This window comes from Nocardia sp. IBHARD005, assembly GCF_052814245.1.
In genome coordinates this window covers 1-57,671 of sequence record NZ_CP199935.1, presented here as the reverse complement: position 1 = coordinate 57,671, position 57,671 = coordinate 1, and the positions used below count along the sequence as shown (strand labels likewise).

The 57,671-nt window shown below is 67.2% G+C and carries 45 protein-coding genes and 3 tRNA genes (1 of these 48 running past the window's edge); 22 read left to right on the top strand and 26 right to left on the bottom strand.

Annotated features, from left to right (window positions below):
* The 7 genes from ACTWPB_RS00240 to gltB form a co-directional block, all read right to left on the bottom strand.
* Positions 1 to 405, bottom strand: partial view of a hypothetical protein gene (locus tag ACTWPB_RS00240; RefSeq protein ID WP_446223746.1) — the 5' end (the start) only. 528 nt of this gene lie to the left of the window's left edge; only the first 405 of its 933 coding nucleotides appear in the window; it begins with the start codon at positions 403 to 405; the stop codon falls past the left edge of the window.
* Positions 402 to 749, bottom strand: coding sequence for a hypothetical protein (locus tag ACTWPB_RS00235; RefSeq protein WP_446223745.1), 348 nt, complete (start codon positions 747 to 749; stop codon positions 402 to 404). Before ACTWPB_RS00235 ends, ACTWPB_RS00240 begins: the two co-directional genes overlap by 4 nt.
* A 483-nt stretch (positions 750 to 1,232) precedes the next feature.
* Positions 1,233 to 1,859 carry a tetratricopeptide repeat protein gene (locus ACTWPB_RS00230; RefSeq protein WP_446223744.1) on the bottom strand — a complete coding sequence of 209 codons (627 nt, stop codon included), beginning with the start codon at positions 1,857 to 1,859 and terminating at the stop codon, positions 1,233 to 1,235.
* Positions 1,860 to 2,138: 279 nt separating this feature from the next.
* Entirely contained in the window at positions 2,139 to 2,471 is a 333-nt protein-coding gene (locus ACTWPB_RS00225; protein ID WP_446223743.1) for a hypothetical protein, read from the bottom strand.
* Between the two features lie 2 nt (positions 2,472 to 2,473).
* On the bottom strand, positions 2,474 to 2,986 hold the full coding sequence (locus ACTWPB_RS00220; RefSeq protein ID WP_446223742.1) for a hypothetical protein: 513 nt from the start codon (positions 2,984 to 2,986) through the stop codon (positions 2,474 to 2,476).
* 127 nt (positions 2,987 to 3,113) lie between these two features.
* Positions 3,114 to 4,586: a glutamate synthase subunit beta gene (locus ACTWPB_RS00215; protein WP_446223741.1), complete on the bottom strand. Its 1,473-nt coding sequence runs from the start codon at positions 4,584 to 4,586 to the stop codon at positions 3,114 to 3,116.
* Positions 4,579 to 9,246 (bottom strand): glutamate synthase large subunit, encoded by a 4,668-nt coding sequence (gltB, locus tag ACTWPB_RS00210; RefSeq protein WP_446223740.1) that lies wholly within the window; start codon positions 9,244 to 9,246, stop codon positions 4,579 to 4,581. The genes ACTWPB_RS00215 and gltB overlap by 8 nt, the downstream gene beginning before the upstream one ends.
* 900 nt (positions 9,247 to 10,146) lie before the next feature.
* Between gltB and ACTWPB_RS00205 the strand changes: the two genes are divergently transcribed.
* The 6 genes from ACTWPB_RS00205 (at position 10,147) to ACTWPB_RS00180 (ending at position 18,907) form a co-directional block, all read left to right on the top strand.
* Positions 10,147 to 12,006 (top strand): DUF4407 domain-containing protein, encoded by a 1,860-nt coding sequence (locus tag ACTWPB_RS00205; RefSeq protein WP_446223739.1) that lies wholly within the window; start codon positions 10,147 to 10,149, stop codon positions 12,004 to 12,006.
* Between the two features lie 237 nt (positions 12,007 to 12,243).
* A complete protein-coding gene (locus ACTWPB_RS00200) occupies positions 12,244 to 13,845 on the top strand; it encodes an adenylate/guanylate cyclase domain-containing protein (RefSeq protein ID WP_446223738.1) in 1,602 nt (533 codons plus the stop codon).
* Between the two features lie 872 nt (positions 13,846 to 14,717).
* Positions 14,718 to 15,602, top strand: coding sequence for a hypothetical protein (locus tag ACTWPB_RS00195; RefSeq protein WP_446223737.1), 885 nt, complete (start codon positions 14,718 to 14,720; stop codon positions 15,600 to 15,602).
* Positions 15,599 to 16,624, top strand: a complete 1,026-nt coding sequence (locus ACTWPB_RS00190; RefSeq protein WP_446223736.1) for a DUF4129 domain-containing protein — start codon at positions 15,599 to 15,601, stop codon at positions 16,622 to 16,624. The genes ACTWPB_RS00195 and ACTWPB_RS00190 overlap by 4 nt, the downstream gene beginning before the upstream one ends.
* Positions 16,621 to 17,616: an AAA family ATPase gene (locus tag ACTWPB_RS00185; RefSeq protein WP_446223735.1), complete on the top strand. Its 996-nt coding sequence runs from the start codon at positions 16,621 to 16,623 to the stop codon at positions 17,614 to 17,616. Before ACTWPB_RS00190 ends, ACTWPB_RS00185 begins: the two co-directional genes overlap by 4 nt.
* Positions 17,617 to 17,620: 4 nt before the next feature.
* Positions 17,621 to 18,907 carry a DUF58 domain-containing protein gene (locus ACTWPB_RS00180; RefSeq protein ID WP_446223734.1) on the top strand — a complete coding sequence of 429 codons (1,287 nt, stop codon included), beginning with the start codon at positions 17,621 to 17,623 and terminating at the stop codon, positions 18,905 to 18,907.
* A 180-nt stretch (positions 18,908 to 19,087) separates the two neighbouring features.
* Here ACTWPB_RS00180 and ACTWPB_RS00175 read toward each other — a convergent pair whose 3' ends face one another.
* The gene (locus tag ACTWPB_RS00175) at positions 19,088 to 19,834 is read right to left on the bottom strand and encodes an RDD family protein (protein WP_446223733.1); all 747 of its coding nucleotides are present in this window, start codon (positions 19,832 to 19,834) and stop codon (positions 19,088 to 19,090) included.
* A gap of 18 nt (positions 19,835 to 19,852) precedes the next feature.
* Here ACTWPB_RS00175 and ACTWPB_RS00170 point away from each other — a divergent pair, with 18 nt between their 5' ends.
* The gene (locus ACTWPB_RS00170; RefSeq protein WP_446223732.1) at positions 19,853 to 20,887 is read left to right on the top strand and encodes a stage II sporulation protein M; all 1,035 of its coding nucleotides are present in this window, start codon (positions 19,853 to 19,855) and stop codon (positions 20,885 to 20,887) included.
* 802 nt (positions 20,888 to 21,689) lie between these two features.
* Here the strand turns inward: ACTWPB_RS00170 and ACTWPB_RS00165 are convergent.
* On the bottom strand, positions 21,690 to 23,102 hold the full coding sequence (locus ACTWPB_RS00165) for a hypothetical protein (RefSeq protein ID WP_446223731.1): 1,413 nt from the start codon (positions 23,100 to 23,102) through the stop codon (positions 21,690 to 21,692).
* A gap of 92 nt (positions 23,103 to 23,194) precedes the next feature.
* Between ACTWPB_RS00165 and ACTWPB_RS00160 the strand changes: the two genes are divergently transcribed.
* From ACTWPB_RS00160 to ACTWPB_RS00150, 3 genes are read left to right on the top strand one after another with little or no spacing between them, the layout of a single operon-like run.
* Entirely contained in the window at positions 23,195 to 23,833 is a 639-nt protein-coding gene (locus ACTWPB_RS00160; protein WP_446223730.1) for a class I SAM-dependent methyltransferase, read from the top strand.
* 43 nt (positions 23,834 to 23,876) lie between these two features.
* Positions 23,877 to 24,719, top strand: a complete 843-nt coding sequence (locus ACTWPB_RS00155; RefSeq protein ID WP_446223729.1) for an alpha/beta fold hydrolase — start codon at positions 23,877 to 23,879, stop codon at positions 24,717 to 24,719.
* The gene (locus tag ACTWPB_RS00150; protein WP_446223728.1) at positions 24,716 to 25,252 is read left to right on the top strand and encodes a TetR/AcrR family transcriptional regulator; all 537 of its coding nucleotides are present in this window, start codon (positions 24,716 to 24,718) and stop codon (positions 25,250 to 25,252) included. Before ACTWPB_RS00155 ends, ACTWPB_RS00150 begins: the two co-directional genes overlap by 4 nt.
* Positions 25,253 to 25,304: 52 nt before the next feature.
* Here ACTWPB_RS00150 and ACTWPB_RS00145 read toward each other — a convergent pair.
* Positions 25,305 to 25,387: transfer RNA gene (locus tag ACTWPB_RS00145), tRNA-Leu, on the bottom strand.
* A gap of 219 nt (positions 25,388 to 25,606) precedes the next feature.
* Here ACTWPB_RS00145 and ACTWPB_RS00140 point away from each other — a divergent pair.
* From ACTWPB_RS00140 to ACTWPB_RS00105, 8 genes are all read left to right on the top strand, one after another.
* Positions 25,607 to 27,049 (top strand): DUF3662 and FHA domain-containing protein, encoded by a 1,443-nt coding sequence (locus ACTWPB_RS00140; protein ID WP_446223727.1) that lies wholly within the window; start codon positions 25,607 to 25,609, stop codon positions 27,047 to 27,049.
* Positions 27,050 to 27,217: 168 nt separating this feature from the next.
* Complete coding sequence (locus ACTWPB_RS00135) at positions 27,218 to 27,694, top strand: FHA domain-containing protein FhaB/FipA (protein ID WP_062992366.1); 477 nt, start codon at positions 27,218 to 27,220, stop codon at positions 27,692 to 27,694.
* A complete protein-coding gene (locus ACTWPB_RS00130) occupies positions 27,691 to 29,178 on the top strand; it encodes a PP2C family protein-serine/threonine phosphatase (protein ID WP_446223726.1) in 1,488 nt (495 codons plus the stop codon). Before ACTWPB_RS00135 ends, ACTWPB_RS00130 begins: the two co-directional genes overlap by 4 nt.
* Positions 29,178 to 30,650 (top strand): FtsW/RodA/SpoVE family cell cycle protein, encoded by a 1,473-nt coding sequence (locus ACTWPB_RS00125; protein WP_446223725.1) that lies wholly within the window; start codon positions 29,178 to 29,180, stop codon positions 30,648 to 30,650. Before ACTWPB_RS00130 ends, ACTWPB_RS00125 begins: the two co-directional genes overlap by 1 nt.
* Positions 30,647 to 32,119, top strand: a complete 1,473-nt coding sequence (locus ACTWPB_RS00120) for a peptidoglycan D,D-transpeptidase FtsI family protein (RefSeq protein WP_446223724.1) — start codon at positions 30,647 to 30,649, stop codon at positions 32,117 to 32,119. The genes ACTWPB_RS00125 and ACTWPB_RS00120 overlap by 4 nt, the downstream gene beginning before the upstream one ends.
* A 37-nt stretch (positions 32,120 to 32,156) precedes the next feature.
* Positions 32,157 to 33,674 (top strand): protein kinase domain-containing protein, encoded by a 1,518-nt coding sequence (locus ACTWPB_RS00115; protein WP_446223723.1) that lies wholly within the window; start codon positions 32,157 to 32,159, stop codon positions 33,672 to 33,674.
* Complete coding sequence (pknB, locus tag ACTWPB_RS00110; RefSeq protein ID WP_446223722.1) at positions 33,671 to 35,566, top strand: Stk1 family PASTA domain-containing Ser/Thr kinase; 1,896 nt, start codon at positions 33,671 to 33,673, stop codon at positions 35,564 to 35,566. The genes ACTWPB_RS00115 and pknB overlap by 4 nt, the downstream gene beginning before the upstream one ends.
* 102 nt (positions 35,567 to 35,668) lie before the next feature.
* Positions 35,669 to 36,088 carry a CBS domain-containing protein gene (locus ACTWPB_RS00105; RefSeq protein WP_446223721.1) on the top strand — a complete coding sequence of 140 codons (420 nt, stop codon included), beginning with the start codon at positions 35,669 to 35,671 and terminating at the stop codon, positions 36,086 to 36,088.
* 1 nt (position 36,089) lies between these two features.
* Here ACTWPB_RS00105 and ACTWPB_RS00100 read toward each other — a convergent pair whose 3' ends face one another.
* The 3 genes from ACTWPB_RS00100 to ACTWPB_RS00090 form a co-directional block, all read right to left on the bottom strand.
* Positions 36,090 to 36,548, bottom strand: coding sequence for a deaminase (locus ACTWPB_RS00100; protein WP_446223720.1), 459 nt, complete (start codon positions 36,546 to 36,548; stop codon positions 36,090 to 36,092).
* Between the two features lie 145 nt (positions 36,549 to 36,693).
* Complete coding sequence (locus tag ACTWPB_RS00095; RefSeq protein WP_446223719.1) at positions 36,694 to 37,374, bottom strand: RibD family protein; 681 nt, start codon at positions 37,372 to 37,374, stop codon at positions 36,694 to 36,696.
* Entirely contained in the window at positions 37,371 to 38,033 is a 663-nt protein-coding gene (locus tag ACTWPB_RS00090) for an aminodeoxychorismate/anthranilate synthase component II (protein WP_446223718.1), read from the bottom strand. Before ACTWPB_RS00090 ends, ACTWPB_RS00095 begins: the two co-directional genes overlap by 4 nt.
* Positions 38,034 to 38,367: 334 nt before the next feature.
* Here ACTWPB_RS00090 and crgA point away from each other — a divergent pair, with 334 nt between their 5' ends.
* The gene (gene crgA, locus ACTWPB_RS00085) at positions 38,368 to 38,631 is read left to right on the top strand and encodes a cell division protein CrgA (protein ID WP_446223717.1); all 264 of its coding nucleotides are present in this window, start codon (positions 38,368 to 38,370) and stop codon (positions 38,629 to 38,631) included.
* Between the two features lie 84 nt (positions 38,632 to 38,715).
* Positions 38,716 to 39,159: a PH domain-containing protein gene (locus tag ACTWPB_RS00080; RefSeq protein ID WP_446223716.1), complete on the top strand. Its 444-nt coding sequence runs from the start codon at positions 38,716 to 38,718 to the stop codon at positions 39,157 to 39,159.
* Between the two features lie 101 nt (positions 39,160 to 39,260).
* On the opposite strand, the gene ACTWPB_RS00075 is transcribed toward ACTWPB_RS00080, so the two are convergent.
* Positions 39,261 to 39,794, bottom strand: coding sequence for a peptidylprolyl isomerase (locus tag ACTWPB_RS00075; protein ID WP_446223715.1), 534 nt, complete (start codon positions 39,792 to 39,794; stop codon positions 39,261 to 39,263).
* 69 nt (positions 39,795 to 39,863) lie between these two features.
* Here ACTWPB_RS00075 and ACTWPB_RS00070 point away from each other — a divergent pair, with 69 nt between their 5' ends.
* Positions 39,864 to 40,013, top strand: a complete 150-nt coding sequence (locus tag ACTWPB_RS00070; RefSeq protein WP_170112099.1) for a hypothetical protein — start codon at positions 39,864 to 39,866, stop codon at positions 40,011 to 40,013.
* Positions 40,014 to 40,027: 14 nt separating this feature from the next.
* Here ACTWPB_RS00070 and ACTWPB_RS00065 read toward each other — a convergent pair whose 3' ends face one another.
* Positions 40,028 to 40,822, bottom strand: coding sequence for an ABC transporter permease (locus ACTWPB_RS00065; protein WP_446226539.1), 795 nt, complete (start codon positions 40,820 to 40,822; stop codon positions 40,028 to 40,030).
* 56 nt (positions 40,823 to 40,878) lie between these two features.
* Positions 40,879 to 41,880: an ATP-binding cassette domain-containing protein gene (locus tag ACTWPB_RS00060; protein ID WP_446223714.1), complete on the bottom strand. Its 1,002-nt coding sequence runs from the start codon at positions 41,878 to 41,880 to the stop codon at positions 40,879 to 40,881.
* A 607-nt stretch (positions 41,881 to 42,487) separates the two neighbouring features.
* Between ACTWPB_RS00060 and ACTWPB_RS00055 the strand changes: the two genes are divergently transcribed.
* Positions 42,488 to 44,068, top strand: a complete 1,581-nt coding sequence (locus tag ACTWPB_RS00055) for a serine hydrolase domain-containing protein (protein ID WP_446223713.1) — start codon at positions 42,488 to 42,490, stop codon at positions 44,066 to 44,068.
* Positions 44,069 to 44,088: 20 nt separating this feature from the next.
* Here the strand turns inward: ACTWPB_RS00055 and ACTWPB_RS00050 are convergent, their stop codons facing one another.
* From ACTWPB_RS00050 to dnaA, 10 genes are all read right to left on the bottom strand, one after another.
* Complete coding sequence (locus ACTWPB_RS00050; RefSeq protein ID WP_446223712.1) at positions 44,089 to 44,988, bottom strand: acyl-CoA dehydrogenase family protein; 900 nt, start codon at positions 44,986 to 44,988, stop codon at positions 44,089 to 44,091.
* Between the two features lie 5 nt (positions 44,989 to 44,993).
* Positions 44,994 to 45,066 (bottom strand) — tRNA-Ala (locus tag ACTWPB_RS00045).
* Between the two features lie 169 nt (positions 45,067 to 45,235).
* Positions 45,236 to 45,309 (bottom strand) — tRNA-Ile (locus tag ACTWPB_RS00040).
* Positions 45,310 to 45,441: 132 nt separating this feature from the next.
* Complete coding sequence (locus ACTWPB_RS00035) at positions 45,442 to 46,419, bottom strand: DUF3566 domain-containing protein (protein WP_446223711.1); 978 nt, start codon at positions 46,417 to 46,419, stop codon at positions 45,442 to 45,444.
* A gap of 42 nt (positions 46,420 to 46,461) precedes the next feature.
* Positions 46,462 to 48,969: a DNA gyrase subunit A gene (gyrA, locus tag ACTWPB_RS00030; protein WP_446223710.1), complete on the bottom strand. Its 2,508-nt coding sequence runs from the start codon at positions 48,967 to 48,969 to the stop codon at positions 46,462 to 46,464.
* 58 nt (positions 48,970 to 49,027) lie between these two features.
* Positions 49,028 to 51,061: a DNA topoisomerase (ATP-hydrolyzing) subunit B gene (gene gyrB / locus ACTWPB_RS00025; protein WP_446223709.1), complete on the bottom strand. Its 2,034-nt coding sequence runs from the start codon at positions 51,059 to 51,061 to the stop codon at positions 49,028 to 49,030.
* Between the two features lie 440 nt (positions 51,062 to 51,501).
* A complete protein-coding gene (locus ACTWPB_RS00020) occupies positions 51,502 to 52,038 on the bottom strand; it encodes a DUF721 family protein (protein ID WP_446223708.1) in 537 nt (178 codons plus the stop codon).
* Positions 52,039 to 52,160: 122 nt separating this feature from the next.
* Positions 52,161 to 53,363, bottom strand: a complete 1,203-nt coding sequence (gene recF, locus ACTWPB_RS00015) for a DNA replication/repair protein RecF (protein WP_446223707.1) — start codon at positions 53,361 to 53,363, stop codon at positions 52,161 to 52,163.
* A gap of 24 nt (positions 53,364 to 53,387) precedes the next feature.
* Complete coding sequence (gene dnaN, locus ACTWPB_RS00010) at positions 53,388 to 54,563, bottom strand: DNA polymerase III subunit beta (protein ID WP_056822597.1); 1,176 nt, start codon at positions 54,561 to 54,563, stop codon at positions 53,388 to 53,390.
* A 786-nt stretch (positions 54,564 to 55,349) separates the two neighbouring features.
* Positions 55,350 to 57,671, bottom strand: a complete 2,322-nt coding sequence (dnaA, locus tag ACTWPB_RS00005) for a chromosomal replication initiator protein DnaA (protein WP_446223706.1) — start codon at positions 57,669 to 57,671, stop codon at positions 55,350 to 55,352.

Genomic DNA, 57,671 nt, shown 5'->3' with positions numbered 1-57,671 from the left:
TGGACCGTAGTCGTTGTCGTTGCGGCGTTCGCATTCGTGGACAAGTGCGCGCGGGGCGATGTGGCAGACCGGGGCAAGCCAATGTTCGGGTGTCGGGCGGAATTCCGGCTCGCCGGCGGAGGCCAGCAAAAAGTAGGCAGCGTCGAACACCGACAGCAGCGCAAGGGTTTCCAGTCGCGGTTGATCCAGCAACTGCCCCGGGTCGCCCGCGCCCGCGCGGCGCCAATCCTCCGCCGAAGCCAGGCCCGCTTCGACCACCAGCCGGTCGAGTCCGATCGTGCGCCCGCAACCGACCGAGGCGATAGTGCCACGGACCAAATGGAATTCGCCATCGCCCGCGCGTAATACTCCGGTCGAACCTTCTTCGCCGAGCCGATGCAATTCATCGGCGAGCGCGACACTCATCGATCCCCGCCCGTCAGTTCTGCCAGTGCCGACCTGAGCTGATAGCGCGCCATGCCGAGATTTCCTGTGCCGCCGTCGAATACGACATGCATGAACAATCTGCCGTCGAAGTCGCCGTCGACCAGGTGTAGGAGGTGAAACCCGCTGGTCCGGCACACCACGATCTCGGTGAGGTCGTCATCGGCACGCCCCAATGCCGAGCACCCGAGCGCGGCCCGCACCACATCGGTGGTTCCCGCCGCGTCCTCGTGTTCGTCGACGCCCTGATGCTCCCCGGCATTGGCGACAGCCAACCCGCTCGCCCCGTCCACGAGCGTCACACTGCGCGCCCCGGGAATATCCATGATGCGTTTGAGACACCCATCAAGAGAATTCACCGAGCCCCCGACCGTCATCGACTACTGATCGAAACGAGACGCTATACCCCTCCGCTAACCTTCGCATCTTGAACGCCGGAAAATTGCTGCCGCCCAATATGTTTGCTGATGGTTGCTGGAAAACCGCTCGGTATCAATACTTTTCAGTAACTTCGGCGCCCGTTCGCTGTATACCGCTATAACAGGTGATCACTCGCCTATTTCACCGGCCAGCGATCATCGCGCGAACATCGGAAACGGCTTCTTCGCAGACCTCGCTGTATTTTTGGAGCGCTGGCGCGCTCGAGCGGGGCCCCGGAGGCCCCGATCTTCCCTCCCTCCGGGCACTCCTTCGTCGCACCCTCCGGTCAGTCCAGATCGGGGCGGGCCCCTTTGGGTAGAGACATACGGTGTTTGCCTGTCCCGGTGTCGGGCGGAGGCTTGCCCCGCGGAGCGGTTCGACAGGTGTGATCAGCCGGCGGCGCGGCGGTACCAGGATTCCGCTTCGCGGTGGGCGCCTTGGGATTCCAGCAGGGCCGCGAGGTTGGCCATGGCACGTGGGTGGCCGAGGTCGGCCGCGCGGCGGAAGCAGCGGCGGGCCTCGGTGGTGGCGCCGCGGCGGCGCAGCAGGATGCCGAGATTGTTGACGGCGTCGATGTCGCCGTGGTCGGCGGCCTCGCCGTACCAGGCTTCGGCGTCGTCGAGGCGGTGCTGGTCCTCGAACAGCCGGGCGAGGTTGTACATGGCGTCGACGTGGCCCGCTATGGCGGCGTGGTGGTACCAGGTTTCGGCATCGCGGCGGTCGCCACACTGGTAGAGCATGGTGGCCAGGTTGAACATCGCGTTGCAGTTGCCCGCGGCGGCCGCACGGCGGTACCAGGATTCGGCCTCGTCGAGTTCACCGAACTGATCGAGCAGCACGGCGAGGTTGTTCATCGACCGCGTATGTCCCGCGGCGGCAGCGCGCCGGAACCAGTGCTCGGCAGCCTCGAAATCGCTGTGGTCGTGGTAGAAGTGGGCGAGATTGTGCATGGCGGTACCGTCACCACGCTCTGCGGCGTGGCGCAGGTTCGCCAACGCTTCCGGCGGCAACGGCACAGCTCCCCCTCGGATCTCCCGTACACCTCGATACGGAAAGTCTATGTGCTGCACGGGAGATCAGCCACGCCGTTTCCCGACGTACCGAACACCTTGCACCCCTTACCCGTTCACCCCTTACGCATATTTCCCGCAAACCCGCAGGTATCCGGCAGGGCGGCCGGATTCGCGGCGACTGCGGCGTGTGTGGGGGGAATGACAAAGATCCGCTCGGTCGTCAGCGATCGACTACAGCAATGGGATGGGGGCCGAAGTCCCGTTGTCGAGTGGAGCGCATACTCATCCACCTGCGATCGGGATGGACCACACCCACGCTGTCGCCATCAGCGCGATGCCCACCAACGCGCCAGGAACCATGGGGCGGCAGGCGATCCACGCCCTCGCCGAGATGACAATTCCGGTCACCGCGCCCGAGATCGTGCCGCCGATCAGGATGGTGAAGCCGAGGGCTCGGTCAGCGGAACAGCTCGGGTGAACGCTGCACCTGTCGAGAATGTCGGCCAGCAGTACGACGGTGAGCATCGACACCAGTGAAAGGCAGATTGCGACGAAGGACAACACAGCGGTGATGATGATGTCAGCGACGACGATCACGCGCTTGCGGTTGGACACCCTCACCATCCACACCCGTCGACGCGCACCTCTACGACCAGCATGGAGCCGGACTGCACCGCCGCACGTTGCTCGGCCGTCAGAACATCTGCGAGGTTTTTGCTCCGCAGAACAGACTGGCGCACCAGCGGTTTCGTATCAAGAACTACGGAAACTCCGCAGCCATCCGCGCGGTGACCGCGCGCCAGCACAACCCACGTCCGCGACGGAGTCACGTCTGGTGCGGCGGGCTCGACGGCAATCCGAGCCGACGGGATCGTCGGCACCGCGACAGCTGCCAGTACACCTGACTCCGGCGGCGGGCCGATGAAGAAGGCAACCGCGGCAGACGGGTTGTCCCCACGGGATTCATCGACGACACCGGCTAGCGTGAAACGCTCGACCGACGCTGCTTCGGCGAGCTGCCTCGCCTCGCTCGGAGCGTTCCGCCAGACATACAACCGGTAGCAGCCGAGGCCGAAAAGCCCTGCGAGCACGAGCGATACCACGACGGCACGCCCCCACCGAACTCCCATCGATGCCCCCTGTCACACGCGATCCTAGACGTTCGTCCGTTGATTCTGCGTGCGAGCGAGTTCGGCGACCAGCACAAGAAGGCGCCCGCGGGCTCGAAAGCCTGCGGGCGCCTTGTTCGTTCAGCGATCAGCGCTGGGCGACAGCTGTCGGGGGGATCGGCGCGGGGAGCGCGGTCTCGCCCTCGAGGTACTTGTCGACGGCCGACGCGGCGGCGCGGCCCTCGGCGATGGCCCAGACGATCAGGGACTGGCCACGGCCCATGTCACCGGCGACGAAGACGCCGGGGATGTTGGTGGCCCAGCTCTTGTCGCGCTGGACGTTGCCGCGACCGTCGTAGCCGACGCCGAGATCGGTGAGCAGGCCCGGCTTCTGCGGGCCGACGAAGCCCATGGCCAGCAGAACCAGGTCGGCTTCGAGGGTGAAGTCGGTGCCCTCGACCTTCTCGAAGCGGCCGTTGGCCATCTTGACCTCATGGGCGTCGAGGCCGGTGACCTTGCCGTCCTTGCCGACGAAACGCTCGGTGTTCACCGAGAACAGACGTTCGCCGCCCTCTTCGTGTGCCGAGGCGACCCGGTACATGAGCGGGTAGGTCGGCCACGGGGTCGAGCCCGCGCGCTCCTCGGGAGGACGCGGCATGATCTCGAACTGGTGCACCGACTCGGCGCCGTGGCGGTGCGAGGTGCCGAGGCAGTCGGCGCCGGTGTCGCCACCACCGATGATGATGACCTTCTTGCCCTTGGCGTGGATCGGCGGCAGGCCGTCGGAGTCGGCGATGTCGTCACCGAGCTGCACCCGGTTCGACAGCGGCAGGAACTCCATCGCCTGGTGGATGCCGTCGAGCTCGCGCCCGGGGATCGGCAGGTCGCGGGCGATGGTGGCGCCACCGGCCAGCACGATCGCATCGTATCGCTCACGCAGCTGCTCGGCGGTGATGTCGACACCGACATTGACGCCGGCCTTGAAGATGGTGCCTTCGGCTTCCATCTGGGCCAGACGACGGTCGATGACCGACTTCTCCATCTTGAATTCCGGGATGCCGTAGCGCATCAGGCCGCCGATGCGGTCGTCACGCTCGAACACGGTCACAGTGTGACCGGCGCGAGTGAGCTGCTGGGCGGCGGCGAGACCGGCCGGACCCGAGCCGACGACGGCGATCTTCTTGCCGGTCAGGCGAGTGGGATACACCGGGGTGACCCAGCCCTCGTCGAAGGCGTTCTCGACGAGCTCGACCTCGACCTGCTTGATCGTGACCGGCTGCTGGTTGATGCCGAGCACGCAGGACGCCTCACACGGAGCCGGGCACAGGCGGCCGGTGAACTCCGGGAAGTTGTTGGTGGCGTGCAGGCGGTCGATGCCGTCGCGCCACGCACCCTTGTAGACCAGGTCGTTCCATTCGGGAATCAGGTTCCCGAGCGGACAACCCTGGTGGCAGAAGGGAATTCCGCAGTCCATGCAGCGGCTGGCCTGGTTCTTCAAGGTGTCCTGGGAGAACTTCTTCTCCTCGTAGACCTCTTTCCAGTCGAGCAGACGCAGCTCGACCGGACGACGGGCCGGGGTTTCCCTCGAGGTGTGCTTCAAAAATCCCTGTGGGTCAGCCACGAGCCGCCTCCATAATTGCGGTATCGACATCCTTGCCGGCCTTCTCGGCCTCGGAGATGGCGAGTAGAACCTTCTTGTATTCGCGGGGCATGACCTTCACGAAGTGGTTCACCTGCTGGGACCAGTCGCTCAGGATGCGTTCGGCCACAGCCGATCCCGTTTCGTCACGGTGGGTCGCGATGATGTCGCGCAACCAGGTGAAGTCGTCACCGGCGAGCTGCTCGATCGCGTCGACCTGATCCGGGTTGACCCGACCGGGCAGCTTGCCCTCCGGGTCGTAGAAGTAGGCGACGCCACCGGACATACCGGCACCGAGGTTGCGGCCGGTGTCACCGAGGATGACCACGCGGCCACCGGTCATGTACTCGAGCGCGTGGTCGCCCACACCCTCGACGACCGCGGTGGCGCCGGAGTTACGCACGCCGAAGCGCTCGCCCGCGACACCGTTGATCAGGATGCGACCGCTGGTGGCGCCGAACATGATCACGTTGCCCGCGATGATGTTGTCTTCGGCGACAAAGGCTTCCGGTGCGGAAACCGACGGGCGGACCACGATGCGGCCACCCGACAGACCCTTGCCGACGTAGTCGTTGGCGTCACCGTGCACCCGCAGCGTGATGCCGGCCGGGACGAACGCGCCGAAGCTGTTGCCCGCCGAACCGGTGAAGGTGATGTCGATGGTGTCGTCGGGCAGGCCCGCGCCACCATAGAGCTTGGTCACCTCGTGGCCGAGCATGGTGCCGACCGTGCGGTTCACGTTGGTGATCTTGGTTTCGATCTTGACCGCCTGGCCACGCTCGAGCGCGGGGGCGCTCTGCGCGATCAGCTCGTTGTCGAGCGCCTTGTCCAGACCGTGGTCCTGGGTGGTGGTGCACCGGGTGTTCTGGTTCATGAACGCCGTCTCCGGCATGTCCAGGATCGGCGACAGGTCCAGTTTGGCGGCCTTGTAGTGCTGCTTGGCCTTGGCGGTGTCGAGCAGGTCGACCCGGCCGATGGCCTCGTCGAGGGTGCGGAAGCCCAGCTCGGCGAGCAGCTCACGCACCTCCTCGGCGATGAACATCATGAAGTTCTCGACGAATTCCGGCTTGCCGGCGAAGCGCTCGCGCAGCACCGGGTTCTGGGTGGCGATACCCACCGGACAGGTGTCGAGGTGGCACACGCGCATCATGATGCAACCCGAGACCACCAGGGGCGCGGTCGCGAAACCGAACTCCTCGGCGCCGAGCAGGGCGGCGATCATCACGTCGCGGCCGGTCTTCATCTGACCGTCGACCTGGACGACGATGCGGTCGCGCAGGCCGTTGAGCAGCAGGGTCTGCTGGGTCTCGGCCAGGCCGAGCTCCCAGGGTCCACCCGCGTGCTTGAGCGAGGTCAGCGGCGAAGCACCGGTGCCGCCGTCGTGGCCCGAGATGAGCACGACGTCGGCGTGTGCCTTGGACACACCGGTGGCGACGGTGCCGACACCCGGCTCCGCGACAAGTTTCACGTGAATCCGAGCCTGCGGGTTCGCGTTCTTCAGATCGTGGATCAGCTGGGCGAGATCCTCGATCGAGTAGATGTCGTGGTGCGGCGGCGGCGAGATGAGACCAACGCCCGGCGTGGAGTGGCGCACCTCGGCGACCCACGGGTACACCTTGTGCGCGGGCAGCTGGCCACCCTCGCCCGGCTTGGCACCCTGGGCCATCTTGATCTGGATATCGGTGGCGTTGGTCAGGTAGTGCGCGGTGACGCCGAAGCGACCCGACGCGACCTGCTTGATCGCCGAACGACGCCAGTCGCCGTTGTCCTCGACCTCGAAGCGAGCGGGGCTCTCGCCGCCCTCACCGGAGTTCGAGCGGGCACCGATGCGGTTCATCGCGATCGCGAGGGTCTCGTGCGCCTCGGCGGAGATGGAGCCGTAGCTCATCGCACCGGTCGAGAAACGCTTCACGATCTCGGCGGCCGACTCGACCTCGTCGATGGAGATCGAGGCGCGCTGATCCGACTTGAACTTGAACAGGCCACGCAGCGCCGCCAAGCGCTCGGACTGATCGTCGACCAGCTTGGTGTACTCCTTGAAGATCGAGTACTGGCCGGTGCGGGTCGCGTGCTGGAGCTTGAACACCGTGTCCGGGTTGAACAGGTGGTATTCGCCCTCACGACGCCACTGGTACTCGCCACCGACCTCGAGCTCGCGGTGCGCGCGCTCGTTGCGGTTCTCCAGGAACGCGACGCGGTGGCGGATGGCCACCTCTTCGGCGATCTCGTCGAGACCGATGCCGCCCAGCGGGGAGCGCAGACCGGTGAAGTACTCGTCGACCAGGTCCTGGGCCAGGCCGATGACCTGGTACAGCTGGGCGCCGTTGTAGGAGGCGAGGGTGGAGATGCCCATCTTCGACATCACCTTGAGCACGCCGTTGCTGCCCGCGGTGCAGTAGTTCGCGACGGCCTTGCGGAAGTCGGCGGCGTGGTCGCCGGTGCTGCCCGGCATCTGCAGCGAGCCGCGCTCGAGCATGTCCTCGATGGTCTCGAAGGCCATGTACGGGTTGATCGCGGCGGCGCCGAAACCGATCAGCAGGGCCATGTGGTGCACCTCGCGGGCGTCACCGGCCTCCACGACCAGGCCGACCATGGTGCGGGTCCGCTCGCGCACCAGGTGGTGGTGCACAGACGAGGTGAGCAGCAGCGACGGGATCGGCGCCAGCTTCTCGTTGGACTCACGGTCCGACAGCACGATGGTGCGCGCGCCGCCGTCGATGGCGGCCGAGACCTGGGTGTTGATGGCTGCCAGGGCCTTGCGCAGACCCTCGCCGCCTTCGGCGACCGGGTACAGACCACGCACGACCACCGAGCGCAGGCCCGGCTGGCTGCCGTCGTCGTTGATGTGGACGAGCTTGGCCAGCTCGTCGTTGTCCAGAATCGGCTGTTCGAGCGCGATCATCCGACAGGAATCCGGGCCGGGGTGCAGCAGGTCGGCCTCGGGGCCGAGGTTGCGCTTGAGGCTGGTGACGACCTTCTCGCGGATGGCGTCGAGCGGCGGGTTGGTGACCTGCGCGAACAGCTGCGAGAAGTAGTCGAACAGCAGACGCGACCGGTTCGACAGCACCGCGATCGGCGTATCGGTACCCATCGAGCCCAGCGCCTCGCCGCCGGTCTTGGCCATCGGCGTGATCAGCAGGTTCAGGTCCTCGGTGGTGTAGCCGAAGATCTGCTGACGGATCAGTACGCGGTCGTGCGACATGTGCACGTGCGGGCGGTCGGGCAGGTCGGCGAGGCGGCTGACGCCCTCGTCGAGCCACTGCTGGTACGGCTGCGCCGAGGCCAGTTCCGACTTGACCTCTTCGTCGGTGACGATGCGGCCCTTTTCGGTGTCGACCAGGAACATCTTGCCCGGCTGCAGGCGGATCTTCTGGACCACGGTCGACGGATCGATGTCGAGCACGCCGACCTCGGAGGCCAGCACGACCAGACCGTCTTCGGTGACCCAGATGCGACCGGGGCGCAGACCGTTGCGGTCGAGCACGGCGCCGATCTTGGTGCCGTCGGAGAAGCACACCGCCGCCGGGCCGTCCCACGGCTCCATCAGCATCGAGTGGTACTCGTAGAACGCGCGCCGGTCGGGGTCGAGGTTCTCGTTGCGCTCCCACGCCTCGGGAATCATCATCATGATGGCGTGGTGCAGTTCGCGACCGCCCAGGTGCAGCAGTTCGAGCACCTCGTCGAAGCGCGCGGTGTCGGAGGCGCCGGGGGTGCAGACGGGGAAGATCTTCTGCAGACGGTCCTTGCCCGCTTCGTCCTTGCCGAACACGTCGCTACGCAGCAGCGCCTCACGGGCGCGCATCCAGTTCTCGTTACCGGTGACGGTGTTGATCTCACCGTTGTGGGCCACCCGGCGGAACGGGTGCGCCAGCGGCCACGAGGGGAAGGTGTTGGTGGAGAAGCGCGAGTGCACGATGCCGATGGCCGACTCGACGCGCTCGTCCTGCAGGTCCAGGTAGAACGCACGCAGCTGGGGCGTGGTGAACATGCCCTTGTAGATGAAGGTCTGGCCGGACAGGCTCGGGAAGTACACAGATTCCTTGCCGACGGTGCCCTCACCGGGGCCTGCCTGGCCGAGCTCGTGCTCGATCCGCTTGCGGATCACGTAGGCGCGACGCTCCAGGTCCATGCCCGAGAGCTGCTCGGCGGAGTTCTTCGGCGAGCCGATGAAGATCTGCCGGAAGGTCGGCATGGCGTCACGGGCCAGCGCGCCGAGCGAGGACTCGTCGATCGGCACCTCGCGCCAGCCGAGCACGGCAAGGCCCTCTTCGGTGACGATCTTCTCGACGCCGTAGGCGGCACGCGCGGCTTCGCGGCGGGCCTGCGGCAGGAAGGCGATACCGGAGGCGTAAGAGCCTTCGGGCGGCAACTCGAAGGGAGCGGCACTTTCGGCGATGATCGCGCGGAAGAACTTGTCCGGGAGCTGGATCAGGACGCCCGCGCCGTCGCCGGAGTTCGGCTCGGCACCCGCAGCACCGCGGTGCTCCAGGTTCAGGAGGGCCGTGATGGCCTTGTCGACGATGTCTCGACTGCGTCGTCCGTGCATGTCGGCGACGAACGCGACGCCGCAGGCGTCGTGTTCGAATGCCGGATCGTAGAGCCCGGTGGCTCCGGGTGACCTGTGGCCAGGAAGTTGCGTCATGCCTCTGCCTTCAAGAAAGTCGGCTGTCGATGTCGGCCACTCAGCAAGCTGAGCGTGGGCCCTTCGTCGTTTCGCCTCCGTCAAGACTGCGTCCGTACGATCCGAAACCAGCGACGGTGATGGTTTGCGGCGTTGACGTAGTTGGGGTGCTCAGAGATAACGGGATGCTTACTTGTCCCTTACCTCTGCGCGGGGTTTCACCCGCTACTCTTGGCCCGGTTTCACCGGACCTCGAACAGGTGGTTGTGCCGAACTGGGTGCGTTCGGCGTAAGAGCAAACGATAAGTCAGACCGCAGACCCAACCAACTAAGGTTGTGCTAAGTAACCCGTCTAGCTGGGGTTTGTAACGGCTGCTTGCATCGTCGCGCGCGTCGTCCAGTGTAAAGCAGACCGGGGCCAGGATCGATCCCGGACAACCCGCGCCTACCTGCGTGAACACCGTCGACGAGCAGACTCGAATCAGCCGTCGGCCCGGGGCCGAAAGCTGAACTCACCTGCACCGCAGCAGATTTCCCTGCTGATGACCTGGCCAAACCTCCCACCTCCGCTAACCGGGGTTGGGGACTGTGAGATATTCCCGACACGGGCCCCCACGAGCACGCCAGCCAGCCGACCGTACGGTCTGTATTGCGAAGTGTGCGCCACAGCACATCACTGGCTAACTTCTGGCAGTGTCGTTCGACACAAATCGGGCACAGGCGGGGCTCGCCGCGCACGACACGCCGAGGTCGGCACGGAAATATCTCGGTCAGCGCGATGGGCCGACCGGTTCTACTGTGAGGCTGACCACAAGCAGCGCCTCACCACTCGGTGTGTCGGTGTCCGGCCTGTCACGCTGACACAACGAATCCATGCCAGTTTCGCCATGCCCAGTGGAGCGCACGACCCGGGGAGAACTCATGACCGGCTTACTCACCTGGCTCGGCGGAGGCCTCGCCTCGCCCCGGCGCCGGGACTCCGAAACGGGCACTGACCTGGCTTTCAGCCATGAACAGGGCCGTTATCTCGTCACCGGTGCCGCGGTGTCGCTGTTCGCGGTGGTCGCCGGTCTCGTCGCCTTGTCCGCGCTGCTCGCCGCCGCCGTCAGCGTTGTGGGCGCGGTGCTGTTCGCGCTGGTCATCACGGTCGCGGCGGGGGCGCTCGGCCGAGCGCTGGCCACCACTGGTCCCGGTGCAGGCGATGATCGGTTCGGCGTCGCGGCCCGGATCGGGGTCGGGGTGCTGGCGGGGGTGTTCGTCGCCGAACTCGCCGCCACCGTGCTGCTCGGCGCGACGATCGACCGCGAACTGGATGTGCGCGCCCAGACGGGTGCCGAGAACGCGCCCGCGGTGGTCGCCGCCCGCACATCGTTCAACCTGGCAGGCGCCGACCGCGGTGCGCTCGATCTGAGCATCGCCAAGGCGCAGGCCGATATCGACCGCGCGCTGGTGATCGCCCGGTGCGAGTACAACCCCACCCCCGACTGCCCACAGACCAGGATCACCGGGGTACCAGGTCGCGGTCCGGAAACCCAGACCGCCAACGACATGCTCGACGACGCCCGCAAACAGCTCGCCACGGAGCAGGGCCGCATCGAGGGCCTCGACCAGCGGGTTCGCACCGAGTCCGCCACGCTCGCCGCGGCAAGGACCAGCGCGATCGCCGAGGGTGACCGTGGTCTCGGCGCCCGCTGGCTGGCCATGAACAGCTACACCGCCTCGCACGCGGGCGGCGCCGCGCTGCGACTGCTCATTCTGCTCGCGGGGATCGCCGTGGCCCTGCTGCCGCTGCTGTTGCGCTGGTGGCGCGGGGAAACCTCGCTGGACCGCCGGGTCGACGCCGCGGAGGTGGCCGATCGGGCCCAGCGCGAAGCCGACGCCGCCATCGCGGTGAAACGCGCCGAGGTGCGCACCGAGACGGCCGCGTTGCGTGCCGAACACGAGCTCATCGCCGCGCAACTGGCCATCGAAGCAGATACCGTGATTGATCGAGAACGTCAGCGCACCAGGATCATTGCCGCGATCGGCGGCTTCGAGCTCGGGTTCACCGAGCCGCATCGAAAGGACGACTCCGTGTCTCTGGAGCCGAGCATGACATCGCAGCTGCCCGCCGGTTATGTCCAGCACGCACTGCCCGCCGGTACCGCAGGGGCGCTCGTCCCCGCACACCAGGTGCCCACGCAGCAGCCGCCCGCGCAGGCACCGACCAGCGGTGGCGGACTGGAACTGCCGATCATCGGGACGGTGCCGTTCACCGACACCGCCGCCCGCTGGATCCGGCCGCTGGTACCGGCTTTCGTCGCCAACGCCTTCGACTCGGCCACCCACCCGATGCGTACCGCGCGACAGGCGTTCGAAGAGGTCGAAGAGGTGACGTTCACCCTGCGACGCACGCGCAAGGTCACCGTCGACTCGCAGGATTCCGCGGCGCAGCAGCAGCAGCAGCAGCAGGTTCCCGCCGGATATCAGCTGGCGGGCCAGCCCGCGCAGGGTTTCCTGCCGCCCGGTGCCTACCCGCAACAGCAGTACCAGCAGCCCTACCAGCCCTACGCCCAGCCCTACGCCCAGCCCTACGCCCAGCAGATCGCCTCGAACGTGGTCGACGCACCGTCGAGCCGATTCCACCCGGACCCGCGCCAGTACCCGTCGGCACCGAGCTACACCGCGCTGCCCGCCGGTCAGGGCAACAGCCTGCCCGAGGCGGACGGCTACGGCGAGCTGCACGGCGGCACCGCCAATGAACTCCCCGGCAATCGGCGTCAGCTGCCGCCCGCCCGCTGATCGCACCGGTTCGCCGGCAGCAGGTGAGGACCCGCTGTCGGCGAGCTCGGCTCAGCCACCATCGACGCTTCGGGCAGCGACCCCCAGCAGGTGCAGCGCGCACTCGACGCGGCCATCGCGGCCCAGCTGGGCGAGGTCACAAAAACGGCGACTACCAGTTGTTATAGCCGCTCGAGCAGGGCAGTGACCTAGACAACTCCGCGCCTGAGGGCGGGTCCGCGCGTTTACAGTTCGGTGGTGATCAACCGCGATCGACCGGCCGGAGCGGGATCAGCGCCCTGGGGCTCACCGCTGCTCGGACCGGTCGAGGAGGCATCGACGATCCGTCGCGTTCGGGTGCAGTTGCTACTCACTGTCCCGCTGCTCATCGCCAATCTGATCGGCATCGCGATGGTCGTGGTGCTGGCCGGCTTCGTACTCCCGGGGCCGACCATGTTCACCCGACAATTGCTCCTGGTAAACAGCGTTTTCACGCCACTGTGCGCGGCGCTCGCACTAGCCGGCGGCATCGTGTGGGGCACCGTGGCCGGACTGCGCTCGATGCGCTGGGCCACCGATCCCGAGCACGTACCAACGCCGGCGCAACAGCGGGTCACCGTGTCGGCACCACGCTGGATGGTGCTGCAGCAGGCCGTGCTGTGGACCGTGGCATTGACCGTGCTCACCGTCGTCTACGGTGTGCTCGAGCCCGCCCTGATTCCCAAGGTCATCCTCGCGATCGGTGCCGCGGCGATCGTCGTGTGCGCCAATAGCTTCCTGATCATCGAATTCGCGTTGCGCCCGGTGACCGCGCGCGTGCTGGCCGCCGACCCGCAACGTCGCCGCGGCATCGGGGTGTTCGGCCGGACGATGCTGTCATGGCTGGTCGGCGTCGGGGTGCCGGTGGCGCTGACCATGACGGTCGCGATCTGGGCGCTGGCCGACCCCGCGGTGAGCAAGGCCAGGCTCGCGGTGTGCGTGCTCAGCCTCGGCGGCTCGGCGCTGCTGTTCGGGTTGATCCTGATGGCCCAGGTCGTCGCCGCGACGGTGGCCCCGATCAAGGGTGTCCGCCAGGCGCTGCGCCGCGTCGAGAACGGCGACCTCGACGCCGAGATCACCCTCTACGACGGCACCGAACTGGGTGAACTGCAAAGCGGTTTCAACCGGATGGTGCACGGGCTGCGCGAGCGGGCGATGATCGAGGACCTGTTCGGCAAGCACGTCGGCCACGATGTCGCGATCGCGGCGATCGCCTCCCAGCCGGTGCTCGGCGGCACCGAAACCGAGGCGGCTGCCCTGTTCATCGACATCATCGGCTCGACCACGATGGCGGCCACCCTGCCCGCGCCCGAGATCGTCGGCATCCTCAACCGGTTCTTCGACATCGTCGTCGACGAGGTGGAGCGCCACGGTGGGCTGCTCAACAAGTTCGAGGGCGACGCGGCACTGGCCGTGTTCGGCACCCCGGCACCCCTGCCCGACCTGGCGGGTTCGGCGCTGTCGTGCGGCCGGGCGATCCAGCGTCGACTGCGCGATGCCTCCGATCTCGACGCGGGCATCGGTGTCGCGGCGGGGCGAGTGGTGGCGGGCAATGTGGGCACGCACAATCGGTACGAATTCACGGTGATCGGCGATGCGGTGAACGAGGCCGCTCGGCTGTGTGAGCTGTCCAAGCAGCACGACGAACGCTTGCTCACCTCGGCGACGACCCTTGCCGCTGCGGCGGACTCCGAATCCGCGCACTGGATTCTGGGCGAGACCCTCACGCTGCGTGGGCGTTTGAAGCCGACGCAGGTGGCGCTGCCGAGGCTGTCGGAGCTGGCTGAGGCGTCTGCTGGGCGGTCCGCCGAGGTTCGGTAAGGACGCGTCAGGTTTACCGGGTCCGGGGCGGTGGACGTTGCTGCTCAGGTAAAACCGGGCCCGGAGCGGTAGACCTTGCTGCTCAGGTAAAACCGGGCCCGGAGCGGTAGACCTTGCTGCTCAGGTAAAACCGGGCCCGGAGCGGTAGACCTTGCTGCTCAGGTAAAACCGGGCCCGGAGCGGTAGACCTTGCTGCTCAGGTAAAACCGGGCCCGGAGCGGTAGACCTTGCTGCTCAGGTAAAACCGGGCCCGGAGCGGTAGACCTTGCTGCTCAGGTAAAACCGGGCCCGGAGCGGTAGACCTTGCTGCTCAGGTAAAACCGGGCCCGGAGCGGTAGACCTTGCTGCTCAGGTAAAACCGGGCCCGGAGCGGTGGACCTTGCTGTGTTTGTTGGAGCGCTGACGCGCTCGAGTCGGGGCCCTTCGGGCCCCCGATCTTCCCTCCCTCCGGGTACTCCTTCGTCGCACCCTCCGGTCAGTCCAGATCGGGGCGGGCCCCTCCGGGTAGAGACACATCAGGATCACCCGGCCCAGGCTGTTAACAGAGGTGGTGACACATCAGGATCACCCGGCCCAGGCTGTGCACGCAGGTGGCGACACATCAGGATCACCCGGCCCAGGCTGTGCACGCAGGTGGCGACACATCAGGATCACCCGGCCCAGGCTGTGCACGCAGGTGGCGACACATCAGGATCACCCGGCCCAGGCTGTGCACGCAGGTGGCGACACATCAGGATCACCCGGCCCAGGCTGTGCACGCAGGTGGCGAGATGTCGGGGCTACGCGGCGGGGCGGAGTGGGCGGATCGCGCCGAGTCCACGCGCACGACGCATCGACCGGGCGGTTCGGGTGGGATTGACTACACTCGGCCCGTGCGTACCGCCGTTGAAACGGTTGGCGCCGTCGGGGCGGGAGTCGATCCGGCACCGGTGCCTGCGCCGGTGCCGCCAATGCCGCCTACGGTGCCGATCCGCCCCTTGCGTTTCCGCGAATTGCTCGATGAGCCGTTCGCCCTGATCCAGGCCCATCTCCGGGCCTTCGCGGTGCTCGGCGGCGGTGCGCTCGTGCTCGCGGTGCTCGTTGTGCTCGGGCTCACCGGCCTGGTTTCCCACCTCACCGACGGCTCCGACGCGGGCACCGCGTTGGCGGTGATCCTGGCGACCGCGGCAGCGATGTGGCTGGTGCGCCTTGTCCTGCGCGGTACGACCGTCGCCATCGCGCTCGCCGATTTCCACGGGGTGCGGTACGGGGTGCTCGACGGGTTGCGGGCCGCGAGTCGGCGCGCGATGCCGCTGCTGCTGGCACAGATCATGTTCACGCTCACCGGCATCGGGGTGCTGCTGCTCGGCAGCATTCTGGTGATCACCTATCCGCTCGCGCTGATCTGGCTCTCGCATGTGCGGTCGCGCCGGTTCGTCACCGAACCGGTGATCATCGCCGAACACACGGGTTTCGGTGTGGGCGTTGCCCGTTCGAAGGAACTCGTGCACGGTGCCGTCTGGTCGACCGGGGGTCTGTGGCTCACCCAGCGGTGCATCTTCGCCGTACTCGCGGTGCCCGCGTTCGGTATTCCGTTCTTCCTTTCCGACTTCTCCGGCACCCACCGCTGGGCCGTCATCACACTGCTCGTCGGCGGGTTTCTGCTGGTGGTGACGGTGAGCGAGATCGTCGAGGCGACCAGCCGCGTGCTCTGCTACATCAGCAGGCGGTGCGTCCGGGAAGGTATGGACATAAGAATCCCCGGTGATCGCCGGTGACCGACTCCCCCGATGGTGTCCCACCGCGGCCTCGCCTCGGTGCCGCCGCCGAACACCGCGCGGCCGCCGAGAATGCCGCCGGTCGACGCGATTACGACCGCGCACTGCGCGAACGCTTCCGCGCCGTCCTGCGCGGACTCGAACAGGACGGCAGCTTGCCGGTGCGCCGCTCGCGCACAGCGCAGGAGACCGCCGACGACGCGACCACCGCACTTCCGCTGGAGCAATCCACCGAATTACACCCGGCGGCAAGGAGTTTCGACGAGGTCGTCTATGGCGGCCGCGCGGCCACCGAGGACGAGTACCGCCGCCTCGAATACGCCGACCGGTACTCCCGATCAGCGCCACCGCCCGTACCCGACCCGCTCGAGATCGAGGTCGTCGAACGAGAACCGAAGCAGCGCAGAAAACTTCCCCCGCTGCCCGCGATCTTGCGCAACCCCCGCTTCTGGGCAGTGCTCGCCGCCTGCCTCGCCCTCGCGCTGCTGCTCTACGCCACCATGCAGTCGTGCGGTGCCCCCAACGCGCCGGACACCCCCGTCCTGCCCGACCCGCCGGATCCGCCCGACCGGCCGCGCGAGGACAGCGACCTAGATTTCGGTGGCGGCAAGGACTCGATCTTCACCCGTCTACCCGGCTGGCTGGCGTTCGGCGGCCTGCAATTTCTGCTGGCCTTCGCCGCGCTGATCTGGTGGCGCGCGCGCAGGCGTGGCGCACTGGCCGGCGAGCCGCGCCCGGTCGAGGTCGCCGCGAACGAGCTCCTCGCGGGGCAGGCGGGGCTGTACCGGCGCTCCGGCGACGTAGCCCATGTGGCGCACATCTTGCGCGCCGCGACGCTGCGCCGGATCAAGCCACGGCTGGGCGGCGAGCTCACCAACGATCGACTCGTCGAAGCCGTGTCGAGCCGCCTCGGCGTCCCCGCGCAGCAGATCGGCACGATCCTGTTCGGTGACGTGCCGGACGAGACAACCCTCCATGACATTGCCGCACACCTCGAATGGATCGAGACGGAGCTCGGATGACAAACATCTCCAAGGACGCTGTTCGGCTACAGACGCCGAGCGCACAGGAAGCCGCGGCAGCTCTGGCCGCGCTGCGCACCGAGATCGGCAAGGCGGTGGTCGGCAACGATCAGGCGGTGCTGTACCTGGTGCTGGCACTGCTGTGCCGCGGCCACGTACTGCTGGAAGGTGTTCCAGGCGTGGCGAAGACGCTGCTGGTGCGCGCGCTGGCCACCTCGCTGGCACTCGACCACGCGCGCGTGCAGTTCACCCCGGACCTGATGCCGGGCGATGTCACCGGATCCCAGATCTACGACCCGCATTCGGCCGAGTTCACCTTCCGCAAGGGCCCGGTCTTCACCAATCTGCTGCTGGCCGACGAAATCAACCGCACCCCACCGAAAACCCAGTCCTCGCTGCTGGAATCGATGGAGGAGCGCCAGGTTTCGGTGGACGGTCAGCCGCGTCCGCTGCCCGATCCGTTCGTGGTGGTGGCCACCCAGAACCCGATCGAGCAGGAGGGCACCTATCCGCTGCCCGAGGCGCAGCTGGACCGGTTCCTGTTCAAGGTCGACATCCGGCTGCCCGAGCGCGACGACGAGTTCCGCATCCTGCAACGGCATGCGAGCGGCTTCGATCCGCGTGATCTCGGTGCCGCCGGACTGCGGCCGGTCGCCGGGCCCGAGCACCTCGCGGCCGCGCGCGCCGCGGTGGGCGAGGTGGCGGTGAGCCCGGAGGTGCTGGCCTACATCGTCGATCTGTGCCGTGCCACCCGCTCCTCCCCCGCCGTCGCGCACGGCGCGTCCACCCGCGGTGCGACCGCGCTGCTGGCCGCCGCCCGCGCCTTCGCCTGGCTCAACGGCCGCACCTACGTGACGCCCGACGACGTGAAAACCGTGGCGATGGCAGTACTTCGGCATCGCTTGCAGTTGCGGCCGGAGGCCGAGCTGGACGGGGTGAGCACCGAGGGTGTGCTCTCGTCGTTGCTGGTCTCGGTGCCGGTTCCGGTCTAGCGACGTGGTGGTCACAGGCCGGTTCGCGCTGCTCGCCACGGCCGCGGCGGCGGTGGTGATGTTCGTGGTGCCGACATGGGTCGGGGTGCTCGGCGCGTGCGCGCTGCTGGTGGCGTTGCTGCTCACCGATATCGCGCTCACTGCGCGGGCGGATTCGCTGTCGCTGACCCGCGATCCCTTGACGGTGGTGCGCCTCGGTCGCGGCACCGAGGTGGAGCTGGTGGTCACCAATATCGGCACGGCCCGCGTGCGCGGCATGCTGTGGGACGCCTGGCCCGACAGCGCGCGTGCCGAAATCCGCGAACAGCACCTGGATCTGGCCCCACACACCCGAATCCGCTTGCGCACCACCCTGACTCCCACCTATCGCGGCGATCGGGTCGCGGGCCCGGTGACGGTACGGCTGCTCGGACCGCTGGGGCTGGCGGGACGGCAGAGCCGGGTCGATGTGCCTGCCAGGGTGCGCGCGCTGCCCGCGTTCCGCAGTGAGCGACTGCTGCGTTCGAAGGTGAAGCGGCTGCATCATCTCGAAGGCCGCAATGTCGCCAATACGCGCGGGCAGGGCACCGAGTTCGATTCGTTCCGCGAGTACGTGGCGGGCGATGACGTGCGCAGTATCGACTGGCGGGCCACCGCGCGCGCCAATGACGTGCTGGTGCGGACCTGGCGGCCCGAACGCAACCGGCACATGCTGATGGTCCTTGATACGGGGCGGGCCAGTGCGGGGCGGGTCGGCGAGGGGACCCGGCTCGACAGTGCGATCGAAGCGGCGCTGCTGCTCGGCGGGCTGGCCGCGGCCGCGGGCGATACGGTCGATCTGCTGGCCTACGACCGCCGAGTGCGCGCGGAAGTGCGTGGTGCGGGCGGCAATCAGCTGCCTCTGAAACTTATGCACACCCTTGCGGGGGTTACTCCACAGCTGGTGGACACCGATACCGACGGGTTGGTCCGAACCGTGATCGCGCGGGTGCGCAGGCGGGCGCTGATCGTGTGGTTCACCAGTCTCGACGGGCCGACCGTCACCGAGCACCTGGTGCCCGCGCTACCGATGCTCACGCGCCGTCACCGGGTGCTGATCGTCTCCGTCACCGATCCCGACATCGCCGCGGCGGCGGGTGATCGCGCGGCGGTCTACACCGCGGCTGCCGCCGAAACCGTGCTGGCCGAACGCGCTCTCGTGCAGGAATCACTGCGCAGGCGCGGCGTGGCCGTGGTGGCCGCTGCCCCCGACCAGCTGCCGGAGGCGCTGGCCGACGAATACCTCGAACTGAAGCAGTCCGGCTCGCTGTGATCTGTGGGCATCCCGAATTGTGCACAACCGCACGTGGTTGTGGATAACCGCAGTTTCCACCGGTACTCACAGTTCATCCACCGACTCGCCAACAGATTCATCCACAGGCTGGCTTATGCACAGGTCGGTTCTCGCACAGCCTGATTCGTGCACAGGCTGATTCATCCACAGGCTGGTGATCTACCTCAGCGACAGCTGCTGCCGCCGAGCGAGAACAGCGCCGAGCACGTGATACGGCGGGTAGCCGGCGGGCACCGGGCAGCGCAGCGCCGCACACATGGCCTCGACGAGCTGAGTGCCCAGATAGTGCTGTGTGGGCGGCGTGAGCATCGGGAGCCTGGTCAGATACCGGCGGGCCGCCCCGGCCAGTTCGTCGGAGATCCCGCTCGGATCCAGCTGCGCCGACCAGCCTGTCAACCACGGCGGAGCGACGGCCAGCGACGGCATCGGCATGGCCTGGCGGGTGTGCACAACTACGGTTCCGGCGAGCACGTCGCCCACCCGCTTGCCATCGCGCGAACACAGCGACGTGACAACGGCCACCGCCCCGAACGCGCCGAGCATCCAGAAATCCACAATCGCGCCGGTGAGGCCCCGGGTGAGCGCGTGCCGGAAGTCGATCGGCCCCGCATCGGCCCGCACAACGCGTAAGCCGAACGCCAGCTTGCCCAGTGACCGCCCGCGCGAAACGGTTTCGCTGCACACCGGGTAGGCGATCAGCACGGTCACCAGCGTGATGACCGCGCTCACCGAGAACCAGGCGGAATCGGCGTCGGTGGCCAGCAGCACGAGCATCAGGATGTATTGCAGCGTCGCGGCGAGGGCGAGCTGGAGCATCAGGTCGAGCAGAAAAGCGCCCGCACGGCTGGGGATGCGAGCGATCGGCAGTTCGAGCGCTACCGCTTCGCCGGTGGTGAATTCAGCCATGTGGCTAGCATTCCCGATATGGACACCGATGCCTACAGCTGGGCGAATCAACGGTCGTGGTATCGGCTCGATCAGCTGGTTCGCCAGCGCAAGCTGTCCGGTGCCGAAGCCGATGAGCTGGTCCGGTTGTACCGGTCCACCTCGCAACAGCTGGCGAGATTGCAGGCGCACCACCCGGATCCGGAACTCGTCGACCGGCTCAGCGCGCTGCTGGCGCGCGCACGCGGGCGGGTACTCGCGGCGCGGTCGCAGCCGTGGCGCGAAGTCGGCCGGTTCTTCACCCGGCACTTTCCCTCGGCTGTGTATAGAGCCTGGCCGTGGTGGCTGGGGACAACCGCGGTTTTTCTCGCCGTCGCGGGCGTGATCGGCGTGCTTGTGGATCGTTCGGCAGCGGCCCGCGATGCGCTGGGGATACCAGAGGGCGACCTGTCAGATGTCACCGGACCTGGGGGTTCGTTCGAGTCGTACTACTCCGAGCACCCCAACGAGGCCTTCGCCGCGAAGGTGTGGACACACAATTCGCTGGTGTCGGCGATCGCGTTGTTCACCGGCGTACTGATCCTGCCTGCTGTGTACGCACTGTTCATGAATGCGCTGAATCTGGGGATAACCGGTGGATTGATGGCCGAGGCGGGGCGGCTGGATTCGTTCTTCGGCTTCATCCTGCCGCACGGCACGCTGGAGCTCACCGCGCTGTTCGTCGCGGGCGGGGTGGGGTTGAAGCTCGGGTGGACGCTGGTCGACCCGGGACGGCGCAGCAGGGCGGCCGCGATGGCCAGGCAGGGGCGTGCGACCGCGACGGTGGCGCTCGGGCTGGTGTGCGTACTGCTGGTGTGTGGGCTGCTGGAGGGTTTCGTGACGCCGAGCCCGCTGCCCGCACCCGTGCGGATCGCGCTGGGGTTCACCGCCGAGGCGCTGTTCCTGTACTACGTTTTCGGAATCGGCAGGCGGGTGGCCGAGGAGCAGGATGCCGAGGCGGCGGGACCGGTCATATCAACGGATCCGGCCCAACGGTGGCTGATGGCATCGGCGAAGGCTCTCGACCGGGCGTGAGCTCGCATCTGCACGCACATCTGCGAGGCCGACAACTCCGAGCACACCGCGCCGCGACAGCACCGGACAATCGGCAGCTACGGAAGGTTAAGAGACGGTGACGAACTCCCCCATTTGAGTTCCGCTGGCCGCAGCGAGTCGGGCTCGAACTGCGGCCAGCGTTACCGTCAACTGTACACAATCGTTATGCCCATGCAACCCCCAACGCGCAGGTCCGGGGTAGGAATTGCGAACCCGCAAAGGCCTGTGGACGCACTGATTTTCACACCCGCAGCAAACTTCCGGCGCTCCCTGCATCGAGCAATCGGCGGCACCGGGAATTCACCCCGGGCAAACCTTCGATTACGAGTCACTCATCCTCGATGGCACCCGCGCGCGAATTTCGGGCAAGGTTGCCCCCGATCACACCGAGCCCTCCGCATAGCTGTCACCTGGGGTTTCGGCAACGGAATTACGGTTGCGGACTACTTGAAACGAGAAAAGAGACTTCAAGTTTGTTAACTAGTCTGCAAACAAGACACATGCCCAGCAATCGCGGTGAAACACCGAATTCATCGGCTCTAACCGGACGAACGACTGGTTGCGAACGGTCCGCCGAACAGACAGAAATCGGCAGAAGAACATCCGGAATACAAGGTTGCACAGGCGGTGTGACGTTCGCCTCACCTGCGGGGATCGAGACTATCCGACCGCGTGCGCGGGCATGTGAGACCCGGCGAGCGCGTCGATATCGCCAACGCTGCGATCAGTCGTCCGGCAGCTGAAACGGGCGCGGGGTCGGGTTTGCGCGGGCGAGGCGGCCTCAGCCGATTCGTACGACCCCCGAGACGGTTCCCTGCCAGAGTGCGCCGCCGCGGGTGATGAGCGCGGCCATCTGCAGCGGGTCCTCGGCGACCGTGCCCGGCAGCGGAGTCGAGGCGCGCACGGCACCCGTTGCCGGGTCGATAACGACATAGTCGAATCCGTCGAGGGGGGTTGTCGCGTCGGGTCCGACGCGGCGCAGGGTGTGGATGCCGCCGTCGGCGAGAGACAGCCGCGGGACGGCCGCGCTGCGTACCCGGCTGTCCCACACCGGGACACACCCCTCGGCAGTGAGGTCGACCCGGCTCAGACCGCCGCGAAACGGCGCGCTCGCCGGCACAGCCGGGCCCGCACCCTCGGGAATCGTGGGATACGGATAGCCGTAAGTACTCCCGACGAAGACCGACGAACCGACCGCGATCGGCGAATTCTCGCTGCCGCCGACCGGAACCGGGACCGAGCAGACCTGCTCACCCGAACCGGAGCGCGCCACGATGAGCCGCACCAGGTCGTCGGCATTGTCGACGATGGCGAGATATTCGTCGCCGCTCACCGGCCCGAAGTAAGTCGGCGTCGAGCCGGTGCCCCAGCTGAGCTGACCAGGTTTGCGCGCGGAACCACGATCGTAGGCAGATCGCCAACGAATCTCGGGCGCACCGGCTTTCGCGTGCAACTCGTAGAGCGCATGTGTACTCGCCACGGCCACACCGCCATGGGGCGCCGACGAAATGCTGTTGGCCACCAGTTCCCCGGTCGGCAGCGCCACCGTCCCCAGCTGCCCTTCCGGTCCGGCGAACCCGACCACCCCCTGTCTTGTCGCGAACCAGACGTTGCCGGTCCAATCGGGGACGAGTCCGGTCACGTTGTCGCCCTGCGGAATCGAGCTGGTCAGATCCGCCTGCACGGTGGCGGTCAACCGCCACGCACCGTCCTCGCCCCGAACATGAGCGACCCGCAGAAGCCGTCGCCCACCGTCGACAACCACCAGCCGATCCTCGTTGTCGAGATAGGCGTACACCCCGCCGAGCAAGCTCCCCTTGGCCAACGGCAACGAAGCGAGCGCCCCACCGACCGGCCCCGACGCGCCAGGGCCGAACAGAAATACCGTCGGCGTCTGCCCCGCGATGGCGGTGCACAACCCGACCACCAATCCATCCGCGCCTTCGAGCAGGGTCGGGCATGCCGCCCCGAGCGGATACACCGTGACACCGGCCCCGGCGGCGGGCCCGGCCAGCGCAGTGACATCCGAGGACCCCGCGTCCCCGTGCATGGTCGCCGTCCCGAGCGGACCGAGGAAGGGATTGGCCGCCAGCGGACCGGTGACCGGCGGTTGGTCCGCCGAGGCCGGGCCCGACCAGGCACACACCGAGACGAGGACCAGGGCGACGAAGCGGCGGCGGGTTGCAGACGGCACGGTCTGTATCGAACACCGATTCCAGGCCGGGGAACAGTATTCGGATCATCTTGTGGCACCGGCGCCGACACGATGACGCCTACGATGACGGCATGACCGGGGTCAAAGATCGCCTGCTCACAACAATCGCCGGGCAGCTCGGCAATCCGCACGGTGTGCTCGGTAAGGGCGTGGCGTTCGTCCTCAATCGCGGGAACAAGCGTGCCATCGCGGCTGCCGTCGACGCCGCGACGCCGGCCGCAGGGGCGACGGTCGCCGACATCGGCTTCGGTGGTGGGGTCGGCCTCGAGCTGTTGCTGGCCCGCGTCGGTGCCGACGGCGTGGTGCACGGCATCGAGCCGTCTCCCGACATGCTCGCCCGCGCCCGTGGCCGTTTCGCCATGGAGGTCGCCGAGGGCCGCCTCGCGCTCACTGACGGCACCCTCAACGCACTCCCCCTGCCCGACGCGAGCGTGCACGCGGCGATCACCGTCAACACCATCTACTTCCTCGACGATCTCCCGGCCGCCTGCACCGAACTCGCCCGCGTGCTTCGCCCCGGCGGCACCGCCGTGATCGGCATCGGCGACCCCGAAGCCATGGCAACCCTGCCTTTCACTCCCTATGGATTCACCTTGCGTCCGGTCGCCGAGGTGGTGGCGGCGCTGAGCTCCGCGGGACTGACCGTGGAGCAGCGCACCTCGGCGAATCCGCCGATCCCGCGCCACCTGCTGATCGCCCGCAGGGCCTGACCAGACCCTTGACCGACCGGTCGGTCATGGCTACCGTCAGTCCATGAGCACACCGATCACCGTCCTCACGCGGTATGGCGAGGTGGTCGTGCACCTGAGCGGACGCTCGCCCACTGACGCGCCGGGACTGCTTCTGCTGCACGCGAATCCGGGTGACCATCGCGACTTCGATCAGATCGTCCCCACGCTGGGCAAGACGTGGGCCGTCGCCGCGATCGACTGGCCGGGCTACGGCGGGTCCACGGTCGTCGACCCGGACGCGATCACCGTCGACGCGCTCGGTGATGTCGCCGTGCACGTGTCGAAGACGTTGGCGCAGCGCGGTTTCGGTGCACTCACGGTGATCGGCAACAGCGTCGGCGGATACGCCGCAGTTCGGCTGGCCGAGCGCGCACCCGATCTGGTGCGCGGGCTGGTGCTGGTGCAGTCAGCCGGATTCGCACCACGGAACCTGTTGACCAGAGCCATGTTCCACCTCATCTCCCGTCCTTGGGTGGCTCGCCGGTTCGTCGTTGCGAACGCACGGCTGTACCTGGGTTCGCGGCGAAACGAGGGTGTTCGTCCCCTCTTCGAGCGGGCCCGCGAGATACCCGGCGATCCGATCCGGCTCGCTGTGTACCGCGGTCTCTGGCGGAGCCTGGACGACCCGCGCGTCGACCTGCCCGCCGCGTCCCCGCTGCTCCCCGACCTGCCCGTCCAGGTGGTCTGGGGCCGCAACGACCCGACCAACCCCTGGCTGGTGAACCGGCGCGGCATCGCCCGCGCCCTGCCCGGGGCGCCGGTCGCCCTGCTGCCGACCCGGCACGAACCGTTCGCCGAGGCCCCCGGCTTGTTCCTCGACGCCGTGCGCGAGTTTCTCACCACCTGCGCTGGGGTGCGGCAATGAGATCCGCCGAGCCAGGCCGCCGCACCCTGATGAACGCCGGCAGGCAGCTACTGGCCACCGAGAACCTGAGCAAGCTCTCGGTCAACGCGATCGCGGCCGAGGCCAAGATGGCCAAGGGCAGCTTCTACCAGCACTGGCCGAGCCGAGAGTCCTACATACTCGCTCTCCACCGTGCCTTCCATGACGATCTCGACGACCAGGTCAGCACGGCGACCGCCGACCTGCCCCCCGGTGAGGAACGCCTCGCGGCCGGGATCACCGCCTACCTCGACGGCTGCCTGGCCGCCCCGGCGACAAAGGGCCTCTTAGTACAAGCCAGAACCGACGCGGGCCTGGCCACCGAGGTGGGCGCCCGCAACTGCGCCGCCGCCGGCCTGCTCACCACCAACCTCACGGCGATGGGCTGGTCCGACCCGGCACCCGTCGCCGTCCTGTTGGTAGCCGCCATAGCCGAAACCGCCCTGCTCGAGCTGGACGCACAGTCCCCCCGACCGGATCTGCGCGCGGCTCTGCTCCGCCTTGCCCGCCCTTGACCCCGAAAATGACTGAAGGCCCGATCCAGAAGGATCGAGCCTTTAGTCTGTGTGGGCGAAGGGGGACTTGAACCCCCACGTCCTTACGGACACTGGCACCTGAAGCCAGCGCGTCTGCCATTCCGCCACTCGCCCGAGCGACTGGAAAAATCTAACATGCCCCGCGGGCGAAAATAAAATCGATTCCCTGACCTGCGGCGATGCCGTAGAAACCAGCGTGGGAACCGGGGGGCGCCGCCGGGAGTTACCCAGGTAGAGGATCGTGGATATCATGCAAGGAACGTGGTCGGGTCCGGACACGCCGTAACCAGCGTGTCGAGGAGGGCGGACACGCGCACCGAAGGGAGGGCTGTGATGGGCATCGTGTCGAGATTCGAACGTCGTCTGCAGGGCGCTGTCGGTGACGTGTTCGCGCGGGTGTTCGGCGGCAGTGTGGTTCCCCAGGAGGTGGAAGCCGCGCTGCAGCAAGAAGCCGCAGATCAGATCCAGGATCTGGACGGCGGGCACCGACTCGCGCCGAACAGTTACGTGATCACGATCAACGAAACCGATCACGGCAAGCTCGACGCCGATCACGACCTGACGACCAAAGCGTTCGCCAAACATCTGCAGGATTACATCCGGGAGCAGGGCTGGCAGACCTACGGCGAAGTACACGTGGCGTTCGAGGCATCACCTACGCTGCACACCGGAATGTTCAGAGCGAGCGGCCGCGTCGACCCCGACGCCGGTCGCGGGACGGCCCCACCTCGCCCAGGACCGCCACAACGACCCGCACACCCGCAACCAGGAGCTGGCCCCATGACGCATAACTCAGGCTACGAGCCAAGCCGAGAGCCCGCGGAGTCCGATCCACGCAACCGCGGGTACGCACCGCCGCCCGCCGGCGCGCCAGGGGCTTCCTACCCGGCCGACGATTACGGCCGCGGTGGCGGCTACGGCGCGCCCGAGGCGCAGCCCGGATACGGCGACGCCTACGGCCAGCAGGGTGGCGACTACCAGAACGGCTACGACCCCGCCGCGCCCGCACAGCAGGGCTACGGACAGCAGGGCGGCTACGGCGCCCAGGGCGCCCAGCCCGCGTACGGCGAGCCCGGTTACGACCAGCAGGGCGGCTACGGCCAGCAGGCCTACAGCCAGCAGGGTGGCTACGGCGCGCAGAGCGGCCAGCCCGGTTACGCCGAGCCGGGCTACGACCAGCAGGGCGGCTACGGCCAGCAGGGCTACGCCGAACCGCAGCAGGGCTACGCCGAACCGCAGCAGGGCTACGGCCAGCAGGGTTACGGCCAGCAGGGCTACGCCGAACCGGGCTACGACCAGCAGGGCGGCTACGGCCAGCAGGGCTACGCCGAACCGCAGCAGGGCTACGGCCAGCAGGGTTACGGCGCCGGTTACGCCGAGCCCGCCTACGGCCAGGAAGAGCAGGGCGGCTACGCCCAGCCCGCCGCCGGTTACGGCCAGCAGGGTTACGGCCAGCAGCAGGGCGCGGGCTACGCCGCCGCCCAGTCGAGCTACTCGGCCACGCTCCAGCTCGACGACGGCAGCGGCCGCACCTACGCGCTGCGTGAGGGTTCCAACATCATCGGCCGCGGCCAGGATGCCCACTTCCGGTTACCCGACACGGGTGTGTCGCGTCGCCATATCGAGGTGCGCTGGGACGGCCAGACGGCCATGCTCTCCGACCTGGGTTCCACCAACGGAACCCTCGTCAACGGTTCACCCGTGCAGGATTGGCAGCTCGCCGATGGCGACGTCATCCGGGCCGGACATTCCGAGATCCTGATCCGGATCGTCTGATCCCGTAAGCTGCGCGGTGCACGTCACGAGTCGACGCTGTCGGCTCTATGATGCTGCCATTACACGCACGGTCCCGACCGCGGGGCCCGCAAGCCAGCACGCTGGTGGGGGTGGTTCGCCCCGCACCTGCCGTACCGACGTACCCGGGCGAACAGGAGGTGGAACGCCGTGCAGGGATTGATCCTGCAATTGACCCGCGCGGGGTTCCTGCTGCTGCTCTGGTTGTTCGTCTGGGCCGTTCTGCGGACCTTGCGCAGCGATATCTACGCGGCATCCGGCATACGGATTCAGCCGAGGGCAACTCGCGGAAATCGCGGGTCCATCGGACTGCCCTCCTTCAGCCGAAGCCAGAAGGGCGCCAAGTATCTAGTGGTGACTCATGGTTCACTCGCCGGCACTCGAATCACCCTCGGCACGCAACCGGTCCTCATCGGACGCGCCGACGATTCCACGCTGGTACTCACCGACGACTACGCCTCGACCAGGCACGCGCGACTGTCTCAGCGTGGTGACGACTGGTACGTGGAAGACCTCGGTTCCACCAACGGCACATACCTAGACCGCGCGAAAGTCACCACCGCCGTCCGTGTTCCGCTCGGCACTCCGGTGCGAGTCGGCAAAACAGTGATCGAGCTGCGATCGTGACACTTGTTCTGCGCTACACCGCGCGAAGCGACCGCGGACTCGTCCGGGGCAACAACGAAGATTCGGTCTACGCGGGCGCACGCCTGTTAGCGCTGGCCGACGGCATGGGTGGGCACGCCGCCGGAGAAGTGGCCTCCCAGTTGATGATCGCCGCACTGGCGCATCTCGACGATGACGAGCCCGGCGACGACATCCTCGGAAAGCTCGACCACGCAACGCATTCCGGCAACGCCGCCATCGCCGACCACGTCGAGGCCGAACCCGAACTCGACGGCATGGGCACCACGCTCACCGCCATCCTGTTCGCGGGCCGCAAGCTCGGCCTGGTTCATATCGGCGACTCGCGGGCGTACATGCTGCGCGACGGCGAACTCACCCAGATCACCCGCGACGACACCTTCGTGCAGTCGCTGGTCGACGAGGGCCGGATCACCGCGGAACAGGCGCACACCCACCCGCAACGTTCGCTGATCATGCGTGCCCTCACCGGCAACGAGATCGAGCCGACGCTGATCATGCGCGAAGCTCGCGCCGGTGATCGTTATCTGCTGTGCTCCGACGGACTTTCGGACGTGGTGAGCGACGAGACCATCGGCAACACCATGCGCGAGGGCAATACCGACGAGTCCGCCGACCGGCTCATCGAGCTGGCGCTGCGCAGCGGTGGTCCCGACAATGTGACCGTCGTCGTCGCCGATGTGATCGACCTCGACTACGGCCAGAGCCACCCGATCCTCGCGGGCGCCGCCTCCACCGAGGAAGAGGAAGACTCCCCGCCGCCGAACACCGCGGCAGGGCGCGCCGCCGCCATGCGTCCGCCGCGCGCGCAACCGCGCAGGGCCGCCGCCGTACCGCCGCCGCCGGAGACGAAGTCGCACAAGCTGCGCTGGCTGCTGTTGTCGCTGGCCTTGATCGCCGCGGTCGCCATCGGACTCGTGGTGGGCTACAAGATGATTCGCAGCAACTACTACGTGGGCGCCGACAACGACAAGGTGGTCGTGATGCGCGGCCTGCCCGGTTCGATCCTCGGCTACTCGATCCACGACGTGGAGCTGACCGGCTGTGTGAACAGCAAGAGCGAGCTCACTCTCGTCGAGGTGGGCACGTCGGCCCCGAGTGGGTGCAAGACGCTGATGGTCAGTGACCTGAAGCAGACCGGGCGCGACCAGGTGCAGAGGAGCCTGCCGCCGGATTCGCTGGACAAGGCGCGCGGCAGCATGAAGGTGCTCGCGCGGGACGAGCTGCTGCCGCCGTGCCCGAAGAAGGAATCGGTGCCACAGCCCGGCGTACTGCCGCCCGAGCAGACCCCGGTGATCCCCGGTGGTTCACCGCAGCCCGGCACAGGTCAGCCCGCGACCCCGCCCACTACACCGGCTCCCGGCCCCGACCAGCCTGCGACGCCGACCACCCCGGCACCGACCACCACGACCGTCCCCCCGACAACCCCGCAGACCTCAGGGGAGAACTGCCGGGTGACGGACTGATGTCCGCACCGCCACCGCCGTCGGCTGGGGCGTTCCCCAGTCCCCCTGGTGGATTCGCGCCGGCGCCGCCGCCGTCGACGCGACGCAACCAGGAGTTGCTGCTGCTGGCGGGTGCGGCGGGCATCACGACGGTGTCGTTGTTCATCGTCGAGGCGAGCCAGGAACAGTCGATCACCACCGACATCGCCAAGTACGGGGTGGCGTTCCTCGCGCTGTTCGGGATCGCCCATCTCGCGGTGCGCCGGTTCGCGCCGTTCGCCGACCCGCTCCTGCTACCGATTGTGGCGCTGCTCAACGGTTTGGGGCTGGTGCTGATCCACCGGCTCGATCTCGCGGACGCACAGAAAGCGGCGTACGACTCCACGCCGGTCCCCTCACCGGACGCAAACCAGCAGATCATGTGGACCGGCCTTGGCATCGTGGTGTTCATCAGCCTGCTCATCGTCTTGCGGGACTACCGCACGCTGGCGCGCTACACCTACACCCTAGGCCTGGTCGGCCTGGTCGCGCTGGCGATTCCGGCACTGTTGCCGAGCCGGTTCTCCGAAGTCAACGGCGCCAAGATCTGGATCCGGCTGCCCGGATTCAGTGTGCAGCCAGGTGAATTCGCGAAGATCCTGCTGATCGTGTTCTTCGCGGGCGTGCTGGTGGCCAAGCGTGATCTGTTCACCGCGGCGGGCAAGCACTTCCTCGGGATGGAATTCCCCCGGCCGCGCGATATGGGCCCGGTCCTGATCGTGTGGGTCGTCTGCATCGGCGTGCTCGTGCTCGAAAAGGATCTCGGCACTTCGCTGCTCATCTTCGGCACGGTGCTGGTGATGATCTACATCGCCACCGAACGGGTGGGCTGGCTGATCATCGGCGGCGGGCTGCTCGCACTCGGATTCGTGTTCGCCTATCAGCTGTTCGGGCACGTGCGCGTGCGCGTTGACACCTGGCTGCACCCGTTCGACGACTACCACAACACCGGTTACCAGATCTCGCAGTCGATGTTCGGCTTCGCCACCGGCGGCCTCGCGGGCACCGGCCTCGGCAGTGGCAGGCCCCAGCAGGTGCCCTTCGCCAAGACCGACTTCATCGTCACCACCATCGGCGAGGAACTCGGCCTGATCGGGCTCACCGCGGTGCTGATGCTGTTTCTGATCTTCATCGTTCGCGGGCTGCGCACCGCGCTGGCCGTGCGTGACAGTTTCGGCAAGTTGCTCGCGGCGGGCCTGTCGTTCACCATCGCGATCCAGATCTTCGTGGTCGTCGGCGGTGTCACCAAACTGATTCCACTCACCGGTCTGACCACGCCCTTCATCTCCTACGGCGGTTCGTCGCTGCTGGCGAACTACGCGCTGCTCGGGCTGCTGATCAAGATCTCCGATGCGGCCCGCGCACCGGCACCGACCCGTAAACGCGCGCCCGCGCCGATCGCGGACGCGGCCACGGAACTGGTCCGCAGGCCGGAAAGCAGGGTGAGCGAATGAACACACCTCTGCGTCGAGTCGCCGTCGCCGTCATGGTGATGGTGGTGGCGTTGCTCGTGAACGCGACCTACCTGCAGGTGATCAAGGCCGACGATCTGCGCAGCGATCCGCGCAACTCGCGGGTGCTGCTCGACGAGTACTCGCGCCAGCGCGGTCAGATCTCCGCGGGCGGCACCGTGCTCGCCGGCTCCGTCGCGACCGACGACCGGTACAAGTACCTGCGCGAATACCCGTCCGACCCCTCGGCGTACGCGCCGGTCACCGGCTTCTACTCGATGCAGTACGGCAAGACCGGGCTCGAATTGGCCGAGGATCCGCTGCTGTCGGGCAATGACTCGAGCCTGTTCGGCCGTCGGCTCATCGACATGTTCTCCGGGCGCGATCCGCGCGGCGCGAACGTGCTCACCACGCTGAATCCGATGATGCAGCAGGTCGCCTACGAGCAGATGACGTCGAAGGGCTACACCGGCGCCGTCGTGGCGATCGAGCCGAGCACCGGCAAGATCTTGACCATGGTCTCCACGCCAAGCTACGACCCCAACGAGCTGTCGGGCCACGACGGCGCGGCAGGGCGGGCGGCCTGGGAGCGGTTGAGCACCGATCCGAGTCAGCCGATGCTCAACCGCACTGTCTCGCAGACCTATCCGCCGGGGTCGACGTTCAAGACCGTCGTCACCGCGGCCGCGCTGTCCAACGGTGTCGCCGGTCCGAACGACCAGTTCACGGCCGCGCCCAACATCACCCTGCCCGGGACCAGCACCACGCTGGAGAACTACAACGGCAGCACCTGCGGTGACCAGCCGACGGCCAGCCTGTACGAAGCCTTCCGGCGTTCGTGCAACACCGCCTTCGTCGAACTCGGTGTGAAGGTCGGCGCGGCCAAGCTCAAGGACGAGGCCGCGGCGTTCGGCATCGGCGTCGAGGATCCGCCCGGTGTGCCGATCCCGGTCGCCGAATCGACCGTCGGCCCGATCCCGGACAACGCCGCGCTCGGCCAGTCGAGCATCGGTCAGCGCGATGTGGCGGTGACGCCGCTCAATGTCGCGGTGATCGCCGCGACCATCGCCAACGGCGGCACCAGGATGCAGCCGTATCTGGTCGATCAGACCCAAGCGCCCGATCTGTCGGAGCTCAGCAAGACCAAGCCGGTCAGCATCGGGCAGGCGGTGAGCCCACAGGTAGCGTCGACCCTGACGGATCTGATGGTCGCCTCGGAGGCCAACACCGCGGGCGGTGGGCGGTCGCCGTACCAGATCGCATCCAAGACCGGAACCGCCGAACACGGCAGTAATCCCCGTAACACCCCGCCGCATGCCTGGTATATGGCCTTCGCGCCCGCGCAGAACCCGAAGATCGCCATCGCGGTGATCGTCGAGAACGGCGGCGATCGGGCGCTGGCGGCCACCGGAGGTTCGGTAGCCGCGCCGATCGCCAGGTCGGTACTGAACGCGGGCCTGGCAGGGGGCTGAACGAAATGAGTGTGCGAGTGACAACACGGGGGCCCCGATGCTGAACAACGGCGCCATGATCGCCGACCGCTACCGCCTGCAGCGGCTCATCGCCACGGGCGGTATGGGTCAGGTGTGGGAGGCGATGGACACCCGGCTCGATCGCCGAGTGGCCGTCAAGGTCCTCAAGACCGAGTTCTCCGCCGACCCGACCTTCCGCGCGCGATTCCGGGTCGAGGCGCGGACCACCGCGCAGCTCAACGCGCCCGGGATCGCGGGCATCTACGACTACGGCGAGACCACCGACCCGTCGGGCGGCGAGACCGCGTACCTGGTGATGGAGCTCGTGCAGGGCGAACCGCTCAACGCGGTGCTCAACCGGATGGGCAGGCTCTCGGTCATCCAGGGTCTCGACATGCTCGAGCAGACCGGGCGCGCGCTCGAGATCGCGCACGCGGCAGGCGTGGTGCACCGTGACGTGAAACCGGGCAACATCCTGGTGACGCCGACCGGTCAGGTGAAGATCACCGACTTCGGCATCGCCAAGGCGGTCGACGCCTCGCCGGTGACCAAGACCGGCATGGTGATGGGCACCGCCCAGTACATCGCGCCCGAACAGGCCGTCGGCGAGGACGCCACCGCGGCGTCGGACGTGTACTCCCTCGGCATCGTCGGCTACGAAGCACTGGCCGGAGTCCGCCCGTTCACCGGTGAGGGCGCGATCACCGTCGCGATGAAGCACGTGCGCGACGCGCCGCCGCCGATGCCCGACGACCTGCCCGCGAACGTGCACGAACTGATCGCCATCACGATGGCCAAGGATCCGCTGCAGCGCTACAGCAGCGGCGGCGAGTTCGCCGACGCCGTCGCCGCGGTGCGCGCCGGACACATGCCGCCGATCCCCGGTGGCGCCACCGGTCCGTCGATGACCGGCGCGACCAGGGTGCTTCCGCCCGGCCCGACCGTGATGCTCCCCGCAGCCGCCGCGGCGGACTACGACGGCGCGACCATGCGCTTCGGCCATCAGCCGGGCGGTCCGGCCGGTCCACCGACCGGCGGCTACAGCGGTCCGGCCACCCAGGCTTCCGCGCCGGCGCCGGTTCCGGCGAGCAACGCCAAGAACAACCAGAAGTGGCTGATCGCGCTCGGCGTCGGCGCGCTGCTGCTCGGTGGCGGTGTGCTGTGGTTGCTGTTCGGCGGTGAACCGAACCGGCAGTCGCCGACCACGACCACCACCGTGCAGACCACCAAGCCGCTGCCGCCGCCGGTGACCACCACCAGGCCCGTGCCGCCGCCGGTCGTCACCACCGAGGAACCGGCCACCACGCAACCGCCGCGCCCGACGACCACCACCGAGGCGCCGACCACCACGACCGAGCCGCCGACCACCACGGTGCCGCCGACCACCACGACCAAACCCAAGCCGACCACTACGACCAAGACGACCAGATCGGAGCCGACCACCACGGCGCCGGCCGGGGGCACCACCACCGTTGGCCGCCCCCGGCTGCCCACCTTCGACCTGCCGTTCCCCGACAGCGACACGGCCGTAGGCCCGAACATAGGACAACGATGACGACCCCGAAGAATCTCTCCTCGCGGTATGAGCTGGGCGAGATCATCGGGTTCGGCGGCATGTCGGAGGTGCACCGCGCCCGCGACGTGCGCCTGTCCCGCGACGTGGCGATCAAGGTGCTGCGGGCCGATCTGGCCCGCGATCCCACGTTCTACCTGCGGTTCAAGCGCGAAGCCCAGAACGCGGCCGCGCTGAACCACCCGGCGATCGTGGCCGTGTACGACACCGGCGAGGCCACTGTCGACGGCGGGCCGCTGCCCTACATCGTCATGGAGTACGTCGAGGGCGACACCCTGCGCGACATCGTGCGCGGCAAGGGACCGCTCGCGCCGCGCAAGGCGATGGAAGTCGTGGCCGACGTGTGCGCCGCGCTCGATTTCAGCCACAAGGCCGGGATCGTGCACCGCGACATGAAGCCGGCCAACATCATGATCAACCGCGCCGGTGCGGTGAAGGTGATGGACTTCGGCATCGCGCGGGCGATCGCCGACAGCGCCAACCCGATGACCCAGACCGCCGCGGTGATCGGCACCGCGCAGTACCTCTCACCCGAGCAGGCGCGCGGCGAGACCGTCGACGCGCGTTCTGATGTGTACTCGGTGGGCTGCGTGCTCTTCGAGATCCTCACCGGGCAGCCGCCGTTCACCGGTGACTCGCCGGTCGCGGTCGCCTACCAGCACGTGAAGGAGGACCCGCCGCTACCGTCGTCGGTCAATCCCGGCGTGCCGCGCGAGCTCGATTCGGTGATCCTCAAGGCGATGGCCAAGAACCCGGCCAACCGGTACCAGACGGCCGCGGAGATGCGGGCCGACCTGATCCGGGTGCTCGGCGGGCAGAAGCCGAGCGCGCCGGTGGTGATGAACGACGAAGACCGCACCGATTACGACGACGAGCCAGGCCCGCGGAACTTTCACCACCGCCGCGACGACACCTCTGAGCACCCTGTGGTCGGGCCGCCCGGCGAGGAACGTAACCGCACCGGGCTGATCGCGCTCGGTGTCGCGGCCGCGCTCGCCGTGGCCTTCGGACTGTTCTGGGTGCTGGTCGGTCCTGGTAGCCGGGCCGATCAGGTGGCCGTTCCCGATCTGTCGGGCAAGCCTGCCCAGCAGGCGCAGGGTGACCTCGAGCAGGCCGGTTTCCATGTAGCCAGGCTGGAGAAGCCGGACGGCAAGGTGGCGCCGGGCAATGTGATCGCGACCCAGCCGCTCGGCGGTTCGCGCATCGACAAGGGCAGCACGGTGACGTTGCAGGTCTCGACCGGGCCGACGCAGGTGGCATTGCCGCGGCTGATCGGGATGAGTCAGGCCGACGCCGAGCAGAGACTGAATTCGCTGGGTTTGCAGCTGGATCCGAATGTGGTGCGCAAAGCGTCGAGTACGGCCGAGACCGACAAGGTGATCGAGCAGGAGCCGAGCGCGGGCGTGCGGGTCGACATCGACCGGCCGATCATCGTGACCATCGGCAGCGGGCCCGAGCAGGTCCGGGTGCCGACCGTGGTCGGCCAGGACATCTCCGTCGCCCAGCCGAATCTGGTCGAATCCGCCAAGTTCAAGGTCGAGATCCAGGAAGTGAAGTCGTCGCAGCCAAAGGGGCAGGTGCTCGCCACCAGTCCGGCCGGCGGCACCAACGCGGAGAAGGGCTCGACCATCACGGTTCAGGTCTCCGCCGGTGACCGGATCACCGTCCCCGATCTCACCGGACTCACGCCCGTGCAGGCCCAGGAAAAGCTGCGCGGCGACGGGTGGACCGGGCAGCTCAGCCAGACCACGGTGATCACCCTCGACGGCAATGCCTCTGGCAAGGTCGTTGGTCAGAGTCCGGCGGCCGGTTCGTCGGTGACGATCAACGGCAACATCGTTCTGCATGTAGGAGCGTCGCCGATTCCGCGTTGAGGTCTCGATTGGATGGCGAACCCGCCTACCGGCGCCACGCGGGCGCAGAATGAGGCTGCTTTCCATCCCATCCAGCATTGCTGACGAGGAGGTACAGCCCCTATGACAACAGCCAGGGACATCATGAAGCCCGGTGCCCAGTGGATCACCCGCAATGACACCGTGGCGACCGCGGCGGCGTCGATGGCCGATCTCGGAGTCGGATCGATCGTCGTCGCCGATGACGACGAGCGCATGTGCGGCATCATCACCGACCGCGACATCGTGGTGAAGTGCGTCGCGCTCGGTCTGTCCCCTGATATGACAACGGCCGCGGAACTCTGCGAGTCGACCCCGCGGTGGGTCAGCGCGGACGCCGACGTGGAGGACGTGCTCGACCAGATGGAGTCGCACCGGGTGAAGCGGATGCCGGTGATCGAGAACAAGCGCCTGGTCGGAATGATCAGCGAGGCCGACCTGGCGCGGCACCTCGACGACAATCAGCTCGGCGAATTCGTGACCGCCATCTACGGGCGGCCGTGAGCTAGCTCAAATCCAGGTGGCTGTTCATCGACATCGCAGCTGCGGCGAGGTCGGTGAGCTCCACCACGCGCACGCCATGGGTGCGGAGTGTGTCCACACCCGCGCAGGCGGCGACGAACAGGCTCGGCTCACGCCAGGCGATGACCACCGTGGGAATGCCCGCGGCCAGAATGCGATCGGTGCACGGCAGCCGGGTCGCGGTGGCGCGGGTGGAGCACGGTTCGAGGGTGCTGTAGATCGTTGCCCTGGTCAGGCGGGGGTCGTCGGAGTCGAGTTTGTTCAGCGCCGCCTCTTCGGCGTGCACCTTCGCGTCGGTTTCACGGGAGAAGCCGGTGGCGATCTCCACACCGTCGGCGACGATGACCGCGCCGACCGAATAGGCCGTCTCGCTGGGGGGACAGTTCCTGGCGAGCTCTATGGCCCTGTGCATGAACCGGTGGTCGGTGTCGTCGTGGCTCATGTCGTTTCCCCTGTGGTCGGCGAGTTATCCACAACTCTCGCGTGATGTGGAATCAGTCGTGTTCAGGTGTGGAGCAAAGTTGTCCGCGAACTGTGGAGAGTGGGATTTTCCCAGGTCAGTGCCATGATTTTGTTCGCGGTACCAGTTAGTTGCCGGGTTGGGGATCGGGGCTGACCAGGTAGTTCAGCACAGCGACATCCCCAAGTTGTTCCACACCCACCAGGTGCAGCCTGCGACCTGCGCCACCGGGGAATTCGGCCGGTCCGACGAAGCGTGGGGCCGCCGGATCGCCGACCAGGATCGGCGCGATCGCCAAGCGGATCTCGTCGACCAGGTCGGCGGCCAGGAAGCCGGTGTGTATGCCGGTGCCGCCTTCGACCATGAGCCGGTGGATACCTCGGGTGCTGAGATCGGCTACCAGGGCGCCGAGCGCGAGTCGCTCGCCGAGGCTGATCACCTCGGCGAGGCCGTCGAGCTGGTCGGCCAGCTTCGCGGCGCCCGCATCGGAGGTGTAGACGAGCTTGTCGCCACCGGTGTGCCAGAAGCGCAGGTTCGGATCGAGATCACCGGAATCGGTGACGGTCACCTTCACCGGATGCTCCGGTTTGCCCGCCGACACCCGCGCGGCCCGGCGCTCGGCACTGTTCACCAGCAACCGGGGGTTGTCGGTGCGCAGCGTTTGCGCACCGATCAGGATGGCGTCGGATTCGGCACGGATCTGATCGACCCGATCGAAGTCGGCGGTGTTCGACAGCAGGAGTCGCTGCGCACTCGCGTCATCGATGTAGCCGTCCAGACTGGCGGCCACCGAAAGCAACACCCTCATTTGGTCACCAGCGCGGCGACCTCCGCCTCGAGCACGCAGATGAGTGCCTCCGACGGTCGTTCGCCGCAGACCTCGAGCCAGTTGGCGAGCATCCGGTGCCCGCCCTGGGTGAGCACGGACTCGGGGTGGAATTGCACGCCGTGGATGGGCAGGGTGCGGTGGCGCATCGCCATCACGATGCCGCTGTCGGTGTGGCCGACGACAACCAGCTCCTCGGGGACGGTCTCCGGGAGAACCGTCAGCGAGTGGTAGCGGGTGGCGGTGAAGGGGTCGGGCAGACCGGCCAGCACGCCGGACCCGAGATGGAACACCTCGCTGGTCTTGCCGTGCAGCAGTTCGGGTGCCCGGTCGACGGTGCCGCCGAACGCCTCGCCGATCGCCTGATGCCCGAGGCACACGCCGAGCAGCGGCATATTGTGCCGCGCGGCCGCGTGCACGAGCGGGATGCTCGCGCCGGCGCGGTCGGGGCTGCCGGGACCCGGGCTCACCAACACGCCGTGGAACGCGCCGCCCTCGTCGCCGATGGTGAGCAGGGTGTCCAGATCGTCGAGGCGGGGGTCGTCATTGCGCCAGACCACGACGTCGGCACCAAGCTGGCCGAGGTACTGCACCAGGTTGAACACGAAGCTGTCGTAGTTGTCGACGACCAATACACGCATGCGTCGAGGGTACGTGGCGAGCACTGTTCTCGGCGCGCCTCCGCCTCTGGACTGACCGGAGGGTGCGACGAAGGAGTGCCCGGAGGGAGGGAAGAGGTGGAGTCAATCGCCGAGAACCGCGCAAATGGGCAGAGAGAACCGCGGCGCCAGCCGCCGATGACACAGCCGTTCTCGGCGCGCCTCCGCCTCTGGACTGAGTGGAGGGTGCGACGAAGGAGTGCCCGGAGGGAGGGAAGAGGCGGAGTTAAGCGCCGAGAACCGCGGCGCCAGCCGCCGATGACACAGCCTGGTGGGATAGCCTAGGAGTTACCTGTACTCCGAATTCGAGGACGTCATGCCCAAGTCCAAGGTCCGCAAGAAGGCCGACTACACCCCGAGCCCCGCCAGCCGCACGCCGGTGAAGGTGAAAGCGGGGCCGTCGCCGGTCTGGTACGTCGCGATCATGCTGGGCTTCATGCTCGCCGGTCTGGTGTGGCTGATCGTTTACTACCTGGCACAGGACCAGATCGGTTTCATGCTCGATCTGGGCGCCTGGAACTTCCTGATCGGGTTCGGCCTGATGGTCGTCGGCCTGATCATGACCATGCGATGGCGCTGATCGCAGCGGATTACACCAGTGTTATTCATGCACACCTGTGGATAACCCTGTGCACAACTCGAGGATAGAGGGGCGAACAACCGCGTGAACGACGCACAACCGGTCTCGTGGTCGACCCCTGTCGCAGGTCTGCTCGCCGTCACCGGCGGCGGAATTCTGCTGGTCGTGACCGCGATCCTCGCCAACGACGGGCCGAGCCGGCTGCTTGTCGGCATCGCCGCGGTCGCGGTACTGGCAACGGCCGCCCTCGGTCTCCGGCAGCGCCCCCGGCTCACCATGTTTCCCGGCTCCGCGCCGCGTCTGGTGGTGGGCACGCTCACCGGCCCGAAGGAATACCCCCTGGACCGGATCGACCGGATCCGGATGGTCTCCTACCGGCGCATCGGCCGCAAGACCGCGATGCTCGAAGTCGACGTTCGCCACGACGACACCGAGCGTCTGCTGATCTTCGGCCGCTGGGACCTCGGCACCAACCCTCACGACGTCTACGACGCCCTGGTCGTCAACGGCTTCGCCGCTGTCACATAGCGGCTGGTGCCGCTGTGACCACCGACTGACGTTGTTTCACGTGAAGCAACAGGACTCCCCGCCGCGATGATCCGCGGCGGGGAGTCCTTTTATGGCTGTGATCAGTCGATAGTCACGGCCGAGATGATGACCGGCTCGTCCGGGCGATCATTGCGATCGGTCTTCACCGAGGCGATCGCGTCGACCACTTTGCGCGAATCGGGGTCGACCACCTCGCCGAAGATCGAGTGCTTGCGGTTGAGATGCGGCTGCGCGCCGACGGTGATGAAGAACTGTGAGCCATTGGTCTCGGTGCCGGCGCCCGCATTGGCCATCGCGAGCAGATAGCCGCGGTCGAAGCGCAGATCCGGGTGGAACTCATCGGCGAACTCGAAGCCCGGCCCACCGCGGCCGGTGCCGGTCGGATCGCCACCCTGGATCATGAACCCCGGGATGATCCGGTGGAAGACGGCGCCGTCGTAGAACGGGCCACTTTCCGTACCGCCGGCATTGACGGTCGAGTACGGCGCGCTGCCGTCGGCGAGACCGACGAAGTTACGCACCGTCTTCGGGGCGTGGTTACCGAAAAGCGCGATCCTGATATCGCCGTGGTTGGTGTGCAGAGTTGCCACGGCCGTCTGGTTGGGTGAGGTCACGCAGTTATGGTGCCACGCGGCAAGCCGAATCCGTTTGTGCCACGTGGTCGAATGAAGGACAGTGGTGGAATGAAGCTTCGTAATCCGCTGCTCGCGTCGATCGCACTCGCCGGGGCGGGCGCCCTGGCTTACCTGGCCCGCGCCAAGCGGCCACAACTGCCCGAACCGGCCGCCGAGCCGCCGCGTCTCGGGTATTCCCGCAACGGCTCGGCGCACTAGTTCCGGGGAGTTCCTCAGCGACTGACCGACTTCTTGTACTGGATCTGAGCCAGCGGCACGAAGACGATCAGGATCACCGCGACCCACAGCAGCGATGTGGCCACCGGATGCTGCATCGGCCACGCCTGCGAGGGCGGTGCCATCGGGTTGACGTTGCCGAACAGGTCACGCACCGCCTGGGTGAGCGCCGAGACCGGGTTCCATTCGGCGAAGACCCGAAGCGGGCCAGGCATGTTGTCGAGCGGAACGAACGCGTTGGACAGGAACGTCAGCGGGAAGATCACCATGAAGCTGGCGTTGTTGAATACCTCCGGCGCGCGCACGATCAGACCGACCACGGCCATCATCCACGACAGCGCGTAGGCGAACAGCAGCATCAACGCATACGCCAGCACCGCGTCGAGGAACGACCCGCGGATCCGCCAGCCGACGACGAGCCCGGTCAGCGACATCACCACCAGGCTGACGATATTGATCACCACATCGCTGATCGTGCGCCCGACCAGCACCGCCGACGGCGCCATCGGCAGTGACCGGAACCGGTCGATGATGCCCTTCTGCATGTCTTCGGCCAGGCCGGCACCGGTGAAGGTCGCACCGAACACCACCGTCTGGGCGAAGATGCCGGCGATCAGGAATTCGCGGTAGCCGCCCTCCAGCCCCGGGATGCTGATCGCCGAGCCGAAGACGTAGGCGAACAGCAGCACGAACATGATCGGTGACATCGTCGTGAAGATCAGCACGTCGGGCACACGCTTGATCTTGATGACATTGCGTTTGGCGATGGTGATGCTGTCGCTCACCACCATCGCCAGGCGTTCGCCGAGGCTGGGATGTTCCACTGCGGCTTTGTCGAGCGTGGCGCTCATCGGTTCTTTCCTTCCACGGCGCCCACGGTCTCCGACTCGCGATCGCCGTTGACGAGTTCTTCGGCCTCGTGCCCGGTGAGCGTCAGGAAGACGTCGTCGAGCGAGGGTCTGCGTAGTGCGACGTCGTTGATGGTCACCTTGTGCTCGGTGAGCCTGCCGATGGCGGCGACCAGGTCCTGTGATCCGTCGGCCACCGGCACCGTGAGCTTGCGCAGGCCGGGTTCGAGATGGATCTCGCCATCGGCGAGCCCGCTCAGCACCTGCTGGGCGACGCCCAGCTGATCGGCGGCGCCGACGGTGAGTTCGATCCGGTCGCCACCGACGAGGGCCTTGAGTTCGTCGGCCGTGCCGCGCGCGATCACCTTGCCGTGGTCGATCACCGCGATCGCATCGGCGAGGCGGTCGGCCTCGTCCATGTACTGGGTGGTGAGCAGCAGCGTGGTGCCGCCGGCGACCAACTCCTCGATGACGTCCCACAGGTCGAGCCGGGCGCGCGGGTCGAGACCGGTGGTCGGCTCGTCGAGGAACAACACCGGCGGGTTGGCCACCAGCGCGCCTGCCAGGTCGAGGCGCCTGCGCATACCGCCCGAGTAGCCCTTCACCGGCCGATCGGCGGCGTCGGTGAGCCGGAAGCGGTCGAGCAGTTCGCGGGCCCGCTCCTTACTGCGCTGGGTGCCGAGGTGGTAGAGCCTGCCGACCATTTCGAGATTCTCGAAGCCGGTGAGGTATTCGTCGACCGCGGAATATTGGCCGGAGGCGCCGATGCGCGAGCGCAGGGCCTGTGGATCGTGGAGCACGTCGATACCGGCGACGGTGGCGGTGCCCTCGTCGGGGATCAGCAAAGTGGTGAGAACGCGAACAGTCGTGGTCTTGCCCGCGCCGTTGGGGCCGAGTAGCGCGGTGACGGTACCTTCCGGTACGGACAGGTCGAGTCCGTCCAGGGCAACGAGCTGCCCATACCGTTTGACCAGACCCTCGGCGACGATTGCGTCGGGCATGATTCTCCTGAAGTCGTGGATTGGCGATGCTTTGCCAGTATTGCCCTACCCACCGACAAGTCGCATCCCCAATTCCGGCGCGACCACCCATCAGATGTACACAATTGTTCGACATGCCGACACGCGGCGACACGCGGCGAATCGGACTGATTTTCTGTCTCACAACACGAACAAGAGGCCCTGTTACCTGGACGGCCGCCCTACACGAGACGAGAACATGTTCACCGGCGATTCCCCGTAAAGCCTTGCGTACCAGCCGATTCCGATCTCCGTAAGACACCTGACAAGCACCACCCACGCATACCAGCCGATCACCACGCCCCAGGCCACCACCGACACCCGCACCCGCACCCGAAAAAACTCGCGAACTCGCCCGGTGCGCCTCCACGAATTCCGCGCGTATCGCGTAGGATCGTTCACGTCGGCCCCTCCCCCCCGGGCCGACCCTACGCGGGCCTCGGCTAACTCCCCCCCTTCGCCGAGGCCCGCTCCCCATTTTCCGGCAAGGTCGCAGCTCGGCAGATCAGCCGAAGCGCACCGGTACGCCGAGCGTCACAGTCCGGCCACGTTCCGGCGATCACCCGGCAACCAGGGTTATCGTCGGCCGATGGTGCCTGGTCGCGGTGTGATCGCCGGGGTCGTCTTATCGATGACGCTCCTGGTTGGTTGCACCGGATCCACCGACGAGCACCCCACCGCGACGCCGGCCGCCGAGCTCCCCCCGAACCAGGTCGCCGGTGTCGCCCTGCCCGCCGACGCGGTCGGCAAAGCCATCGGACGGCTCGACGAACTGACTGGCTCGCTGATGGAGTCCAGCGGCATCCCCGGCATGGCTGTCGCTGTAGTACACGGCGGAAAGACCGTGTATGCCAAGGGTTTCGGCGTTCGTGCGGCAGGCGCGCCGGACAAGGTCGACGCCGACACCGTCTTCCAGCTGGCCTCGGTGTCGAAGTCGCTCGCCGCGACCGTCGTGGCCAACCAGGTCGGCGCGGACGCGATCGAGTGGACCACCCCGGTGGTCACGCATCTCCCGTCGTTCGCGCTGGCCGATCCCGCCACCACGGCCCAGCTCACCGTCGGTGACCTGCTCGCGCACCGCAGCGGCCTGCCCGACCACGCCGGCGACCGGCTCGAAGACCTCGGCTACGACCAGGCCGCGATCCTGGACAAGCTTCGTCTCGAACCCCTCGACCCGTTCCGGATCACCTACCACTACACCAACTTCGGATTCACGGCCGCAGCCGAATCCGTGGCCGCGGCGGCCGGCAAGGACTGGGCCCAGCTGTCGGCCGATGCCCTCTACACGCCCCTCGGCATGCGCGACACCAGCTCTCGCTTCGACGACTTCCAGGCCCGCCCGAATCATGCGGTCGGGCACGTGAACGTCGATGGCAACTGGGTCGCCCGCTCCGTGCGCGATCCCGACCCCCAGTCCCCCGCGGGCGGCGCGAGCTCATCGGTGAACGACATGGCCCGCTGGCTGACGATGCTGCTCGGCGACGGCACCGCGGGCGCGACGACCATCGCCCCGCCCGAAGCGCTGCTGCCCGCCGTCACGCCGCAGATCGTCTCGGCCCCGCCGTCGACCCCCGTCGCGCGGGCGGGCAGCTACGGGTACGGCTTCAACGTGTCGGTCTCCGCGGCAGGGCGCACCGCCACCAGTCATTCCGGTGGCTTCAGCCTCGGCGCGGCGACCAACTTCCTGGTGATCCCGTCCGCCGACGTGGCCATCGTCGCGCTGACCAACGCCGCGCCGCTCGGCATCCCGGAGACGTTGACCGCCGAGTTCGCCGATCTGGTGCAGTTCGGCGAGGTACGCGAGGACTGGCGCGGCCTGTACCGCGACGCGTTCGCCGCCTTCGACGATCCGGAAGGTGAGCTGTCCGGCAAGCCCGCCCCGGCGAATCCGGCCCCCGCACAGCCACTACCGACCTACGAGGGCACCTACGACAGCGCCTACTGGGGCCCCGCCACGATCGTCGCGACCGGCACCGACCTGCGCCTGACCATCGGCCTCGAGCAGCGGACCTATCAACTCCGGCACTGGGACGGCGACACCTTCGCCTTCGACTTGAGCGGCGAGAACGCCCCGCCCGGCAGCGTCACCTCGGCGCGGTTCGCCGACGGGACTCTGACGATCGACTACTTCGACGAAAGCGGCCTAGGGACGTTCACCCGGACTGGTTGACACAGCACCGAACCTGTCGATCAGGCCAGCGCGCGCCACGCGGTCGCCAGCCGCGCCGCCCTGACCTTGCCCGCCACCCCGAGCAGCGGCACGTCACGCTCCCAGCGCTTCCTGACCTCCGGGTCCACCGGCGCCCACAGCGGCTCCAGTTCGGTACGCAGCGCGGTCAGCCGATCGAAGAGGCCGCCGAGCGCGATGTGCACACCCGGGGAGCTGGGGTCCTCGGCACCGACCCCACGTACCGCCGCAAACAGCGCCAGCAGCTGCTCTACGGGCTCCGCGGGCCACTGCGCTAGCCGGGCAACCCGGACGAGCTGACCGAGCACAGCGGCCACCACGTGCAGGTCCTCGACCGTCCGGAACGGCTTCAGATAGTCCGTGTAGCCGTCACCGGGCAGCAGTTCGCCCGGCGCGGCATCGAAAGTGACTCCCGCGTGCGGGATCTCGGGCGCGAAGGGCAGCGCGGGCAGCGGCGTGATCGCGGTTGACGCACCGGCAGGCACCAGCACAGCTCGCAGGATCGGCCTGCCATCGGGCTGAGTACCCGATCGGGCGATGACCAGGAACCGATCGGCGAACGTACCGAGCGTGGCGAAGGATTTCGTCCCGCTGACGACGCCGTCGCCACTCACCGTCGTGGTCATCGTCGACGGCCGCGCACCGGCGGCCTCGGTCGCACACATCGAGGTGAGCGCGGCGGAATCGAGCGAGGGTACCAGCGCGTGCAGCGCTTCCTGATACCCACCGAGAAACGCGGGACCTGTACCCGCACTGTCGAATCCGGCGATCGCCGCCCGGTCGATGGAACTCGCGAAATCGTGGGACCGGGCGCGGTGACGCGCCCACACCGTGGCGAAATCAGCCGAAACTACGTCGGCCGGTGCGGCGGTGAGAAGAAAATCGAATACCGAGGAATTCACAGATGTGGAGCCTAGGGGAATCGAACCCCTAACCCCTGCCTTGCAAAGGCAGTGCTCTGCCAATTGAGCTAAGGCCCCTTACTGGTCGCTGACCAGCTGGCAACCCGAAATCAGCGAGTGGTGACGTCGCGCCAGAGGTCTGCGTCGTCGCGCTTGCGGAATTTGCTGACACCGATGAGAACGGCGATCACAACACCGACCATGAGGACAATCTTCATGATTCCCACCCTACTGTGCTGTTCGGGAGTGGGCCTAGGAGGACTTGAACCTCCGACCTCTTCGTTATCAGCGAAGCGCTCTAACCGCCTGAGCTATAGGCCCGAACTCATTTCGATCCCTGCCTGAGCAGTGAACCGCAACGAGAAACGAGGTTACCTTACCTGGCTACCGATAACCAAAACGGCCGGTCAGACCCAGTTTCCTGAGCTGACCGGCCGTGCGGAAAACCTACTTCTAGTCGGGATCGGCCAGGGTCACCTGGATGCCACCGACCAGATCGCAGCACTGGTTGTAGATGAACACGCCGACCGTGGCCAGCGCGGTGAACAGCACCACGTTGATCAGGCCGATCACACCGGCGTAGCCGAAGACCGTGCCCGCGTCGATCAGGCTTGTCGAGCTGCCCTCCTGGTTCAGCATCTCGCCCAGCGAGTTGTCCAGGTTGTCCCAGACGCCCATGCCGGCCAGCACGATGTAGAGCAGGCCGACGGCCACCATCCACACGAAGAACAGCGCGACGCTGATCACCAGCGTGATCTTCAGGGTCGACCACGGGTCGATCCGGCGGATCTGCACCGTCGCGCGGAGTGGCTCACCCGACGCGGCGGCCGCGATGGCCACCGGCGCCGCTGGCGAGACCGTGCTCGCCGCGGCGGCCCGTGCACTCGGCCCCATGCTGTGCTGCTGGTACTGGGGCTGCGGCGCCATCGGTAGACCGGGAGGCACCACCGGTGCCTCGGGTGCCGGGTGGCGCACGTCGGATAGGTCGGGCATGTCCTTGACCAGTTCCGGACGCGCGATGCTGCGGGTCGGCCCGTCGATACCGACGGACTTCACCATCGCCGCTTCCTTGCGGGCCGCCTTGGCCGCCAGGTCCGCCGTGGTGCGGGCGTTGGACGCACCGCTGCCCTTGAGCCCACCCGCGGCCGCCCCCGATGCGGGGCGCCCCTGGCTCGGCGATTCGCCGGGACGGTACAGGTTCGACTGCGGTTCGCGCTGCGGCAGCTGAGCCCACCCGTCCTGGTAGGGCGACGATTTGCTGCCCTTACCGTCGAGCGAATCGGTCCCGGCCGCACCGGATTCCGGCGCCGCGCCCTCGGCCGGACCGCCCTGGCGTGGGATCGGTCGCGGCGGGATCGGAGACGTGGCGATCCGTTCGGTGACGCCGTTGGTCTGGTTCCGATCGTCGTTCGACTGATTCGGTGTGGTCAATGGAATCCTCAGATCCGTTCGTTGCCGCCGCTATTTGGTGTGTTACTCCGAAGCCACGTCGCCGAGGAGCTGATCGGGATCGGGCTCGTCGGCGTTGCGCGCGATCGCTAGCAAGGTATCGCCATCCGCGAGGTTCATCAATCGGACGCCCTTGGTCTGGCGTCCAGCCTTACGAACCTGCTTGGCTGCGGTGCGGATGACGCCACCACTGGAAGTGATCGCGTACAACTCGTCCTCGTCGTCGACGATGAGCGCACCCACCAGGCTGCCACGCTTCGGATCGTATTGGATTGTCAATACGCCTTTTCCGCCACGGCCCTGCGCGGTGTACTCCTCGATCGCGGTCCGCTTCGCATACCCGCCGGCCGTCGCGACCAGCAGATATGTCTCCAGACGCACCACATTGAGCGAGAGCAGCTCGTCGTCGGTGTTGAAGCGCATGCCCTGCACGCCGGAGGTGGCGCGACCCATCGGACGCAGCGCCTCATCGGTCGCGGCGAAGCGGATCGACTGGCCGTGCGCCGAGACCAGGAGCAGGTCATCGTCGGACGAGCACAGCACCGCACCGACCAATTCGTCGTCGTCGCGCAGGTTCACCGCGACGATGCCGCCGGAGCGGTTAGAGTCGAAATCGGTGAGTTTGGACTTCTTCACCAAGCCCGTGCGTGTCGCGAGCACCAGGTACGGGGCGTCCTCGTAGGTCTTGAGCTGGATGATCTGGGCGATCTTCTCATCCGGCTGGAACGCGAGCAGGTTGGCCACGTGCTGACCACGCGCGGTCCGGTTGGCCTCTGGCAGCTCGTAGGCCTTGGCCCGGTAGACGCGGCCCTTGTTGGTGAAGAACAGCAGCCAGTCGTGCGTGGACGATACGAAGAAGTGCTTGACGATGTCGTCCTGCTTGAGGCCGGCGCCCATCACGCCCTTGCCGCCGCGCTTCTGCGAGCGGTAGAGGTCGGTCTTGGTGCGCTTGGCGTAGCCGGTCTCGGTGATCGTCACGACCACGTCCTCGCGGGCGATCAGATCCTCGTCGTTGACGTCACCGTCGGCGGCGATGATCCTGGTCCGGCGGTCGTCGCCGTGCTTTTCGACGATCTCGGCCAGCTCGTCGCGCACGATCGCGCGCTGCCGCTGCGGCTTGTCCAGAATGTCGCGGTAGTCGGCGATCTCGATCTCTATCTTGGCCAGATCGTCGATGATGCGCTGACGTTCCAGTGCCGACAGTCGACGCAGCTGCATGTCGAGGATGGCGGTCGACTGGATCTCGTCGATCTCGAGCAGCTGCATCAGGCCGGTGCGCGCGGTGTCGGTGTTGGCCGCACCCCGGATCAGCGCGATGACCTGGTCGAGCATGTCGAGCGCCTTGACCAGGCCGCGCAGGATGTGGGCCCGCTCCTCGGCCTTGCGCAGCAGGTAGCGGGTACGCCGGACGATGACCTCTAGCTCGTGATTGACGTAGTAACGAATCATCTGGTCAAGGCGCAGCGTGCGTGGCACACCGTCGACGATCGAGAGCATGTTCGCGCCGAAGCTGGTCTGCAGCTGGGTGTGCTTGTAGAGGTTGTTCAGCACCACCTTCGCCACCGCGTCACGCTTGACCGTCACCACGATGCGCATGCCGACACGGTCGGAGGACTCGTCGTGGATATCGGAGATACCCGCGATCTTCGCGTCCTTCACCTGCTCGGCGATGGAGTTGACGAAGTTGTCGGTGTTGACCTGGTACGGCAGTTCGGTGATGACGATCGTGGTGCGGCCACGCGCGTCTTCCTCGATCTCCACCACACCGCGCATGCGGATGGAACCGCGACCGGTGGTGTAGGCGTCGTGGATGCCCTGCCCGCCCACGATCAGGCCGTGCGTCGGGAAGTCGGGGCCCTTGACCCGCTCCATGCAGGCGGCGAGGGTGGATTCCTCGTCGGCCTCGTAGTTCTCCAGCGCCCAGTAGATGGCCTCGGCCAGCTCGTTGAGGTTGTGCGGCGGGATGTTGGTGGCCATGCCGACCGCGATGCCGTTGCTGCCGTTCATCAGCAGGGCGGGCACGCGGGCGGGCAGCACGGTCGGCTCCTGCGAGCGACCGTCGTAGTTCGGGACGAAATCGACCGTCTCGGAGTCGATATCGCGCAGCATCTCCATCGCGAGCGGCGTCAGCCTGCACTCGGTGTAGCGCATGGCGGCCGCGCCGTCGTTGCCGCGGGAACCGAAGTTGCCCTGGCCGTCGACCATCGGGTAGCGCAGCGACCACGGCTGGGCCATGCGCACGAGGGTGTCGTAGATCGACGAGTCGCCGTGCGGGTGGTAGTTACCCATGGTCTCGGCGACCGGGCGCGCGGACTTCACATAGCCGCGATCGGGGCGGTAGCCGTTGTCGTACATCGCGTAGAGCACACGACGGTGCACCGGCTTGAGGCCGTCGCGCACATCGGGCAGCGCGCGGCCCACGATCACGCTCATCGCGTAATCGATGTAGCTGTTCTGCATTTCGGTCTGGATATCGACCGGTTCGGTCCGGTCGCCCGCACCGCCGGACGGGGGCAGCGTGGTCTCAGTCATCAAATCTCCTTCGAGGGGCCGACATGCGAGCGGGCGCGCCCATCAGGCGCTGCGCCGCTTACACATCGAGGAAACGGACGTCCTTGGCATTGCGGGTGATGAAGCTGCGACGTGCCTCCACGTCCTCGCCCATCAGCACGGAGAACAGCTCGTCGGCCGCGGCCGCGTCGTCGAGCGTCACCTGACGAAGCACCCGAACCGCGGGGTCCATCGTGGTTTCCCACAGCTCCTTGGCGTTCATCTCGCCAAGACCCTTGTAGCGCTGGATACCGTCGTCCTTGTTGATCTTCTTGCCTGCGGCCAGCCCGGCCTCGACCAGCGCGTCGCGCTCGCGGTCGGAGTAGGCGAACTCCGGGTCCGAACGCATCCACTTGAGCTTGTACAGCGGCGGCTGGGCCAAGTACACGTGACCGTGCTCGACCAGCGGGCGCATGAAGCGGAACAGCAACGTGAGCAGCAGCGTCGCGATGTGCTGACCGTCCACGTCGGCGTCGGCCATCAGGATGATCTTGTTGTAGCGCAGCTTGGCGATATCGAACTCGTCGTGGATACCGGTACCGAAGGCGGTGATGATCGACTGGACCTCGTTGTTCTTGAGGACACGGTCGATGCGGGCCTTCTCGACGTTGATGATCTTGCCGCGCAGCGGCAGGATCGCCTGGTACATCGAGTCGCGGCCCGACTTCGCCGAGCCACCGGCGGAGTCGCCCTCGACGATGTAGATCTCGCACTTGCCCGGATCCTTGGACCGGCAGTCGGCCAGCTTGCCCGGCAGCCCGCCCAGGTCGGTCGCCGACTTGCGGCGCACCAGCTCGCGCGCCTTGCGGGCGGCCATCCGGGCCTGCGCCGAGGACACCGCCTTCTGCACGATGGTCTTCGCGTCGGCCGGGTTGGCCTCGAACCAGTGCTGCAGGTGCTCGTTGCAGGCACGCTGCACGAACGACTTGACCTCGGTGTTGCCCAGCTTGGTCTTGGTCTGGCCCTCGAACTGCGGCTCGCCGACCTTGACGCTCACGATGGCGGCAAGGCCCTCGCGGATGTCGTCACCGGTGAGGTTGCCGTCCTTCTCCTTGAGGAGCTTCTTCTCCTTGGCGTACTTGTTGACCACCGTGGTCAGCGCCGCGCGGAAGCCCTCTTCGTGGGTGCCGCCCTCATGGGTGTTGATCGTGTTGGCGAAGGTGTGGACCGACTCGGAGTAACCCGAGTTCCACTGCATCGCGACCTCGAGCTCGTGGCCGGTGCCCTTGACCGTGTAGCCGACGACCGAGTTGTGGATGGCCGACTTGGTGCGGTTGATGTGGCGGACGAAGTCCACCAGGCCGCCCGGGTAGTGGTAGGTGCGCGTCTTCACCTTGTGTTCGACCGCTTCCGCGGCGACCACCTCGGCGTCCTTGGGCGCCTCGGCGGTCTCACTGACCACTTCATCGGTGATGTCGCCGACGGCGACCCGCTCATCGGTGAGCTTGATGGTGAGGCCCTTGTTCAGGAAGGCCATCTCCTGCAGGCGCCGTGCCACGGTCTCGAAGTTGTAGGTCGTGGTCTCGAAGATGTCCGGGTCGGCCCAGAACCGCACCGTGGTGCCGGTGGCCTTGGTCGGCTCGCCCTGCACGAGCTTGCCTGGCTTGGCGTCCTTGTAGATCTGGTGCCAGTGGTAGCCGTCGACGTCGATCTCGACCTCGACCTTGGTCGAGAGCGCGTTCACCACCGAGATACCGACACCGTGCAGACCACCGGACACCGCGTAGGAGTCGGAGTCGAACTTGCCACCGGCGTGCAGCTGGGTCATGACGACCTCGATGGTCGGCACACCCTGCGCGTGCATTCCGACCGGGATGCCACGACCGTCGTCGATCACCTCGACGCCGCCGTCGGCGAGCAAGGTCACCTCGACCTTGGTCGCGTAGCCGGCCATCGCCTCATCGACCGAGTTGTCCACAACCTCCCAGATGAGGTGGTGCAGACCGCGTTCACCGGTGGACCCGATGTACATGCCAGGGCGCTTGCGCACCGCCTCGAGGCCTTCGAGGACCGTGATGGAAGAGGCACCGTAGCCTGAATTGTTGCCCGATGCGTTGGAGTCGTTGGCAGCCACTTCTCGGTAGCTCTCCTTACTTGCTGATCCCTGGCGCAGCGATCCGGGCAGCACGCGCACGGCCCCGAAGAGCCATCAGATATCACGGACTGCACAGCACGCGCCGAGGGTTCGCCGCTGGTTACGTCACCATCCTACTGGTAAGCCCAACTTACAGTGCACCTACGACACCCCTGGCTTCCCGTGTAATGCAAGAAATCGCCTCACCGCGAGGCGGTTCCGCCTCCCCGGGTATTTTGCCGATCGTAGGCGCGAATAGAGTATGTCCTCGGGCCAGCGGCCGGGAGGCGTGAGATTTGTGGGGTTCCAGGGAAGTTACCCATGTTCTCGCGAAATCGGCTGCCGCCTTCGAAGTTATCCACAGGCTCTATGCACATGTCCACAACTCGGGGCGCGAGAGCGGCGCGGGCGCAACCGATCTCGCCCCGGTCACCGCGCGGCTACCCGTAGGTATCGCGCGGGCCACGGCCCTTGATGTGGCGCTCACCCTTGCGCCAGCTCGGCGCGGCGGGGCCGGTGATGCGCAGTGAGGTGACCACGCCATGGCCGACCGCGGCATTGATCTTGGCCAGGATCTGGCCCTGCAACATGCGCAGCTGAGTGGCCCACGCGGTGGACTCAGCGGCGATCTTGAGCACACCGCCTTCGAGGGTCACCGGGGTGGCGTGAGACGCGATGTCCTCGCCGACCACACGCGCCCAGCTGCCGAACACCGTGCCCTCTGCTACCTTGCCTGACCAGCCACGATTCTTCGCCAGCGACCCACTGAGCGCGCCGAGGAGCTGGGGATCACGGGCATCGGGGCCGGACCCGGACCAGCCGCTACGGCGCCTGCCACCGGCCCGCAACTTGCGCACCGGCGAGGCCCTGCCCTGCCCGACGGACTTGCCGCTGGCCTTGGCCGCGGCGCGCGCCTCTTCCAGCGCACGACGGGCCAGATCGATGCCGCGCAGCTCCGGTGCGGGTTCTTCCGGCACGGGGTTCCGCCTTCCGGGGTCGAGGGTGGATGGAGTCTACGCCGGGGCGCCGACAGGCTCGTCGAGCACCAATCCGGCATATGTCCAGCATGTTGCCGGTTTTCCACAGGGGCTGGGGATAACTATCGCGATCTGTGCATATCCTCGGCGTGTTCGGCGACCTCGGGGACGATCTGTGAGATACGCCGGTCGGCCTCGCCGGTCGTTTGCACACGCAACGGTTCGGCAGCCAGTTCCGCGGGCACGTCCTCGGCCACCGCGGCCGTGATCAACACCTGCTCGGCACCCGCGGCCACCTCCGCCAGCGCGGCGCGGCGGCGGCGGTCGAGCTCGGCGAACACGTCATCGAGCAGCAGCACCGGTTCGGAGCCCTCACTGCGCAACAGCTCGAACGAGGCCAACCGCAGCGCAAGGGCGAACGACCAGGACTCACCGTGACTGGCGAATCCCTTCGCGGGCGCGCTGCCGAGCAGCAACTCCAGATCGTCACGATGTGGACCGACCAGACAGACCCCGCGATCGAGCTCCCGGTTCCGCGCCGCGGCCAGCTCGCGCAGCATGATCTCGTGCAGCAGCTGTGCATCACTGGCCGCAGGCGCCCTGGCCGGATCGAGGAGTTCCGGTGGGAGATATCCGGAGCGGTAAGTGATTGTGGCAGGACGTGATTCGGGCGCGATCGACCGATATGCCTGGGACAGATGGGGATACAGGTCGTGCACCAGGCGCAGCCGCTCGGCGAGCAGCACCGCCGCGTGGTCGGCGAGGTGCCCGTCCCACACGTCGAGGGTGCCCAGATCGGCACGCGAACGAGATTGGCGCCCAGCCGTTTTCAACAGCGCCGAGCGCTGCCGCAGCACCTTGTCGTAGTCGGCGCGGACACCGGCGAGCCTGGGCAACCGGGCGGTGGACAACTCGTCGAGGAACCGGCGCCGCTCCCCCGGATCCCCACGCACCAACGCCAGATCCTCCGGCGCGAACAGCACAGTGTGCAGAATCCCCAGGATCTCGCGTGCGCGGCGCACCGGCGAGCGATTGATCTGCGCGCGGTTGGCACTGCCCGCTTTGAGTTCCACATCCACGCGCAGTTCCCGGCCCGTGTTCACCACGGTGGCCCCGATCCTGGCCTGGGTGGCGCCCATCCGGATCAGCGGCGCGTCAGCGGAGACCCGGTGTGAACCGAGCGTCGCCAGATAGCCGACCGCCTCGAGCAGATTGGTCTTGCCGTTGCCGTTTGCCCCCAGCAGCACCGTGCGCCCTGGGGATAACTCGAGGTCGGCGTGTTCCCACGAACGGAAATCACGGACCGACAGCTCACGGATGAACATGCAGGCCTAGCCGCCCCCGCCGGCTCAGCCGGGCAGCCGGACCGGCATCAACAGGTAGATGTACTGGCTCTCCAGCGCCGCGAACGCACCCGACTCGAGCACCTTGGGCTCCTCGTCGGAGGCGGGCAGCAGCACGGCGGGACGGCTGGGGGTGGTGAACCCGAAGGTGACCCGGTCGGTGTGCAGGGCGGCCAAGCCCTCGGTCAGGTAGCCGGGGTTGAACGCGATCGTGAGCGGTTCGCCGCGGAAATCCGCTTCCAGCCATTCCTCGGCCCGGCCCGCGTCGTCCCCACCCGCTGACAGCAGCACGCCGTCTGTGGAGAACTCGAGCCGCACCTGGGCACCGCGCTCGGCCACCAGGGCGACACGCTTGATCGCCTCCGACAGCACGGCGACGGGCAAGGTGGCGATGGAGGTGTGCTCCTTGGGGAGCAACTGGCGGAACTTGGGGAATTCCGCGTCGAGCAGCCGGGTGGTGGTGCGCCTGCCGCCGTTGACGATGCCGAGCAGACCATCGGCGCCGCCACCGCTGCCAAGCGACAGCTGCACGGGTGCCTCGGCCGCACCGAGGGTCTTGGCGGCCTCGGACAGCGTGCGCGCGGGGATGAGCACCGCGGTCTCGATATCGGAACGGGTCGGCTGCCACTGCAGATGGCGCACGGCGAGGCGGAAACGGTCGGTGGCGGCGAGCACCACGTCGTTGCCCTCGATCTCGACCCGGATGCCGGTGAGCATCGGCAGGGTGTCGTCACGGCCTGCGGCGACGGCGACCTGGCCGACGGCCTCGGCGAACACATCGACGGTGAGTTCACCGGTCTGCTGCGGTACCTCGGGCAGCTGGGGATAGTCCTCGACCGGCATGGTCGGCAGGGAGAACTTCGCGCTGCCACAGGCGATGAGCACGCGGGTGCCGTCGACGGAGACATCGACCGGCTTGTTCGACAGCGACTTGGTGATGTCGGCGAGCAGGCGGCCCGAGACCAGCACCTGGCCGGGACCGGCGACCTCGGCCGCGACGCGCATCTGCGCGGAGACCTCGTAGTCGAACCCGGAGACCGTCAGGCCGTTCTCGTCGGCCACCAGCAGCACACCGCCGAGAACAGGCACCGGAGGCCGGGACGGGAGACTGCGCGCCACCCAGGCCACCGATTCGGCGAAGTCCTCTCGGGCGACCCGAAACTTCATGCTCGCAAGCTCCATCGCCCGATTTGTCCTCTCCGAGTTTCGAATCCGTGTGCGGGTGTGTGTCAGCGGAGTTGAACTGCTGTGTCGGCCGCGCAATGAGTCTCGCACAACCGACCGACAACCAAACGGTACCCGTGCAGTGCGCGAACTCCGCATCGACCCTCCCGGCCGATTCCGCCTCGTCGAACCACCCCGCTCCTCCTTGCCCGCCTGTGAGTGAACAACCGACGAAGCCGAGCCTCCCCCACCGAGTTTCCACACACCCTGTTTTAAAAGAGTTCTCTCTAGAAGGAGAACTGAAGTAGTAGTAGGCACTGTGGAATCTGTGGATTTCGCCCGAATCCGCAGGTCAGAGCGCTTGGTGGGATGGGGATGGCCTTGGGGTGACTCGAGGATGAATCGGCGGTGGCTGTGGAGGGGTGGAGTTGTCCCCATTCCATCCTCGAGTTGTCCTCGAGTTGTTCCACCGGATTCACCCAGTTGTTCACAGGTCGGGCCAGCCTGGTGGCAACGGTGGGGATTCCTCGAGGACTCCACAGGGACTCCTCGAGGAATCCACAGGCCAGATTCGGTGACGTCGCAGGTCACCGCTAGTGCACAGGTGTTAGTAGACCGTCTTGTGGATGATGTGGACAACTGCCTGTGCATGAACGCTGCACACCCGCGCCCAACACCCTGTGCACCGACCGGTGCACAAAGGTGTGGATTCCTCGAGGAGTCCACAGGAATTCCTCGAGGAATCCACAGGGCAAAAAAGAACACCGCCCCAGGTCAGGGCGGTGTTCCGGGTTGGGGATGAAATCAGCGGGAGCGCTGTTTAATTCGGGCTGTGAGTTCTTGGACCTGGTCGTAGACGCGACGGCGCTCGGTCATCTCCTTGCGCACTTTTTTCTCCGCGTACATCACCGTCGTGTGGTCGCGACCGAACGCCTGGCCGATCTTGGGCAGCGACAGATCGGTCAGCTCACGGCACAGGTACATCGCGATCTGGCGGGCCTGCGCCAGCGGACGCGCCTTGCCGGGCCCGGTCAGCTCCTCGAGCGTGGTGTTGAAGTACTCGGCGGTGACGGCCATGATCGTCGCCGCGTTGATCTCCAGCGCCGCGGTGTCGGGCATCAGATCGCGCAGCACCACCTCGGCCAGCGAGAGGTCGAGCGGCTGACCGTTGAGCGAGGCGAACGCCGTCACCCGGATCAGCGCGCCCTCGAGCTCGCGGATATTGCGCTCCACCCGGCTCGCGATCAGCTCGAGCACGTCGTGCGGCACATCGAGCCGGTCCATCCGCGCCTTCTTGCGCAGGATCGCGATGCGAGTCTCCAGCTCAGGGGGCTGCACATCGGTGATCAGGCCCCACTCGAAGCGGGTCCGCAGCCGTTCCTCCAGGGTGGCCAGCTGCTTGGGCGGGCGATCCGAGGACACCACGATCTGCTTGTTCGCGTTGTGCAGGGTGTTGAAGGTGTGGAAGAACTCCTCCTGGATGCCTTCCTTGCCCTCGATGAACTGGATGTCGTCCACCAGCAGGATGTCGGTCTCGCGGTAGCGGCGCTTGAACGCGACCTTGCGGTCGTCGCGCAGGCTGTTGATGAAGTCGTTGGTGAATTCCTCGGTGGAGACGTACTTCACCCGCATACCGGGAAACAGGCGCTGCGCGTAGTGACCTGCCGCGTGCAGCAGGTGGGTTTTGCCCAATCCCGAAGCGCCCCAGACGAACAGCGGGTTGTAGGCCCTTGCGGGAGCCTCCGCGATGGCGACCGCGGCAGCGTGCGCGAACCGGTTGGACGCGCCGATGACGAAGGTCTCGAAGGTGTACTTGGCATTGAGACTGGCCGAGGACGAGGACTGCGGCGGCGCCTCGGGCGACTTGCTGAAATAGGTCGGCCAGTTGTTGCGGTTGCTGACCACCGGTTCGTCGTCGACCGGCTGGGCACCGGGCTGACCTGGGAACGGCTTGTCCTGGCCCTCGGCGCTCGGCTCCTCGGCGCGGGCAGCGGCGGGCTCTTCGGACGGCCTGCCGCGGTTCGGTGCGCGCTGCGGCGGGTCGGGCGTGAACAGCGACTCCTGCCCGGAGTGGTCGCGGCGGGGCGCGGCCGCCTGCTCACGGCGCACGGGCGGCGCGGTCTCGGGGACCCGCTGGTCCGGACGCGCGCCACGGAACTCACCGCGGCCGCCGAACTCGGCACCGGGATAGTCGGGGACCGGGTACGCCACGGTCGGCTCGAAATCGGTGCCGGGGAAATCGTTGCGCTCGCCCTGGTACTCGGATGGCTGGGTGTATTCGGACGGTGGCTGCTTGTATTCCGGCTGCTGGCCGTACTCCGAGGGGGCCTGCTGGTATTCGGGCTGCTGGCCGTACTCGGAGGGCGCCTGCTGGTATTCGGACTGCTGGCCGTACTCCGAGGGTGCTTGTTTGTATTCCGCGGACTGGCTGAACTCCGACGGCGCCTGCTTGTACTCCGACTGTTGCTGGTAATCGGGCTGTTGCTGCTGGTACTCCGGCTCTGCCGGGTACTCGCGGTGCCCCGCGTAGTCGTTGCGCTCGCCGTACTCGCCGGCCTGCCCGGGGTACTCCCGGCCGCCGTAACTGTTCGGGTACTCACCGTTGGCCGGATAGTCGGGGGACGACTGATAGTCGTTGCCGTACTCGCCGCCCTGGGCGGGGTACTCGCCCGCGCCGTAGCGCGGCCTGCCGTACTCACCGCGAGCGGCGTAATCGGGAACGCTGAAATCGGGGCCGGGATAACCGGCGGGCGGGCGGACCTGCTCGCGCGGACGCTCGGGCCTGCTCGTCATCCTGGCGTGCCGGGGCGAACTACCTGCCCGCTCCCCCGCGGCCGGGCTCGGCGCGGCGATGCGCACTCCGAGTCCTTCCACTTGGGGGCCGAGTCTGCGGCCGAGCGATCGCAGGATCGGCTCGCGCAGATCGCGCTCGATCGCCTCCTGTGCCAGCGACGACGGGACCGACAGCAACGCGAAACCCTGCGCGACGGTGAGTGGCTTCACCAGCTTCAACCAGGCCTGCTGCGCGCGACTCACCGCGGGGATGGCGCCGTCGGCAGAGCCGGTGGTGAGCTCGGCAACCACCTCCGGCCACACTGTGGCCAGCACGTTCTGCTCGTCGTCCAT

What these genes read in the sequence shown, in the direction of transcription:
- ACTWPB_RS00235 (WP_446223745.1), bottom strand. Translation starts at nt 749, where the DNA reads ATGGATATTCCCGGGGCGCGCAGTGTGACGCTCGTGGACGGGGCGAGC.
- ACTWPB_RS00220 (WP_446223742.1), bottom strand. Translation starts at nt 2,986, where the DNA reads ATGGGAGTTCGGTGGGGGCGTGCCGTCGTGGTATCGCTCGTGCTCGCA.
- gltB (WP_446223740.1), bottom strand. Translation starts at nt 9,246, where the DNA reads ATGACGCAACTTCCTGGCCACAGGTCACCCGGAGCCACCGGGCTCTAC.
- ACTWPB_RS00205 (WP_446223739.1), top strand. Translation starts at nt 10,147, where the DNA reads ATGACCGGCTTACTCACCTGGCTCGGCGGAGGCCTCGCCTCGCCCCGG.
- ACTWPB_RS00185 (WP_446223735.1), top strand. Translation starts at nt 16,621, where the DNA reads ATGACAAACATCTCCAAGGACGCTGTTCGGCTACAGACGCCGAGCGCA.
- ACTWPB_RS00175 (WP_446223733.1), bottom strand. Translation starts at nt 19,834, where the DNA reads ATGGCTGAATTCACCACCGGCGAAGCGGTAGCGCTCGAACTGCCGATC.
- ACTWPB_RS00170 (WP_446223732.1), top strand. Translation starts at nt 19,853, where the DNA reads ATGGACACCGATGCCTACAGCTGGGCGAATCAACGGTCGTGGTATCGG.
- ACTWPB_RS00160 (WP_446223730.1), top strand. Translation starts at nt 23,195, where the DNA reads ATGACCGGGGTCAAAGATCGCCTGCTCACAACAATCGCCGGGCAGCTC.
- ACTWPB_RS00155 (WP_446223729.1), top strand. Translation starts at nt 23,877, where the DNA reads ATGAGCACACCGATCACCGTCCTCACGCGGTATGGCGAGGTGGTCGTG.
- ACTWPB_RS00150 (WP_446223728.1), top strand. Translation starts at nt 24,716, where the DNA reads ATGAGATCCGCCGAGCCAGGCCGCCGCACCCTGATGAACGCCGGCAGG.
- ACTWPB_RS00140 (WP_446223727.1), top strand. Translation starts at nt 25,607, where the DNA reads ATGGGCATCGTGTCGAGATTCGAACGTCGTCTGCAGGGCGCTGTCGGT.
- ACTWPB_RS00125 (WP_446223725.1), top strand. Translation starts at nt 29,178, where the DNA reads ATGTCCGCACCGCCACCGCCGTCGGCTGGGGCGTTCCCCAGTCCCCCT.
- ACTWPB_RS00120 (WP_446223724.1), top strand. Translation starts at nt 30,647, where the DNA reads ATGAACACACCTCTGCGTCGAGTCGCCGTCGCCGTCATGGTGATGGTG.
- ACTWPB_RS00115 (WP_446223723.1), top strand. Translation starts at nt 32,157, where the DNA reads ATGCTGAACAACGGCGCCATGATCGCCGACCGCTACCGCCTGCAGCGG.
- pknB (WP_446223722.1), top strand. Translation starts at nt 33,671, where the DNA reads ATGACGACCCCGAAGAATCTCTCCTCGCGGTATGAGCTGGGCGAGATC.
- ACTWPB_RS00105 (WP_446223721.1), top strand. Translation starts at nt 35,669, where the DNA reads ATGACAACAGCCAGGGACATCATGAAGCCCGGTGCCCAGTGGATCACC.
- ACTWPB_RS00100 (WP_446223720.1), bottom strand. Translation starts at nt 36,548, where the DNA reads ATGAGCCACGACGACACCGACCACCGGTTCATGCACAGGGCCATAGAG.
- ACTWPB_RS00095 (WP_446223719.1), bottom strand. Translation starts at nt 37,374, where the DNA reads ATGAGGGTGTTGCTTTCGGTGGCCGCCAGTCTGGACGGCTACATCGAT.
- ACTWPB_RS00090 (WP_446223718.1), bottom strand. Translation starts at nt 38,033, where the DNA reads ATGCGTGTATTGGTCGTCGACAACTACGACAGCTTCGTGTTCAACCTG.
- crgA (WP_446223717.1), top strand. Translation starts at nt 38,368, where the DNA reads ATGCCCAAGTCCAAGGTCCGCAAGAAGGCCGACTACACCCCGAGCCCC.
- ACTWPB_RS00070 (WP_170112099.1), top strand. Translation starts at nt 39,864, where the DNA reads ATGAAGCTTCGTAATCCGCTGCTCGCGTCGATCGCACTCGCCGGGGCG.
- ACTWPB_RS00065 (WP_446226539.1), bottom strand. Translation starts at nt 40,822, where the DNA reads ATGGTGGTGAGCGACAGCATCACCATCGCCAAACGCAATGTCATCAAG.
- ACTWPB_RS00060 (WP_446223714.1), bottom strand. Translation starts at nt 41,880, where the DNA reads ATGCCCGACGCAATCGTCGCCGAGGGTCTGGTCAAACGGTATGGGCAG.
- ACTWPB_RS00055 (WP_446223713.1), top strand. Translation starts at nt 42,488, where the DNA reads ATGGTGCCTGGTCGCGGTGTGATCGCCGGGGTCGTCTTATCGATGACG.
- gyrA (WP_446223710.1), bottom strand. Translation starts at nt 48,969, where the DNA reads ATGACTGAGACCACGCTGCCCCCGTCCGGCGGTGCGGGCGACCGGACC.
- recF (WP_446223707.1), bottom strand. Translation starts at nt 53,363, where the DNA reads ATGTTCATCCGTGAGCTGTCGGTCCGTGATTTCCGTTCGTGGGAACAC.
- dnaN (WP_056822597.1), bottom strand. Translation starts at nt 54,563, where the DNA reads ATGGAGCTTGCGAGCATGAAGTTTCGGGTCGCCCGAGAGGACTTCGCC.
- dnaA (WP_446223706.1), bottom strand. Translation starts at nt 57,671, where the DNA reads ATGGACGACGAGCAGAACGTGCTGGCCACAGTGTGGCCGGAGGTGGTT.